The 57,191-nt window shown below is 60.7% G+C and carries 50 protein-coding genes and 4 pseudogenes (1 of these 54 cut by a window edge); 30 read left to right on the top strand and 24 right to left on the bottom strand.

Going from position 1 to position 57,191, the window contains the following annotated elements; all coding sequences use genetic code 11:
• The first annotated feature begins 156 nt into the window (after positions 1 to 156).
• From AYM40_RS22880 to AYM40_RS22855, 5 genes are all read left to right on the top strand, one after another.
• Positions 157 to 483: an ArsR/SmtB family transcription factor gene (locus AYM40_RS22880; protein WP_063498533.1), complete on the top strand. Its 327-nt coding sequence runs from the start codon at positions 157 to 159 to the stop codon at positions 481 to 483.
• Positions 480 to 1,565 carry an ACR3 family arsenite efflux transporter gene (gene arsB, locus AYM40_RS22875; RefSeq protein ID WP_063498532.1) on the top strand — a complete coding sequence of 362 codons (1,086 nt, stop codon included), beginning with the start codon at positions 480 to 482 and terminating at the stop codon, positions 1,563 to 1,565. The genes AYM40_RS22880 and arsB overlap by 4 nt, the downstream gene beginning before the upstream one ends.
• Positions 1,562 to 1,984 (top strand): arsenate reductase (glutaredoxin), encoded by a 423-nt coding sequence (gene arsC / locus AYM40_RS22870; RefSeq protein WP_063498531.1) that lies wholly within the window; start codon positions 1,562 to 1,564, stop codon positions 1,982 to 1,984. Before arsB ends, arsC begins: the two co-directional genes overlap by 4 nt.
• Positions 1,985 to 2,097: 113 nt before the next feature.
• Complete coding sequence (locus AYM40_RS22865; RefSeq protein WP_063498530.1) at positions 2,098 to 2,403, top strand: hypothetical protein; 306 nt, start codon at positions 2,098 to 2,100, stop codon at positions 2,401 to 2,403.
• Between the two features lie 343 nt (positions 2,404 to 2,746).
• Complete coding sequence (locus tag AYM40_RS22855) at positions 2,747 to 3,349, top strand: phosphatase PAP2 family protein (RefSeq protein WP_063498528.1); 603 nt, start codon at positions 2,747 to 2,749, stop codon at positions 3,347 to 3,349.
• A 77-nt stretch (positions 3,350 to 3,426) separates the two neighbouring features.
• Here the strand turns inward: AYM40_RS22855 and AYM40_RS22850 are convergent, their stop codons facing one another.
• Positions 3,427 to 5,013: an alpha/beta hydrolase family protein gene (locus tag AYM40_RS22850; RefSeq protein WP_063498527.1), complete on the bottom strand. Its 1,587-nt coding sequence runs from the start codon at positions 5,011 to 5,013 to the stop codon at positions 3,427 to 3,429.
• Positions 5,014 to 5,199: 186 nt separating this feature from the next.
• On the bottom strand, positions 5,200 to 5,907 hold the full coding sequence (locus tag AYM40_RS22845; RefSeq protein ID WP_063498526.1) for a dienelactone hydrolase family protein: 708 nt from the start codon (positions 5,905 to 5,907) through the stop codon (positions 5,200 to 5,202).
• Between the two features lie 285 nt (positions 5,908 to 6,192).
• Here AYM40_RS22845 and AYM40_RS22840 point away from each other — a divergent pair, with 285 nt between their 5' ends.
• A complete protein-coding gene (locus AYM40_RS22840; RefSeq protein WP_063498525.1) occupies positions 6,193 to 7,494 on the top strand; it encodes an MFS transporter in 1,302 nt (433 codons plus the stop codon).
• A gap of 200 nt (positions 7,495 to 7,694) precedes the next feature.
• On the opposite strand, the gene AYM40_RS22835 is transcribed toward AYM40_RS22840, so the two are convergent.
• From AYM40_RS22835 to AYM40_RS22825, 3 genes are all read right to left on the bottom strand, one after another.
• Entirely contained in the window at positions 7,695 to 8,120 is a 426-nt protein-coding gene (locus tag AYM40_RS22835) for a hypothetical protein (protein ID WP_236721058.1), read from the bottom strand.
• Between the two features lie 309 nt (positions 8,121 to 8,429).
• Positions 8,430 to 10,232 (bottom strand): NAD(P)/FAD-dependent oxidoreductase, encoded by a 1,803-nt coding sequence (locus tag AYM40_RS22830; protein ID WP_063498523.1) that lies wholly within the window; start codon positions 10,230 to 10,232, stop codon positions 8,430 to 8,432.
• Positions 10,233 to 10,313: 81 nt separating this feature from the next.
• A complete protein-coding gene (locus AYM40_RS22825; RefSeq protein WP_063498522.1) occupies positions 10,314 to 11,456 on the bottom strand; it encodes a sigma-54-dependent Fis family transcriptional regulator in 1,143 nt (380 codons plus the stop codon).
• Positions 11,457 to 11,683: 227 nt separating this feature from the next.
• Between AYM40_RS22825 and AYM40_RS22820 the strand changes: the two genes are divergently transcribed.
• Positions 11,684 to 11,998 carry a hypothetical protein gene (locus AYM40_RS22820; protein WP_063498521.1) on the top strand — a complete coding sequence of 105 codons (315 nt, stop codon included), beginning with the start codon at positions 11,684 to 11,686 and terminating at the stop codon, positions 11,996 to 11,998.
• A gap of 99 nt (positions 11,999 to 12,097) precedes the next feature.
• Here the strand turns inward: AYM40_RS22820 and AYM40_RS22815 are convergent, their stop codons facing one another.
• A complete protein-coding gene (locus AYM40_RS22815; protein ID WP_063498520.1) occupies positions 12,098 to 12,871 on the bottom strand; it encodes an MBL fold metallo-hydrolase in 774 nt (257 codons plus the stop codon).
• A 91-nt stretch (positions 12,872 to 12,962) separates the two neighbouring features.
• Positions 12,963 to 13,577, bottom strand: coding sequence for a TetR/AcrR family transcriptional regulator (locus tag AYM40_RS22810; protein WP_063498519.1), 615 nt, complete (start codon positions 13,575 to 13,577; stop codon positions 12,963 to 12,965).
• Between the two features lie 83 nt (positions 13,578 to 13,660).
• Here AYM40_RS22810 and AYM40_RS22805 point away from each other — a divergent pair, with 83 nt between their 5' ends.
• On the top strand, positions 13,661 to 14,773 hold the full coding sequence (locus AYM40_RS22805; protein WP_063498518.1) for an MBL fold metallo-hydrolase: 1,113 nt from the start codon (positions 13,661 to 13,663) through the stop codon (positions 14,771 to 14,773).
• A gap of 5 nt (positions 14,774 to 14,778) precedes the next feature.
• Here the strand turns inward: AYM40_RS22805 and AYM40_RS22800 are convergent, their stop codons facing one another.
• Positions 14,779 to 17,577 (bottom strand): EAL domain-containing protein, encoded by a 2,799-nt coding sequence (locus AYM40_RS22800; protein WP_063498517.1) that lies wholly within the window; start codon positions 17,575 to 17,577, stop codon positions 14,779 to 14,781.
• The gene (locus tag AYM40_RS22795; RefSeq protein ID WP_063498516.1) at positions 17,574 to 18,368 is read right to left on the bottom strand and encodes a substrate-binding periplasmic protein; all 795 of its coding nucleotides are present in this window, start codon (positions 18,366 to 18,368) and stop codon (positions 17,574 to 17,576) included. The genes AYM40_RS22800 and AYM40_RS22795 overlap by 4 nt, the downstream gene beginning before the upstream one ends.
• A gap of 269 nt (positions 18,369 to 18,637) precedes the next feature.
• Here AYM40_RS22795 and AYM40_RS38860 point away from each other — a divergent pair.
• The 6 genes and pseudogenes from AYM40_RS38860 to AYM40_RS22770 all read left to right on the top strand — a co-directional run.
• Positions 18,638 to 18,718 (top strand): annotated as a pseudogene (locus AYM40_RS38860) (hypothetical protein); the annotation flags it as partial.
• Positions 18,719 to 19,142: 424 nt separating this feature from the next.
• On the top strand, positions 19,143 to 20,360 hold the full coding sequence (locus tag AYM40_RS22790; RefSeq protein ID WP_063498515.1) for a type VI secretion system Vgr family protein: 1,218 nt from the start codon (positions 19,143 to 19,145) through the stop codon (positions 20,358 to 20,360).
• Positions 20,303 to 21,295, top strand: a complete 993-nt coding sequence (locus AYM40_RS40490; protein ID WP_063498514.1) for an RHS repeat protein — start codon at positions 20,303 to 20,305, stop codon at positions 21,293 to 21,295. The genes AYM40_RS22790 and AYM40_RS40490 overlap by 58 nt, the downstream gene beginning before the upstream one ends.
• Entirely contained in the window at positions 21,271 to 23,115 is a 1,845-nt protein-coding gene (locus tag AYM40_RS40485; RefSeq protein ID WP_063498513.1) for an RHS repeat-associated core domain-containing protein, read from the top strand. The genes AYM40_RS40490 and AYM40_RS40485 overlap by 25 nt, the downstream gene beginning before the upstream one ends.
• Before the next feature lie 428 nt (positions 23,116 to 23,543).
• Positions 23,544 to 23,720, top strand: a pseudogene (locus AYM40_RS42600) (RHS repeat-associated core domain-containing protein); the annotation flags it as partial.
• Between the two features lie 365 nt (positions 23,721 to 24,085).
• Positions 24,086 to 24,421: a hypothetical protein gene (locus tag AYM40_RS22770; protein WP_063498511.1), complete on the top strand. Its 336-nt coding sequence runs from the start codon at positions 24,086 to 24,088 to the stop codon at positions 24,419 to 24,421.
• A gap of 66 nt (positions 24,422 to 24,487) precedes the next feature.
• On the opposite strand, the gene AYM40_RS41480 is transcribed toward AYM40_RS22770, so the two are convergent.
• Positions 24,488 to 24,646, bottom strand: coding sequence for a hypothetical protein (locus AYM40_RS41480; RefSeq protein ID WP_158515312.1), 159 nt, complete (start codon positions 24,644 to 24,646; stop codon positions 24,488 to 24,490).
• A gap of 264 nt (positions 24,647 to 24,910) precedes the next feature.
• Here AYM40_RS41480 and AYM40_RS22765 point away from each other — a divergent pair, with 264 nt between their 5' ends.
• Complete coding sequence (locus tag AYM40_RS22765) at positions 24,911 to 25,174, top strand: PAAR domain-containing protein (protein ID WP_063498510.1); 264 nt, start codon at positions 24,911 to 24,913, stop codon at positions 25,172 to 25,174.
• A 505-nt stretch (positions 25,175 to 25,679) separates the two neighbouring features.
• On the opposite strand, the pseudogene AYM40_RS22760 reads toward AYM40_RS22765, so the two are convergent.
• Positions 25,680 to 26,168 (bottom strand): annotated as a pseudogene (locus AYM40_RS22760) (carbohydrate porin); the annotation flags it as partial.
• Positions 26,169 to 27,180: 1,012 nt separating this feature from the next.
• Between AYM40_RS22760 and AYM40_RS41965 the strand changes: the two are divergent.
• From AYM40_RS41965 to AYM40_RS22750, 3 genes are all read left to right on the top strand, one after another.
• Positions 27,181 to 27,321: a hypothetical protein gene (locus tag AYM40_RS41965; RefSeq protein ID WP_181448454.1), complete on the top strand. Its 141-nt coding sequence runs from the start codon at positions 27,181 to 27,183 to the stop codon at positions 27,319 to 27,321.
• 118 nt (positions 27,322 to 27,439) lie between these two features.
• The gene (locus tag AYM40_RS22755; protein WP_063498509.1) at positions 27,440 to 29,086 is read left to right on the top strand and encodes an NRAMP family divalent metal transporter; all 1,647 of its coding nucleotides are present in this window, start codon (positions 27,440 to 27,442) and stop codon (positions 29,084 to 29,086) included.
• A gap of 498 nt (positions 29,087 to 29,584) precedes the next feature.
• A complete protein-coding gene (locus AYM40_RS22750; protein WP_063498508.1) occupies positions 29,585 to 31,093 on the top strand; it encodes an MFS transporter in 1,509 nt (502 codons plus the stop codon).
• 75 nt (positions 31,094 to 31,168) lie between these two features.
• Here the strand turns inward: AYM40_RS22750 and gudD are convergent, their stop codons facing one another.
• Positions 31,169 to 32,518 carry a glucarate dehydratase gene (gene gudD, locus AYM40_RS22745; RefSeq protein ID WP_063498507.1) on the bottom strand — a complete coding sequence of 450 codons (1,350 nt, stop codon included), beginning with the start codon at positions 32,516 to 32,518 and terminating at the stop codon, positions 31,169 to 31,171.
• Positions 32,519 to 32,642: 124 nt separating this feature from the next.
• Positions 32,643 to 33,974: an MFS transporter gene (locus AYM40_RS22740; protein ID WP_063498506.1), complete on the bottom strand. Its 1,332-nt coding sequence runs from the start codon at positions 33,972 to 33,974 to the stop codon at positions 32,643 to 32,645.
• Positions 33,975 to 34,840: 866 nt separating this feature from the next.
• On the opposite strand from AYM40_RS22740, the gene AYM40_RS22735 reads away from it, so the two are divergent.
• Positions 34,841 to 35,068, top strand: a complete 228-nt coding sequence (locus AYM40_RS22735; protein WP_063498505.1) for a hypothetical protein — start codon at positions 34,841 to 34,843, stop codon at positions 35,066 to 35,068.
• Positions 35,069 to 35,214: 146 nt separating this feature from the next.
• Here the strand turns inward: AYM40_RS22735 and AYM40_RS22730 are convergent, their stop codons facing one another.
• On the bottom strand, positions 35,215 to 37,443 hold the full coding sequence (locus AYM40_RS22730; protein WP_063498504.1) for an NADP-dependent isocitrate dehydrogenase: 2,229 nt from the start codon (positions 37,441 to 37,443) through the stop codon (positions 35,215 to 35,217).
• Between AYM40_RS22730 and AYM40_RS41475 the strand changes: the two genes are divergently transcribed.
• The 3 genes and pseudogenes from AYM40_RS41475 to AYM40_RS22720 all read left to right on the top strand — a co-directional run bounded on the left by AYM40_RS41475 (position 37,442) and on the right by AYM40_RS22720 (position 39,560).
• Positions 37,442 to 37,597, top strand: a complete 156-nt coding sequence (locus AYM40_RS41475) for a hypothetical protein (protein WP_158515311.1) — start codon at positions 37,442 to 37,444, stop codon at positions 37,595 to 37,597. The two genes, AYM40_RS22730 and AYM40_RS41475, sit on opposite strands and share 2 nt — an antisense overlap.
• 165 nt (positions 37,598 to 37,762) lie before the next feature.
• A pseudogene (locus tag AYM40_RS22725) lies at positions 37,763 to 38,290 on the top strand (DNA-binding transcriptional regulator); the annotation flags it as partial.
• A 109-nt stretch (positions 38,291 to 38,399) separates the two neighbouring features.
• Positions 38,400 to 39,560, top strand: coding sequence for an iron-containing alcohol dehydrogenase (locus AYM40_RS22720; RefSeq protein ID WP_063498503.1), 1,161 nt, complete (start codon positions 38,400 to 38,402; stop codon positions 39,558 to 39,560).
• Between the two features lie 338 nt (positions 39,561 to 39,898).
• Here the strand turns inward: AYM40_RS22720 and AYM40_RS43505 are convergent, their stop codons facing one another.
• Positions 39,899 to 40,357, bottom strand: coding sequence for a hypothetical protein (locus AYM40_RS43505; protein WP_335341229.1), 459 nt, complete (start codon positions 40,355 to 40,357; stop codon positions 39,899 to 39,901).
• Here AYM40_RS43505 and AYM40_RS22715 point away from each other — a divergent pair.
• Together AYM40_RS22715 and AYM40_RS22710 are read left to right on the top strand one after the other, a co-directional pair.
• Positions 40,344 to 41,339, top strand: coding sequence for a collagen-like triple helix repeat-containing protein (locus AYM40_RS22715; protein WP_335341228.1), 996 nt, complete (start codon positions 40,344 to 40,346; stop codon positions 41,337 to 41,339). The two genes, AYM40_RS43505 and AYM40_RS22715, sit on opposite strands and share 14 nt — an antisense overlap.
• Positions 41,340 to 41,417: 78 nt before the next feature.
• Positions 41,418 to 42,686 (top strand): isoprenylcysteine carboxylmethyltransferase family protein, encoded by a 1,269-nt coding sequence (locus AYM40_RS22710; RefSeq protein ID WP_063498502.1) that lies wholly within the window; start codon positions 41,418 to 41,420, stop codon positions 42,684 to 42,686.
• A gap of 94 nt (positions 42,687 to 42,780) precedes the next feature.
• Here the strand turns inward: AYM40_RS22710 and AYM40_RS22705 are convergent, their stop codons facing one another.
• A complete protein-coding gene (locus tag AYM40_RS22705) occupies positions 42,781 to 43,662 on the bottom strand; it encodes an EAL domain-containing protein (RefSeq protein WP_063498501.1) in 882 nt (293 codons plus the stop codon).
• Between the two features lie 430 nt (positions 43,663 to 44,092).
• Between AYM40_RS22705 and AYM40_RS22700 the strand changes: the two genes are divergently transcribed.
• On the top strand, positions 44,093 to 44,371 hold the full coding sequence (locus AYM40_RS22700) for a transposase (protein WP_063498500.1): 279 nt from the start codon (positions 44,093 to 44,095) through the stop codon (positions 44,369 to 44,371).
• A gap of 199 nt (positions 44,372 to 44,570) precedes the next feature.
• Here AYM40_RS22700 and AYM40_RS22695 read toward each other — a convergent pair whose 3' ends face one another.
• The 6 genes from AYM40_RS22695 to AYM40_RS22670 all read right to left on the bottom strand — a co-directional run bounded on the left by AYM40_RS22695 (position 44,571) and on the right by AYM40_RS22670 (position 51,318).
• A complete protein-coding gene (locus AYM40_RS22695) occupies positions 44,571 to 45,698 on the bottom strand; it encodes a porin (protein WP_063498499.1) in 1,128 nt (375 codons plus the stop codon).
• A gap of 180 nt (positions 45,699 to 45,878) precedes the next feature.
• Complete coding sequence (locus AYM40_RS22690; RefSeq protein WP_063498498.1) at positions 45,879 to 46,577, bottom strand: response regulator; 699 nt, start codon at positions 46,575 to 46,577, stop codon at positions 45,879 to 45,881.
• A 25-nt stretch (positions 46,578 to 46,602) separates the two neighbouring features.
• Positions 46,603 to 47,985, bottom strand: coding sequence for a sensor histidine kinase (locus AYM40_RS22685; RefSeq protein ID WP_063498497.1), 1,383 nt, complete (start codon positions 47,983 to 47,985; stop codon positions 46,603 to 46,605).
• Between the two features lie 63 nt (positions 47,986 to 48,048).
• Complete coding sequence (locus AYM40_RS22680; protein ID WP_063498496.1) at positions 48,049 to 49,089, bottom strand: ABC transporter substrate-binding protein; 1,041 nt, start codon at positions 49,087 to 49,089, stop codon at positions 48,049 to 48,051.
• Positions 49,090 to 49,256: 167 nt separating this feature from the next.
• Complete coding sequence (locus tag AYM40_RS22675) at positions 49,257 to 50,651, bottom strand: sensor histidine kinase (RefSeq protein ID WP_063498495.1); 1,395 nt, start codon at positions 50,649 to 50,651, stop codon at positions 49,257 to 49,259.
• A complete protein-coding gene (locus AYM40_RS22670) occupies positions 50,641 to 51,318 on the bottom strand; it encodes a response regulator (protein WP_027778124.1) in 678 nt (225 codons plus the stop codon). Before AYM40_RS22670 ends, AYM40_RS22675 begins: the two co-directional genes overlap by 11 nt.
• Positions 51,319 to 51,600: 282 nt before the next feature.
• Here AYM40_RS22670 and AYM40_RS22665 point away from each other — a divergent pair, with 282 nt between their 5' ends.
• The 4 genes from AYM40_RS22665 to AYM40_RS22650 all read left to right on the top strand — a co-directional run bounded on the left by AYM40_RS22665 (position 51,601) and on the right by AYM40_RS22650 (position 54,836).
• Positions 51,601 to 52,620 (top strand): ABC transporter substrate-binding protein, encoded by a 1,020-nt coding sequence (locus AYM40_RS22665; RefSeq protein WP_063498494.1) that lies wholly within the window; start codon positions 51,601 to 51,603, stop codon positions 52,618 to 52,620.
• Positions 52,621 to 52,659: 39 nt separating this feature from the next.
• Positions 52,660 to 53,454, top strand: a complete 795-nt coding sequence (locus AYM40_RS22660; protein ID WP_063498493.1) for an ABC transporter ATP-binding protein — start codon at positions 52,660 to 52,662, stop codon at positions 53,452 to 53,454.
• 16 nt (positions 53,455 to 53,470) lie between these two features.
• On the top strand, positions 53,471 to 54,334 hold the full coding sequence (locus AYM40_RS22655) for an ABC transporter permease (protein ID WP_063498492.1): 864 nt from the start codon (positions 53,471 to 53,473) through the stop codon (positions 54,332 to 54,334).
• Positions 54,335 to 54,518: 184 nt separating this feature from the next.
• A complete protein-coding gene (locus tag AYM40_RS22650; protein WP_063498491.1) occupies positions 54,519 to 54,836 on the top strand; it encodes a DUF4148 domain-containing protein in 318 nt (105 codons plus the stop codon).
• Positions 54,837 to 55,148: 312 nt separating this feature from the next.
• On the opposite strand, the gene AYM40_RS22645 is transcribed toward AYM40_RS22650, so the two are convergent.
• Both AYM40_RS22645 and AYM40_RS22640 read right to left on the bottom strand, forming a co-directional pair.
• Positions 55,149 to 55,397, bottom strand: a complete 249-nt coding sequence (locus AYM40_RS22645; protein ID WP_063498490.1) for a hypothetical protein — start codon at positions 55,395 to 55,397, stop codon at positions 55,149 to 55,151.
• Between the two features lie 110 nt (positions 55,398 to 55,507).
• Positions 55,508 to 56,554 carry a phytoene/squalene synthase family protein gene (locus AYM40_RS22640; RefSeq protein WP_063498489.1) on the bottom strand — a complete coding sequence of 349 codons (1,047 nt, stop codon included), beginning with the start codon at positions 56,552 to 56,554 and terminating at the stop codon, positions 55,508 to 55,510.
• A 339-nt stretch (positions 56,555 to 56,893) separates the two neighbouring features.
• Here AYM40_RS22640 and AYM40_RS22635 point away from each other — a divergent pair, with 339 nt between their 5' ends.
• Positions 56,894 to 57,191: the 5' end (the start) of an ATPase domain-containing protein gene (locus AYM40_RS22635; protein ID WP_063498488.1), read on the top strand. Its footprint extends 1,178 nt past the window's final position; only the first 298 of its 1,476 coding nucleotides appear in the window; the start codon lies at positions 56,894 to 56,896; its stop codon lies beyond the right edge, outside the window.

Genomic DNA, 57,191 nt, shown 5'->3' with positions numbered 1-57,191 from the left:
TTGCCGTGGCCTCACGATGTGGCGTTGAATGCCTCGTAACACGCCACATCGCACATGCAGTCAGCTCACACCCACACTTTTGCGCAGGTCAGCCGAATCAGCCACATCATTTCAACAATACTTGAAATATGATAACGATCCGCGTATCGTTTGGCCATGGACTCGAACCTCGTTGTACGCGCCCTTGGCGCGCTCGCTCATGAATCGCGGCTGGCGATCTTCCGTTTGCTGGTCGTCGCCGGGCCGGACGGCATGGCCGCCGGTGAAATCGCGCAGCAGCTCGGGCTTTCCCCATCAAGCCTCTCGTTCCACCTCAAGGATCTGTCACATGCCGAGCTGGTGAAACCGCGGCAGGACGGACGCTTCATCATCTATTCGGCGAATTTCGACGCGATGACGGGCCTGATCGCCTTCCTGACTGAAAACTGCTGCGCCGGCGCGCCATGCGCCGCGAGCGACCTCCCCGGCTGCTGGGAAAAATGAACACCACCCACACCATGGCGCGCGACGCACGGCCGGCGATTGGATTCTTCGAGCGCTATCTGACCGTCTGGGTGGCGCTGTGCATCATATGCGGCATCCTGCTCGGGCAACTGCTCCCGCAACTTTTTCAGGCGATCGGCCGCATGGAAGTGGCGCAGGTGAATCTTCCGGTTGGCGTGCTGATCTGGGTAATGATCATTCCGATGCTGGTCAAGATCGATTTTGCCGCGCTGACGCAAGTGAAAAGCCAGTGGCGCGGTATCGGCGTGACCTTGTTTGTAAACTGGTTCGTCAAACCGTTTTCGATGGCGTTGCTCGGCTGGATTTTTATTCGGCATGTGTTCGCGCCATGGCTTCCCGCGCATCAGCTCGACAGCTATATCGCCGGTCTCATTCTGCTTGCGGCCGCGCCGTGCACGGCGATGGTGTTCGTCTGGTCGCAACTGTGTAAAGGCGACCCGTATTTCACGCTATCGCAGGTAGCGCTCAACGACACCATCATGATCGTGGCATTCGCGCCGCTCGTCGCCCTCCTGCTGGGTTTGTCCGCGATTACGGTGCCATGGGACACGCTGATCATGTCGGTCGGCTTGTACATCGTCATCCCCGTCATCCTCGCGCAGGGGTTGCGCCGTCATTTGCTCGCCAAGGGCGGCGCGCATTTCTCGCAGGCGGTCGGCCGTCTCGCGCCCTATTCGATCAGCGCGTTACTGGCAACCCTCATCCTGCTGTTCGCCTTCCAGGGGCAGGCAATCGTCAAGGAACCGCTGGTTATCGCGATGCTCGCGGTGCCGATTCTGATTCAGGTGTTCTTTAATTCCGGCCTCGCCTATCTGCTCAATCGCCGGCTGGGCGTCGCGCATTGCGTTGCAGGTCCGTCAAGTCTGATCGGCGCAAGCAATTTCTTCGAGCTTGCGGTGGCCACTGCGATCAGTCTGTTCGGGTTTCATTCGGGCGCGGCGCTTGCCACGGTGGTCGGTGTGCTGATCGAAGTGCCGGTGATGCTGCTGGTGGTCGGCGTCGTCAATCGTTCGCAGCACTGGTACGAGGCAACACTCAGCGTCAAAGGACAGCGACTATGAGCGTCACGATCTATCACAACCCGGCTTGCGGCACCTCGCGCAATACGCTGGCAATGATCCGCAATGCCGGCATCGAGCCGGAGATCATCGAGTATCTGAAGAACCCACCCGATCGGGCCACGCTGAAGGACCTGATCGAGCGCGCGGGCCTCACCGTGCGCGCCGCGCTGCGCGAGAAGGGCACACCGTATGCCGAACTCGGCCTCGCGGAGGCGTCCTTGAGCGATGAGCAATTGCTCGATGCGATGCTGGCGCACCCGATCCTCATCAATCGGCCGATTGTGGCTACCCCGCTCGGCGTGCGTCTATGCCGCCCTTCCGAGGTCGTTCTCGATATCCTGCCCGCAGCGCAACAAGGGGCGTTTGCAAAAGAGGACGGCGAGCATGTGATCGACAGCGCAGGACGGAGGATTCGTTAAAGCCCGGGAATCTGCCTGATAGATGAAGCAGTCGACGCAGACACCAACTGCGACACCGACGCATAAACCTCCTATTCTTAAGATGCCCTTTGGGCATCAACCAGGAGGAAGACATGCGCATGCTTCTCAACGTACGAATACCGCACGAACCGTTCAACACGCTGGTGCGCGATGGCACTGCCGGCGAAGTGATAGGGAAAATACTTGAAGAATTAAAACCCGAAGCCGCCTACTTCACCGAGCAGAATGGAACACGCGGCGCGGTACTCGTCGTGAACCTCGACGATCCGTCGGGAATTCCCGCACTCGCAGAACCATTTTTTCTGAAGTTCAACGCCGACTGCGAGCTACGCGTCGTCATGTTGCCGCAGGACCTCATGAAGGCCGGGCTGGAGAATCTCGGTTCAAAATGGAAGTAGCGCATACGCGTGTATCAAACGATGCGTTTGCCGCCTGCGGTTCACGAAATGCCCCGTCGGCGGCAACATACGCAAACGCGCCGCAGCCCATGCGACCGACACGCGACGTCGTTGGCCCACATGTTGCGCACGATAAAATCAATGCGCTCGTCCATGCTCATCCCGATCGCCTCATAATGCTTGCCTATGCCGTCGACATGTTTGCCGCCATGCATCGACAGATTACACGGCTCGCGCCGGACGATTCTGTCAATCGCCTCCGCCTGCGCCTAAGCCTTTCCTAAGCTTGGCTCGCTATGATCGGGGGCCCAATTCATCTCACGCCCCTCAAAAACCTCACTGCATGAATACACTTGAAGCGTTCAATCAGGCGCTCTTTCTGATGATCAACGCCACGCCATCGACGCCAGCCTGGCAAATCGACATCGCGCGAATGATCGCTGACTACGTCATTTATCTCGTGCCGCTGTCGCTGATCGCGATATGGCTCTTCGGCGGCGAACGTCAGCGAGAAGTCGCCGTGCGCGCGTTTTGCGTGACCCTGCTCGCCCTCGGGCTCAATCAGGTTATCGGTCTGGTTTGGCCACATCCCCGGCCTTTCGTGATCGGAATCGGCCATACGTTTCTGGAGCACGCACCCGACCCGTCGTTCCCGAGCGACCATGGGACGATATTCGCCTGCATCGCACTGAGCTTGTTGCTGGGTGGCATGAGACGGTACGGCATGCTGATCCTGCTGTCCGGTGTCGCGGTGGCGTGGGCACGCGTGTTTGTCGGCGTCCACTTCCCGCTCGATATGGTCGGGGCCATCGCCATGGCATGCGTGGCATCCCAGCTGATCGCGCCGCTGTGGCGGCTGGGCGGCGCCATGGTGATGCGCGGCCTTGTCACGGTGTATCGCACGCTGCTGGCGTGGCCGATCAGGCGTGGCTGGTTGTCCTCATAGGCCTGCGTGAGGCGCGGGCCTGTGCTTCGGCCCTTCGCCGCCGGTCTTCGTTGTCTGCGCACGATAGCCGCAGGCGCTCAAAAGTTCGCGAAGAAGGCCCGGGCAGCGACCATGCAGAACGACGCGACCAGTTCACCGTGATAGGCCTGAAGTACAGCTGAGGCGCCACCATCGGTTGCACCGCCCGCAACGGCCTGATTGGCGAGCGTCGCTTTCGCGCTTGCAAAACCCTGTTTGATGGGCCCGTACGGATCATCGGACCCGGCAATCGGAGAGTCCACATCCAGCACGGACGTGAGCCCTGCCGGCACTTTGGCGTATTGCCAGTAGGCCTGTTCGATGCGTGCGTTGAAGAAAAACACCGTCGGATCCGAGCCGCCGCCACACAGCAGAACCGGCGCACGCGGCAGCCAGTTGCGTAAGTCATTGCGCTTGAACGCCTGGCGCAGCGGATGCATAGGATTCGCCGCGGGGGTCAGGGCAACCGTGGTGTTGGGAAACGCGCCATCGGGATTGGCCGCGGCATCTTCCAGAAGACTCAGGCGATAGGCGTTGCGCACGAGATTGGCATTGCCGAATCCGGCAGCAAACACAGGCGTCAGCGCGGGCGGTACGAGAGGCGGCGAAGTTGGCGGCGTCATCGAAGCATATTGTGGCGCCGGCGGAACGCTGTTGAAGAGTTGCGCAGAGGGCAGTTTCCGCTTCGCAAATAGCGGGTCGAGAGCTTGCAGGCTCGGCAGGAGATTCTCGATGCCCGGGGCATAGGCCGCTTCATAGAAGTCACCGGGCTTGCGATAGATGTTCTCGTAGGCATGCTGATAGCCCGTCAAGATCAAGGTCGTGAATAGCGTCGACCCCAGGTTCACCTCGCCTTCGATGAGCGCATCCGCGGTGGCGGCGAGTGCATACGGACCCGATCCCGGCGCGGATGCTGTGACCTTGACGCCTGCCGCTTGCAGCGCACGATGCGTCGCCAATGCCACGAAGCCACCTTGGGAGTAGCCGGTAACGAAGAGCTTGCCGTTCTCGCGCGTCCTTCTTGCGGGCTTCACTTCACGCAATGCACCCCGCGCCGCCCGAAGCGAGTCGACCACATCGGCGGATTGCTGGTCGGCGTTCAGGTAGGGGTGGTATGCGAGATCGGAGCCGGCATAGCCCGCATAGTTAGTCGCCACCACGATATAGCCCTGGGCCGCATACATGGCGGCAACGCTGATGCCCTCCCCGGCGCCGTCGCCGTTACCCGGATCGGTTTGCGTGATATCGGCGATGTTGTAGTTGCGATATGCGGTCGTGCCGTGCGCGTAGAGCATCAGCGGACGCGGGCCGCCACATGCCGCCGACCGCCCGCCCGGGATCATCAGTGCGCCGCTGGCGGTAGTGGGCTCGCCCGCGCCGCCGATGGTCCGGTAGCGGAAGGTCACGATCTCCACGCCGCAGGCAGGCGCGCCGGCGATCTGCGCGAGGTGCTGACCGGATGCGTTTGAGGCAAGCAATTTCGAAAACGCCGCGGCACTCAGCCGTAACGTGACCCGATGATCGAGCAACTGGCCGCGGGCGTCGCATCCCCCATCGCAACCGGAACCGGCTTGCACGTAAGCACTGGCACCCAAAGTGAAACACAGCAGCAGCACGAGGGCCGCGTTTCGCATCGCTACGGGCATGTGAGGCTCCGTCTTGTTGGTATTGGTTACGGCGATTGGGCTGCCTTCAGAGTGAGATGAGTATAGGTAAACAGAGCGATCAGGTCGTGACTCGCGTGATCGGCGCTTCGGCACGGGATGCGGCGGCTAGCATAGTGGCTCGCCGCCGCGAGCATCCTCCTCGCAGTGTGGGTTCGCGCGTGCCTGTTACTTCCAAAGCGTGCGGCCAAAGAACGTCAGCGTGCGGTCCCAGGCCTGCTGCGACCAGACCGGATCGAACTGGGTCCTGGCGATACGGCCCGGCCCGACTGCCGTTTCGTTAGCGAACGCATGGAACGCAAGATAGCGATGAAACTCGACGTCGACATTGGCGGCGGTGAGCTTCGCCTCCAATACGTCGACCGTCTCTGCCGGGAAGAATTCGTCTTGCGTCGCCCAGTGACCAAGCACAGGAACCTTGATTTTCGAGGCGTCGATGTACTCGAGCGGAGGGAAGCCGTACCACACCACGCCGGCCGACACTTCAGGGATATTGCATAGCGAGAGCAAGGTGAGCGCGCCACCCATGCAAAAGCCGGTCACACCGACGTTCGCCGCATGCTGCTTCAGATACTGGACGGCGCCACGCACATCCTGAGCGGCGGCGTCGCGGAAGTCGAGCCCGCTCAGCAGATGGTTTGCCTCTTCTTCTTCCACTGTCGATTTGCCACGGAAGAGATCGGGCACCAGGGCCAGATAGCCGGCTTGCGCGAGCCGGTCCGCCACGCCGCGAATCTGGTCGTTCAAACCCCACCACTCCTGAATCACGACGATGGCCGGCGCGCCTTCTGGCTTGTGCGGTTTGGCCAGATAACCCTGGACGTCCTTGCCGTCAGGGCGGCTAAACGTGATCATCGATCCTGTAGTTGGTTTCATCAGTTGCTCCTCAAGGTAGGCGAAGACGCTAGCATAGCGCCAGTGTGGCAGGCCCTGCTGAACTCAAGTTTGGCGCACCGCTTCTGTGCATGGCGTGAAGGCGCGCACTCGTTATTGCCTCTCACCGGCAAGACTGTTCTCTTCCGGCCGTCCACCAATCAGCATGCGCACGTGCCATGGGAGGAAGCCCTCGCGGCCTGCGGCCATCTATTGAAAACCGGGGTATAGTTTCGCGCGTCCGCATATCTGCCGACGTCCGGAACCACCTCTTCGCCAGGAAATGAAATGGGCACGACCCCGCTCGCTACGGTCGCGAACACCCGCAATCGCCGCGAACTTCTCAAGGCCATCATCGCCGCATCGCTCGTCACCGGCCTCGAAATGTTCGACTTCACCGTGTTCGGATTCTTCGCGGCGATGATCGGCGACCAGTTCTTCCCGGCGACAGATCCAATGACATCGCTGCTGCTGGCCGTCGGCACCTTCGGCGTCGGTTTTTTCATGCGCCCGCTTGGCGCGATGCTGATCGGCACTTATGCCGACCGCGTGGGACGCCGCGCCGCCATGACACGAACGAGTTGGATGATGGCCCTGGCGACAGCCGCGATCGCGCTGTGTCCGTCATTTGCGACGATAGGCGTGGCCGCGCCGCTTATTCTTGTCGCCGCTCGATCGCTGCAAGGTTTTGCGCTCGGCGGTGACATCGGCGTAGCCGCGACCTTCGTCATGGAGGCGGGACCGGTGTCGCGGCGCGGCTATCTGGTCAGCTGGCAACTCACTAGCCAGGGCGCCGCTGCATTGCTGGGCGCCTCTCTCGGCTTGCTGCTCTCCAGCACGCTGTCACCAGCCGCGCTTGCCTCGTGGGGTTGGCGTATTCCATTCCTGATTGGCCTTCTGATCGCGCCAGTCGGCTTGTATATTCGCCGTCGGCTTCGCGAGGATCCTGCGCCGTCAGCAACCGCCGACGCCCGGCATGCCGGCGCACCGCTCGCCGAACTGTATCGCCACCATAGCGCCACGATCGTCCTGGCGATGCTGATGATGATGGGGCAAACCATACCGGTCTACGCAATCGTCTACTTCATGCCGAGTTATGTGACTCGCGTGATGCACATGCCCGCCCTCACCGGATTCATGGCATCGGCGTTGTCCGCGCTGTTGCTGGTCGTGATTCCGCCACTGTCCGGCCGCCTCGTCGACCGTCTGCCTCGCCGCAAGCCACTGGCCCTTCTGAGTTCGGGATGTACGGCGCTTCTGGTCTATCCGGTCTTCCTGTTGATTGCGGGTGCGAACAGCGCGCTGCCGATCCTGTGCGGCGTCGCGCTCATTAGCGTGCTGGTGGCGACGGGCGCCGGCGTCATCGCCCTGCTTGTGCTCGAAGCGCTTCCTGCGCGGGTGCGCGCCAGTGGCATGGCGACTGCGCATGCGCTGCACGTAGCCCTGTTTGGCGGTACTGCACAATTCATCGTGACAGGGTTGATCAAATGGACGGGCAATCCAATCTCCGCAGCCTGGTACGTGGCGCCGGCATGCTTCATGAGCTTCTGCGCACTTGCCCTGTTCAAGGAGCAATCCGTCAGAACCTGACTGTGTCCGGTTTCAGCATGTCCATAAACGCGGACCTGCGATCAGGATCCTGGGGCGGCCTTGATCGCACGAGCCGCAGCGTCCAATGCCTGGGCCGTGGCAAGTGGCGCGCGAGGGATGGCCTTGCCTGCTGCGGCGCTCGTCGGGCGCGCAATGGCGTTGCTGCAGGAATGGACGATCTGAACGAGTGAGGATCGGTCTCAATGCCCGTTGCAAAAAACGGCCGTGAGAAAAAATGGAATGACTTCGTGAACTACAGCATCGCTCCCTGCCCGTCGAACGCTCGCCTCAACCGACGCGGCAGAGCCGGTCACCACCACGCCATACGTTGAGGAGCTAACCGACTGGCCGCTGCCTTGCTTGAAGATGGGATCGTTTGGCTCATAGCCGAAGACAGCATGAACATGAAAGCCGAATGCCGTCAGGTTGCTGCCGTGCGCGGGACGAAATGCATTAACCGAGTTCGCTTCAATGCGCATTGGCTTTGGATCGATCGACTGCTCGTCCAGAAGCGGAGCAATGAAATCATGCGGGCTCGACTGGCAGTTCATCTGTGTATCGAGCGCATAGGCATTGCACACAGCTGCAGAGAATCCCACGCCCAGCGACGCAACGGCGGTCAGCATGCGGAGAACGGATGGTTTCATCGTAGAAGCGCGATCGTTCTGCTGGATTGCGCAACAGGCTCGAGGACAGGTGGCAGCAGAGCGTTGAGACTTCAGAATCGTACGGCTGAGCCGGCGAGTCTGTGCGGTGACGCTCAGATTGGTCAAAGCCGGCGGAGGCCGGCGGATAGCCGGCTGACGTTGCCAGCGGTCAGCAAGCGCATGGCCAATGAGAGGAACGACTATCGTAGCGGCCGATGCGCATTGCAACGCCAACCCAGTATTCGTCAAACTGGGATCGCTGACACGCGCATCGACCGCCCGCCGGCGTCAGGAAAGATGATGCACTTCCTGGAGGCCATAAACCGGCGTCGCAATTCCCTCCATGCGCGCCTTCAATTGCAGCGATAAATATTGGGAGTAATGGCGCGACTGATGCAGGTTGCCGCCATGGAACCACAAGGCGGGCTGCTGCGTGGGCTTCCACATGTTGCGTTGCTCGCCTTCCCACGGTCCCGGGTCTTTTGTCGTATTCGAACCCAGCCCCCACACCTTGCCCACTTTATCCGCCACGTCACGCGAGATGAGATCGGCGGCCCAGCCGTTCATCGATCCGTAGCCGGTTGCGTAGACGACGAGGTCCGCCTCGAGCTCGGCACCGTCGCTTAGCAGAACAGAGTGTTCCTTGAGTTCGACCACATCCACGCTACTCTTCAGCTTGATCTTACCGTCCGCGACAAGGTCGGCGGCGCCCACATCAATGTAGTAACCCGACCCGCGCCGAAGATATTTCATGAAGAGCCCCGAGTCGTCATCGCCGAAGTCGAGCATAAAACCCCGCTTTTCCAGACGGTCATAGAACTCTGCATCGCGTTCCCTGATCGCATCGAATACGGGCTTTTGAAACGTGTGCAGGATCTTGTACGGGATCGACGCAAACGTCAGGTCGGCTTTCGACGTCGTCATGCCCGACGCCACCGCGCGCTCGGAATAAAGATCACCGAGCGCAAGCTCCATCAGCGAATCCGACTTGACGATATGCGTGGACGAACGCTGAACCATCGTGACGTCGACGCCTGCTTCCCACAACGCCGCACAGATGTCATGCGCCGAATTGTTCGCGCCGATCACCACCACTTTCTTGCCCTTGTACGCATCGGGTCCCGGATGTCTCGACGAATGATGCTGCTCGCCTTTGAACACATCCATGCCCTTGAATGAGGGGATATTCGGCTTCCCCGACATGCCCGTAGCAAGCACAAGCTGCTTTGGCCGCAGCGTCAGCGTCTCGCCATCGTGCTCAATTTCGACCACCCATTCAGCCGCTGCTTCGTCGTAACGCGCGGACTTGCAAATGGTCGACCCCCAATAGTTCAACTCCATGACCTTGGTGTACATCTCGAGCCAGTCGCCAATCTTGTCCTTGGGCGTGAAAACCGGCCAGTTATCCGGGAACGGCAAATAAGGCATGTGGTCGTACCAAACCGGATCATGCAGACACAGGGACTTGTAGCGGTTGCGCCAGGCATCGCCAGGACGTGGATTTTTATCGACGATGATCGTCGGCACACCCAACTGCCGCAGACGCGCGCCCAGGCCAATCCCACCCTGCCCGCCACCCACGATCAAACAGTAGGGTTGCTCCGCGCGGCCCAGCGCCTGCGCTTCGGCTTCACGACGTTCCTTCCAGCTCGTTCGATCCATGCGCGCGCCATGTTCCGCGCCCATCGGACGGCGGTTGCCTTTGGGTTCTTCATGGCCTTTCAGTTCACCCATGGTGGTCAGCAAGGTCCAGATCAGGCCATCCTTCACGCGGATAAAGCCGCTGCCGCGGGCGACCTCCGTTTCGAAGGTGATCCACGCCTGTGCTACGCCGCCGGCTTCGGTCGGTGCTTCATTTTCAGCAACCTTCAGCCGGGTGGGTTTAATGGCGTCGAGTTGCGCGTCGAGCATGGCACCGATCTGGTCCCGGCCCTCCATGGTTTTGATATTCCAGGTGAAAGCAACCAGATCGCGCCAATAGCACTCGGGTTGAAACAACGCGAGCGCCGCAGCGGTATCACCGTGTTTAAGCGCTGATTCCATGGACTCCAGAACATGTGCAATAGTCTGGCTTGCATTATTTTCAGGCATGACTGCTCCTCCATTCGATACGGATTAATGAAACGTCGAAGTAATACGCGGGTTCTTTGCCCGCTGGAAAACCGTGGACCGCTATCGCCGGTGAGGCGGGACAATGCCGAACTTCGCGATCCGTCTGTAGAGCGTCGCGCGCGAGATGCCCAAGGTTTGGGCGGTCTCGTCCGGGCGCCATTTCGCATCCGTCAGGGCAGCGACGATGCGGTCGCGCTCAAGGGCATCGATTTCGGTGAGTGCGGGTTGCGCCTCGCGGGCGGGACCCTGAGGCTTCGGCACAGGCTGCCGTTGCGCGCGAATGACGGGTGGACGAACGCGTGCATAGAGAGGCGAACCGTTGCCCACAAATTTCATCGAGACCATGTCGCGACCGGGCCTGACATCCAGAAGACGTTCGGCGCGGACATCAAATAACTCGGAGACCGGTCGCGGCAGCCGATCGAGGCCCGGCACGCACTCTTTGGCCCGGCGATTGGCCGCGACTGCATTTCCGCGCACATCGAAGGCGATCAGAATTTCCGGCTGGGCTTCCACGTAGTGGCGATTGCGGTGCGCCAGCAAAACCCAGCAATGCGTGGTCGCGTTGAGAAAAAAGCTGTCTTCGATCAACACCGCACTATGACGCACGATATGATTGATCAGCCGCTGGCTTTCGCGTTCATCGGGCGAGCGAATCGCCGACGCATCCAGCACGCCGATCAGCTCGCCTTCCAGCCCGAAAATAGGCGAAGCACTACACGTCAACGTGGTAAAAGCGGCGCGAAAGTGATCGGTCTTATGCACCGTAATCGGTTGGGAATCGAGCAGCACGGCGGCAATGCCGCAGGTTCCCTCTTCCCGCTCGGACCAGCAGGAGCCCCCATAAAGTCCCGCTCGTTTGAAGTCGTGGCGCCGATCCCGGTCAACGCGATAATCGATCGTCACGCCCTGCGCGTCAGTGAGCATCACGCAGTAGTCCGCTTCGCGCACCGTCTCATGCAGACGCGAAAGACACTCTCCCGAGGCCCGCAAAACCGATTCTTCCCGGTGTTGTACGTCGCGCAATTCTGGCGCGGTCAGAATGCGCGGACCTTCTGTCACGCCAGGATCGAGGTGATATTGTTCAAGGGAGCGCCAATACGACGAAGCCAGCCGCGTAGCATCGGCGCCGCGATCGGTCGTTCGGCCTTCGATCAACCTGCGGATCCGGTCGATGTGTCTCACTTGCGGAACATAGGGCATGAATGTCTCCGGTCGGCTCGGCGCGTATCGCTGAGTGGCACGCTTAGGATGACTTTTAGCATGCGGGTTCCGGAAGATCACACCGCAGTGCAGCATCCGACCGGATGAGACTTTCGTCTCAGTTTTTTTGTGGTGGGGACTGAGCGCGGCTCGATTTCCGTAGCCAGGAAAGCGTGGATGCGTGATGCACGCTGCTAGAATACTTGCCCTTTTCTCTGGAGACGCACATGTCCTGGTTCATCTATGAAGTGCCCGAATACAACGAAGACGGGGCGCGCATCGAACCCTTCAGCGACTTGCGTAGCCGCGTCCAGAAAGTCAGTGGGCAGGCCATGGCCGACGAGCTGGAAAGCGTCCGCGAGAACGCCGCGACGACAGCAGATACGCCGGCGCACCCACTACGCACCGCGGACAATCCTCACGTATTCCCGATCCCGTATGCCGACTCCATGATCCTGGTCGGGTTTATCTTCGAACTGAAACGGGAGTCCCGGCGTCTGGTGGTGTCACCCGTGGAAATGCCCTGGCTGAAAGACGCGTAAAACTGGGTTATCGGGTTAAGGGCTAGACCATACGCCAACCGTTTCCCTGGCGCGCGAAGTCCAGCAGGCCACGCGCCAGGCCGTCGAGCAGCCCCGTGATCAGGTACGTTTGGCCAGATAGGCATCGACCAACTCGACCAGCCGCTCTCGCCCGAAGCTCGCGTCGTGTCCAGCGTGGACCACTTGCACAGGCAATTCGCGCAGGCGCTTCATGGTGCGCACATAGGCCGGAATATCCGCGCCGCCTATCTCATCCAGCAGCGGGCCGTCGTAGATCGCATCGCCCGAGAACAACGTGCCGGACGCCGCTTCCCATAGCCCGATGCTGCCCGGTGAGTGGCCCGGCAGATGCAGGACTTCAAAATGCCGGTTGCCGAGATCGACAATGTTCCCTTCCTTGACGATTTCCGTGACCGTTGCGGCCCTCACACGATAGTCGGACATCGCGTAATCAGCGCTGGGAAGGGCCGTAATCAGATCGCCGTCGAACGGATAACCTGCTTCGCGATACCGGCGAATGGCTTCGTCACCCAATACCGAGGCCAGAAGGGTGCCTCGCTCGCGCGGCGAGCGCAGGTTGTCTGCCTCCAATTCGTGAACCAGCGTGTGCTCGAACTCATGATGTCCGCCGATATGGTCCGAGTGCGTATGCGTCGCAACGGCGGTGACGTCCTTCTGCAGCAGGTGCCTCGCTGCATCCTGCAGACTGACGATGCCCATCCCTGTATCGATCATCAGATCCCGGTCGCGGCCACGCACATGCCAGATATTGCAGCGCATTAACGGTACGACGTGGGGTTCCCACAGTAGCGTGATGTCGTCGCTGATGCGTTTGAGTTCGAACCATCGGTCGGCAATCGGTAATCGGGTCATGCGGAGTCGCTCCTCGAGTGAGAGTTGTTACTGTGACACACTCCGCTTCACCCTTCGAGGGCCTTGAGACTGACATCTCGTCGCCAACGATTCACGCATAACGCGCAAGAAACATATCGGCAGCGGATTCCGCGACTTGCCTTTGTTCATCCACGCTGAGCGGTGGCTGGCCCATCGTCACCTGCGGCCAGAAAGCGAACGCCTTTACCAGGCCCTGCAACTGCTGCGAGGCGAACACCGGGTCCGACGTCTTGAGGCGGCCATCGGCAGCGGCTGCGCGAATCCACACCGTCAAGTCTTCCTCCCGTTCACCCATGCGGGTCACCATATCGCGCGCGCGCTCCGGTGAATGAATGCCTGCCGCGATCGCTACTCGCGCGAGGGACAGGAACGCCTCGTCATTCAACAGGCTCAGCTTTTTCAACAGAAGCTGGAGCAACTGCGCACGCAATGGGTGCACGGCGGAGTAAGCCGGCGCCGCTCCTGTGTCACTCGACTCCCACAACTGCCGCAGGATCGCCGCGAACAGCGCTTCCTTGCTTGGAAAATGGTTGTAGACCGTACGCTTCGAGACGCTCGCGCGCGCCGCGATGCGGTCCATGCTGGTCGCGTCGAAGCCGGCCGCAAGAAATTCTTCAATGGCCGCGGCTATCACGGCCGCGCGCTTGCGGTCAGTCAGGCGGAGAGGGGTATCACTGGTGTCCATCGTTAAATTTTACACTGGGCAGTTTACTTTTCTCAAAAATAAACTACACTCAACAGTCTACTTTCCGTATCGAGGTGGTTTGCATGACATCGCTCACCGGTTCTGTTCGCCGCGTCTTGGGCCTGACGGCAGCGCGACGCGGGCGCGAATTGTTCGACACGTCGGCACAGCACGACGGCGAGCGCTTTCGTAACGTCAAGCCGCGTCCCGTCGAAGGAATCGGCAAGAGCTTGAGCATCGTGTGGAATGTGTTGTTCAACAAACCGGACGGCACGGTGCCGGCGGGCACCCTGCCCGTCGCTGCGCTGTCGCGTGAACAGCTCGACGCCGCGCCTGACCGGAGCCTGTATCGCCTCGGGCATTCGACCATGCTGCTCAAGCTGCGTGGTCAGTTCTGGCTGACCGACCCGGTCTTCGCTGAACGCGCATCGCCGTTCCGGTCGTTCGGTCCGAAGCGCTTTCATGCACCGCCCATCGCGCTCGAAGACTTGCCGCCGCTCTCCGGCGTGATTCTGTCGCACGACCACTACGACCATCTGGACCGCGAGACCGTGCTGGCGCTCGCCGCGCGGACGGGTGTGTTTCTGACGCCGCTGGGTGTCGGCGACCGCCTGATCGAGTGGGGTATCGAGGCGTCGAAGGTACGCCAGTTCGACTGGTGGCAGAGCGTTGAGATCGACGGCCTGGCGTTCACGGCAACCCCGGCGCAGCATTTCTCCGGCCGCAGTCTGTTTGACGGCAACAGCACCTTGTGGGCCTCGTGGGTGATCGTCGATGACGCGCTGCGCGTATTCTTCAGCGGCGACACGGGCTACTTCGACGGCTTCAAGACCATCGGCGAGCGGCTGGGTCCATTCGACGTGACGCTGCTCGAAACGGGTGCCTACGATGCCCAATGGCCGTACGTCCACATGCAGCCCGACGAGACCGTCCAGGCACACATCGATCTGCGCGGCCGCTGGCTGGTGCCCGTTCATAACGGCACGTTCGACCTGGCGATGCATCGCTGGCAAGAACCCTACGAGCGCGTGGTCGGACTCACCGCCGCGCGCGGCATTCCGCTTGCGACGCCCCGCATGGGCGAGCGGTTAGATTTGGGCGCGCCGCACCGCGGCGGGAAGTGGTGGCGCGAGGTTGCGGAGCTGGTGCAAGAACCCGCGACGTCGCGGCGCCGGTTTTCCTGCCGCCAAATATAGATTGATCAGGTGACCGTATCTGAACCAACGCTTCTCCCATCACGCCCCGTCGACCGGTCTTCCGTCCGGTCCCGGGAACCGAATCTGCTCACAAATTGCTCGAAACCCTGAATCGGAAGCGGCTTGCAAAAAAGGAAACCTTGATAGGCATGACATCCTGCTACCGCAAGGAAATCTCTCTGCGCTTCAGTTTCGACGCCCTCAGCGATGACACCCAGGTTAAAACTTCGGGCGAGCGCCACGATCGTTCTTGCGATGTCCGCGTCGTTGGGGTCGACCAGGATGTCGCGCACGAACGACCGGTCAATCTTCAACTGGTCCAATGGCAATCTTTTCAGGTAAGCCAGCGAAGAGTAGCCAGTCCCGAAGTCATCCAGGGAGAAAGTCACACCTCGCGTTCGAAGGATGCTCATCTTTTCGATAATGTCCTGTACGTTCTCAACCAGAACACTCTCGGTCAGCTCGAGCTTCAGCCTGTCCGCCCGCGCCCCAGCCCGGGTGATCACTGCGAGCACATCGTCCACGAAGTCAGGTTCGCGAAATTGCCGGGCGCTTACGTTCACGGATATAGACAGATGCGCCATCGACGGCCGCGTCGCCCACAGGGCCAGCTGGGCGCATGCGGACGCCAATACCGTTCGCCCCATCTCGAGAATCAGCCCCGACTCCTCAGCGAGCGGGATAAACTCACCCGGGGGTATCAGGCCGCGCTCAGGATGCGCCCAGCGCACCAGCGCTTCCGCACCGGTTATGCGGTCGCCGTCGACGACCTGCGCCTGATAGTGAAGCACGAGCCGGTTCTCCTCAATGGCGTTGCGCAGCCCCACCTCCAGCTCGGCTCGTCTCAGCACTGCCGTCTGCATCGCAGGGTCGAAAAAGCACATGGCATTGCGGCCGCGCTCCTTCGACTTATACATGGCGAGATCGGCCTGCTTGAAAAGCTCGTCGGTGGAAGTCTGCTCCCCATTGAATACTGTGACGCCGATGCTGGCGGTACTCCGGAACTGGACACCATTGAGCTGATAGGCGCCCCCCAACACCGCGAGAATTCTTTCCCCCACCGCCTCTGTTTGCATCGTCGCCGTCGCCTTGTCCAGACTCAGGTTGCCGAGCAGCACAACGAACTCGTCACCGCCGACCCGGGCAACCGTGTCGCCCTCATTGACACTACTCGACAGGCGATATGCGACCTGTCGCAGGAGCAGATCGCCTTTGTCGTGCCCAAGCGTATCGTTCAGCGTTTTAAAGTGGTCGAGATCGATGAACATCAGGGCGCCGCAAGCCTTGTTCTGCCGGCTGGCCACCATTGACTGCCTCAGCCGATCCAGAAGGAGCGCGCGATTGGGCAGGCGGGTCAGCGTGTCGTAGAAGGCAAGTTCGCGGATTTTCTCCTCCGACTTCTTACGCTCCGTAATATCGCGCCCGCTTGTACGAAAACCAATGAAGTCTCCTCTCTGATTGCTAATCGGAACCCAGGAAACCGACAGCCAGAGGAGCGATCCATCCTTGCGCACGCAACGAAACTCAAGATCCTCGCCGCGAGAACCCTGAAGTCCTTTTTGAAATTCCGGCGCAACGCGCGAAATGTCCTCCGGATGGATTAGCTTGAGGGTGAAATCGGGCATCGCCATACATTCGGCGACGGTGTAGCCCGTGTAGTATTCAACCGACGGGTTGATCCAGCGAGGTTTGCCGTCCCGTCCCCACCAGATCTCCAGGTTCACCGTGCAGTCGGCAATGGCGCGAAATTTTTCTTCGTTCTCGCGCAACTCCCGGGTCATCGCCGAGGCGAGTCGCATGGCACGCTCCCGCCCCGTCATCACGAGCCAGGCCAGAAGCGCCAGCAGGAGACTCAACCCGCTGCCCGTGCCCGCAATCAACATCTCCGCATTACGTCCCAAGCGGGATCGGAACGCGTCGGAGGCGCTCATCGACAGCGTCCAGTCGTGCCCGTCCACAACCAGATATTCGTTTGCGGAGATGAGCGCGGGCGCACGCTGGCTGTTTGCATCCGAAGTGCGATTCAGCAGTGCTGCCTCCGATGGTTCTACGCCATCGTAAATGGCCAGCGAGACGCCGGGTGGCTGCTCACCGTAGAGACTGGCCATCACATCGCGCATGCGGAACGATGCATAGACCCAACCAATGATGTTCGCCCGACGCTGCACGAGGTTGTCCTGTGCCTTGCCGGAAGCATAGACCGGAAGGTACATGATGAAAGCCGGCTGGGGGTCTGCGTCCATATCGATCGCAAGGCGCACCTTTCCCGAGATCGCCGCCATGCCGGAATCCCGGGCCTTCTCCAGCGCAGCCCGCCGCACCGGCTCGTCCCAGGTGTCAAAGCCGGACGGGCCGCGTGCGAGGCCAATAAAGGGTTCGCGCTGAATGATCGGGGCATAATCCTCGCGCCGCCCGTCGGGATGAATCGTGTAGTCTGGAATGCCGCCCTGGCGCATGTCCGCTATATGAGCCGCTTTACGCGCCGCGGGCACCCATTCGATCACGCCGACGCCGTGGACGCCGGAAAAGTTCGCGTCGAGATTGAGTGCGCTCACATAGCGCCGGAACCTGTCGCGATCGATCGTTCCGTTCGCGGCAAACAGGCTCTGCACGCCTCGCAACATCAGCTCGTAAGTCGCCATGCGCTGTTCGATGCGGCCTACCGCATCGCTCATGGTGTAATCAAACTGGGTGCGAAGCTCTTTGCGAGTCGCTTGCCGTTCGTGATTCCACACGACCCAGGTCACGCAGAGCGATGCGGATAAAACCAGCAACGGCAGTAGAACCGAGCGTACCCGGATCACGGTGACGCCTTGAAGTTGACCATGGCATCGGCCAGGTCCGGCCTGAAGTACTTTTCGAAGATACGGCGCACCGTTCCGTCGGCACGCATTTCATCCACGAGCGCCCGCCACTTCTCCTGTTCGGCGGCCGAGAGTGCTTTCTTCGACATGATCAGACCGTGCGGCACCGAAGGATCGTTGAACTCAACGATCGTCGTCACGTCGCGTATCTTTTTCTCGTCCAGCGCGGGGTAATCGAAGGGCTCGATAATCATGCCCTGGATCTGTCGAAGAATCAGCGCCTGGTAGAGAGGCTCGAGCCCGCCCGCCAGGCTGACCCGGTTTTCCGACGTCAGTCTGTCGACCAGTTCGTTGGCCGATGCACTGTAGCGAAAACTGCGGATCACGCCGAGCTGGGCGCGTTCATTGTGTTCGAAGTCCGCGACGTTATGGATGCCGGCGTCTTTCCGCACGAGCAGATAGTATTTATTACTGAAGTACCACGCAAACGAAGCATATTGATTGCGTTCGTCATTTGCAATGCCAGAAAGACTGAAGTCGAGTGCGCCCGACTCGATCAGTTTCCAGATACGTGCGCGTGACATCAGACTGACCTTGATCTGGCAACCGCTACGCCGGATCAACTCATCTGCAAAGTCTTTGTCGATACCACTATCGGTATCGAGTGAATAGAGCAGGCCGTGGTCGTGCAATCCAAGCGTAAACGGCCGGGAACAATCCGGTCCGTCCGCAAAGGCGTTACTGACGAAACACACTGCAACCAACACCCCGCCAAGCCAGTTTCGAATCACAACGCCTCCGTAGCGGAACGACGCCCAGTTAAATTCTTATTCGCGATCACAATCCGATGGCATGTTCAGTCAGGCCTTTTTTCGAACTACCATAGTTTTATCACACATTTCGGGATTTTTTCTGACCCATTGCGTCGCCGAGGTGTCGCGAACTCGCAAGATTTTCTTTTGCAAAGCCTCTGTACGCATTGTCGGCCAAACTCCGCCATTCTTGAGGGCGCCCCGGACGACTTCTTTTGCGCAAGCTGGCGTCCGTTGCGCACCTGTTGGCCGATAAGGTGTTGTCGCCCGGCGTAATCAACGGGCGCAACATCTGGAAAACCGACCTGAACGCCGTACTCGAGTGGCTTGCGGCCTGAAACCGCGTACATGGGAGGAGGTGATTCCGGCACTGACGAATTTGGTTCAGGCCGCGAAGATGTTGCGTCAGAAGCTCGCCTCATCACGCATCGCCTCTTTCCACGGTCAAAAGCTGGAGTAATCGCGCCTTCAGCCGACCGGGTTTGCAACGATCCCGTCACCATCTGTAACGTTTCATGCAATTGCGCCCCGTGACACGACAAGTGTTTGCGAAATTCACGTAGATATCCTATAGATTTTTTTTCGAGTTCATCCGATAGTCCATGCGCAAGATCTTATGCACTGCGCACGGACGGAGGCGAGCGGATGACGGATGGAGTCAGCAGAGGACAGGCCAGGGGCGCAACGGCGCGATGGACCACCGGATGCCAGTCATATCACCTGGAAGTCAGGCAAGCGCCTTCGACCGATAGCTTGTCAATCGTATCGGTCGAAGCGGTTGAACGGCTGGGCGAGCCCTACAAGATCACGCTGGAACTGACGGCCAATGTCGACCTGAATCGTGTCGACTACCTAAGCCGCGATGCGACATTCACCATCGATCCGCCGCCCGACGGCGGCGGGACCCGGACCTTCAACGGCTGTATCACGCAGGTGGTCCGTACGCGCAGGACGCGTGACTTCTGCGCATACCGGATCGTGGTCGAGGCGCATATTGCCCGCCTACGCCTCACGCGCGCCACACGCATTTACCAGAACAAATCGGTTCCGGACATCATCGCGGATATCCTGCGCCGTCACGATTTCAGCACGCACCAGTTCAGTTTCAAGCTGCGGCGCGCGTTTCCCAAGCTCGCATTCCGTATGCAATACCAGATGTCTGACTGGGACTATATTTACCTGCTGATGCGTCAGACAGGCCTTTACTGCTTTATCCGTCCCGGCAAGATCGGCGATGAGGTGCATTTCGCCGACGACGTGGACGGCTATACGTACCGGCCTCACGTGGTCATCCCCTATCGCGAGACCTCAGGTCTTGAGTCGGGTCATGAAGCCGTGATTGCGTTGCAGACGCATAGCGAGACCATTCCCGAATCGGTGCGCGTGGCGGACTACAACCCGGACGATGCATGGGAGCGTTTCGACGCTCGGGCCAATGTCACGCGTGACGACAAAACCACCTGGGGGCAGACGTACGTATTTGGTACGCACCACCTGAATGCCCAGGAGGCTGCATGGGAAGCACGCCTGAGACACGAGGCCGCGGTGGCGTGGCAGATCGTCTACGACGGCAGGAGCACCGTTCATGACCTGTGCCCCGGCCTCATGCTGAAGATGGATGAACCGCTACCAGACGCGCCGCACGGCCAGGTCATCATTGAAGTCGTGCATCGAGCCGCACGCAACCAATCCTATATCAACTCGTTCCGCTCGATCCCTTCGGAGCGTCCGTTCCGCCTGAAGCTCGAAGAAGACAACTGGCCGAAAATCGCCGGCACGCTTTCGGCACGCGTCACGTCACCGGACAACGATGCGGAGGCGCACCTGACGCGCGCTGGTCACTACACGGTGCGGTTCGATTTCGACTATGACGAATGGCCGGCTGGCGGCGAGTCGGTGCCGATAACCGGGCCGTGCCGCTGCCGCCGGTCGAGGTGGGCGAATCCGTTGACGTGCCGACCGAGCAACTGAGCGTCAGCCGCCCCGACGCGCGGCGCATCCAGCTGACCTGGCTGGACGGCTCGCGTGAGGACTATGAGCGGCACGGCACGGCAATGCGGGAGCGTTACCGCCTGACTACGCGCACCTCACGCGACGGTCTCGGTCTGACGCTCGACTACAACGATGCGGGCGAACTGGTCACGATCAGCGATCGCGCAGATAACACGATCCGCCTGGCGTACGTGGGTGGGCGTGTCGGGTCGATCCATCGCGTCCATGCCGGAAGCCGTCACACGGAAACGCTGGCGACCTACACGTACAGCCCCGAGGGCGACCTGCTCGAACATCAGGACATGCTGGGCCACCAGCGCCAGTTTGCGTACCAGCAGCATCTCCTGGTGCGCTACACCGATTTCAATGGCGGCACCTTCAACCTGGAATGGGACTGGACCGGCAGGCAGGCGGATCTGCCCGCCCCGGCCGATGCGCAATGCGTGCGCACCTGGCTGGGTAAAGGGGCGCGCGATGTGTACGAGGACACGCGCTTCGAGTATCACCGCAAACACTGGTACACCAAGGTCACGGACGCCGCCGGCAACGCCACGTTCCACCGTTATGACGCGCATAACCGCATCGTGCTGGTCGAGTACGCGGACTGTACCAGTGAGCGCTTCGACTGGGACGAAAACAACAACCTGATTGGCACCCGCGACGCCTTGGGGCAGATGCAGCGCTTCGCCTACGACGCGAGCGGGCGCCTGGTCGCCGCAACGGATGCACTGGGCAATACGACACGCACCGGATACAACGCGCGGGGTTTGCCGGTCACGGTCACGGCAGCCAATGGCGATGTCACGCAGACCGCGTATGACACGCTGGGCCGGCCCGTATCGGTGGTCACATCGCCTGCTTTTACGATGCGCAATGGCGGCTCGAGTGGTTGCGCAACGAAAACGACGAGGTGACGCGATTCCGTTACGACGCCCTCGGCCAACTGGTCGAACAGCAGGACTTCGACGGTCGCACCACCCACTATGCCTACGACGAGGCGGGACAGCTTGTGGGCTTGCGCGAGGGGGACGTGGAAACCGGGTTCGTGCGCGACCCGCTCGGGCGCCTCGCGAGGCGCAACATCCGAGCACCCGGAACAGGAACCCATAGCGAACAGTTCTACTACGACGCACGCGGGCGGCTCGTAACCGCGCAGAGCGAATCCAGCCGGGTGCAACTGCACTACGACGAGGCAGGCAACCTGATCGCGGAAGAACAGCATCAGCATCCCACCACCGGCACTGAATACGTGACGGTCACGCGTCACGAATATGACGCGCTCGGCAACCGCACCAGAACCATCCTGCCCAGCACGCGCACCGTCGACTGGCTGCGTTACGGCTCGGGGCATGTGCATGGCGTGCTGGTCGATGGCCAGCCGCTGGTCGACTTCGAGCGGGACCGGCTGCACCGCGAAACCGGACGCACGCACAGGGCATTCAGCCAGCAGCGCGAATACGATCCGGCCGGACGGCTGGCGCGGTTCGCGGTAAGGCCCGCGAGCGCGGCCAGTCCGCACGAGCGCATCGCGCAACGGCGTTTGCAGTACGGCCCGGCAGGACACCTCACGCGCATCGAGGACCGCACGCGCGGCGTGACCGACTACACCTATGATCCGGTCGGGCGACTGCTGAAGGCCGTCACCCCGGACCTGACGGAAATTTTCGCGTTCGATCCGGCGGGCAATCCGGTGGACCCGGAGAAGATGACGCCGCCGCCGGTCGTGGAGACGCCACAGGAAAAGGCGGAACGGTTTGCACGCGAGGCGGCAGAAGATGCGGCCTGGCTGCGCGCGCATCCGGACGAGCAATACCCGCCGCTGCGCCACAACAGGCGCGGTTCCGAGGACGCGAAGAAACTGTACGAGTGGAAGCAGTCACTGCCCAAGTGCATCGGTAACGTGCTGGCCGAACTGAACCGGGTCCGTTACGACTATCTGCATGAACCGGGTTCGTCCGTGCCGCTCGCGCGGCTGGATGAAACGCTGGTCGAGGCGGCGCACCTGGCGACCGGCACCGATGGGCGCTTTGTGCAGATGCCGGCGACGACGCGCCACGCCACACTGTTCTATCAGAATGACCACCTGGGCACGCCACAGGAACTCGTGGATGAATCGGGCAAGGTGGTATGGCTGGCACGCTACAAAGCGTGGGGTGGCTGGAAAGACACCTGGAAGGAGAAGCCGGACCCGGCAGAGGTCACTAACGCGCTGCGTTTCCAGGGGCAGTATTATGATGAGGAAACCGGTCTGCACTATAACCGGCATCGGTATTATGATCCGCAGACAGGCCGGTTCATCAGCAAGGATCCGATTGGACTGGCCGGTGGCATCAACGTCTATCAATATGCGCCCAACCCGGTACAGTGGATTGATCCGCTGGGGCTAACGTGTACATCGGCCGCAAAGGCTCTACAGCAGCTAAAAGGCATGAGCGTCGCTCGTATCGAAAAAACGCTCGCAAAAGACAGTTTTACCCTAACAAAAGATAACGGGAAGAACGCCAATTGGAATCATGCAGATGGTTCGGAGGTCAGGATTCATCGCTACGGCAATCAGAATCCAAGCGGATACAAGTCGGGCAATAATGCTCATGTCCATAAGCAAGACCCGTGCAACAATCAACTGAGTGATCGTGGAATAGTTACGGAAGACGGGGACGAAAAGCATATTGGAATTCGGAACCCTGGTGATCTTCCTACGGTTCGTGGGCGTCCTCATGGTGATGGGAGTTGATTGTGAGCTATGAATATTCGGTAAGACTGGACGGTCGCGAATGCAACGCGGATCATGTGATGAGTGAGTTACGACGAAGCCAGCTGGTTGCGCATGAGAAGGCAAACTGCATCGCTCTTAAGGCGCTCAATTCTCGTAACACATGGGCATATGATTTGAGAGTGTTTAGGGTTGGCGAGAACGAACTGCTTCTGGAGGTCACAAATTCAAACCATGACCTGTACAACGCGGTTCGATCTGCGTTGCCCCAAAACTATTCACTGACAGAGATAGAAGATGAGGACGAGCTGTCTCTCGAGGAAGCCTTTCGTCTGAGATAAGAACGCGTGTTGGAACCCCTTGTTGTACAAGGCTCGATAGAGAATGCGCTCCATGAGTGGGACGACTATGACGTGGTAGGCAATCCACACCACTGCCAGATTTTCTGACGGCTGCAAAGTCAGAGTGGCGACGCCGAGACGGGGCTGCACTATAACTTCCACCGTTACTACGATCCCCACTGCGGCAGGTTCATCAGCAAGGATCCGATTGACCTCGCGGGTGGACTGAACACCTGGCAGTACGCGCCCGATCCGACGGGGTGGATTGATCCGCTGGGGCTGGCTGGCTTCGAACCCAAAGTTTTAACGAGCGGAACCGTTTTCAGAAATGCGTCAGGAACGCCCGATAGTTTGACTCCGCGACTCGGGAAAGATACGACACGCATTGATGGGAAGGAGCCGGGCTTATCAGCGGCCACATCGGAAGCCGGTTTGGACAGCGGGAAATACGTTGAACTCAACGTGCAAAAGCTATGTTCGTGCGGTCTGCAAGCGACGCATGACAAGCCGAACGGTCACGTAACAATTAGGCCGATAAACGACCCTACTGATTCCAAGCTGACTGACTGGGCTAAATCCAGAGGAAGCGACTCGACGCATTCTCTGACGGAAGGTATATTCGGAGCAGTCACTGCTCGGGGGAAGAAGTGATGACTACCGATATCTGCGCTTATTTAGCAGGATATGTTGAAAAGGTAAAAACTGCGGTTGGTGAGAAGATTAAGATTGAGTCGTCGAATTCGGGTTTTTACCAGAACGCTCTCGGTGGTACGGCATATGTGAGTTTTTACCCTACGGAGGTTGACTTAACACTCGATCTAAGTGGTGCCGATGGGACATATGAACTTACCGCCGACCTGACGAACCAGGAAGGAAAAGAAATTGTTGGCTATATTTTTAAGTTCCACGGAAATGAAGAATACGTGAAGGTAAAGCTTGACGCGGCTTTTAATGATCTAGTGAAATTGATTTCGGATCATCTGTAATTGAACAAAGGGCCGCTGACGCGGCGCTTTGTCCGCCTACTCGGCGGTGAGGGTCAGCCCCCCTGTTCAGCTGTTTCGGATGAAGTATGGACGATTACGAGAAAAGTCTGGTTGCGTCGGCCCCGGATCGGGGGCGCTGCGCAGAATGCCGCTGCGATACTCGTACTCAGGTGGACGAGGTTTGCGGGCTTTGCGGGGTTGTGCTTTAAGATTGGCGTTAGCCATGGTCAACTCCTTGTATGAGTTGGTGGTGGTCAGCGGGCTGTGAATGCTGGTAACACTCACGGCCCGCGCTTCGTTTACTGCGTCACATTCCCTTCTTCCCTTCTATTGCTGCGCCGAGAGTACATGCGCGACGGCCCTACGGGCGCGCGTTGCGTGGCCTTGATGACAACACTACAATCTGCTTTCATGACGGGACCGACTGGAACGGCCCTTCTGATTCACGCTATCGTCCCAAAACCTGATCCTGAATGATAGGAGTTCTACATGTATTCAATTGCCTGCGTAGGCGACAGCACGACACACGGGGGTTTCATCATCACCGGCTCCGACACAATGGACGTCCTCGGGCGCAAGGTTGCCCGCGTGGGCGATCTGGTGTCGTGCCCGACACACGGTGTCAATCCGATCATTGAAGGGTCGGACATGATCATGGACAACGGCAGGCGCGTTGCGATGTACGGGCACAGCACGGCCTGCGGTTGCAAACTGATTGCGTTAGGCGATCACGTCACCATCAGCGCCCATTGATTCGCACCGGAAGCGGTCGTGAAATCCGCCAACATCAACCATAACCGCGACGAACTGCCATTATTCACGTCGCCGGGCGCTTTCACCATCTGCATCAAGGTTGCCGATATCCACTCGGGCTGGCCGGCGCACGATGGGCAGATTGCGTTCCGCGCCCCGCCTGCCACTGATAGGCGAACTACAAGGCGTCATCGAACGTTGTTCTGAAAGGTAGGGCCGGTAGCATACGAGGCAATCTCACGAATCCTCCTTTCAATCACGTATCGCTTACATTTCATTTCAATGGCTACCTACATCCTACTCGGCGGCGGGCTCACCGCGGCTTTGCTCATTGCCGCATGGGGCATCTGGCAGTTGAGATAGCGGAAGATCGCTGGAAATCGACGCTCAGATCAATATCTGAGCGCCGGCGGCATATTGCAGCGCGTCAGAACTGGATATTGGTCCTCAGCCCCAACACGGCTTCATTGCCGACACGCTGCGATGGGTTGTCCGGATTCGGAATGAGTGACGACAACGGATAGGCGGGCCCGCCCGCCGGCATATCGGTGGACGGCAGCACCGGCCAGCCGAAGGTGGCGTTCATGAACGTGGCCGCATACTGGCTCGTCATGAACTCCTGGTCGAGACTCTGCTGCCCGATCTTCACATCGACCTTGCCCGCGAGCAGGGACTGCTGATACCAGAGTTCCCATAGTCTCGTCGTAGCATCCGCTTCGATGCCGGTCGCCGTTTGCAAGGTCTGCAGATTCCGCTGGGTCAGGTTGGTGCCGTGAATCTGTAACGCTGAAACGTTGAACGTGCCGCCCGGCAGCCCGAATGCCTTTTGCGTGTCCACCACGACACCGAGTTGCGTTAGCCCATCGTAGGCGCCACCGCGTTTGACGCCTCCCGAGAGGTTATTCAGGTATTCACTGGTTTCCTGCAGGCTGAACGTCACACCGTGGTCGCCGAGCCAGGGCCGCAAGCCACCCATGTCTCCGAAAAGTGTCGCGCACCCCCGCCCTGCCCGGCCAAGCCGGACGACGTGCGACGACGTGACTGCGTTTCGCAAGCGGACTTGCGACAAACGGCCAAACAAAGGGAGCGTGCTGCTGACAGACCGGCAAAGAACCAGTCGGTAATGAAGCGCGCTAACCCGGCAAAAGCGAGTTAGCGACGAAGGAGTGTTCCTGCGGCGACTATCTCGCGGTGACTGCGCCGGCACAGGCCGGCATCGGACTTCCACTACTAGAGCATGTGTCCACGAGGGACTCCTTTTGATGAGACGGGCGGATTGTATTCGGCTCGCGATAAAAACCACAAGCAAAAATTCCTCAAAGACATCGCAGTCCGAATCTCCTGACCAGAATCCCGTGCCAACCGGTTCTGTCTCTCATTTCCAATGTCATTCCCGAACAAAAACGGCCGTTCTTTCCTGTCGATTTTGAAAGAAAACGTTGTTGGCAAACAATATCTGCTCTGCTTAACGAATGATGTTGACTTCGGATTCACGCGCCACCTAAAATTCAAAAATCTTCACAAACGGGGCTGATGCCTTGGACACCTGCAGTAGTCGACCTTCGAATAGTTTCGCTGCCTGACCGGCAGGACGTCCGCGCTCTCTTCACCCAGCCGCCGTCTTGCCTTCAGGCAGACGGTGCGCGCCGTAGTTACCCTCTCCGTGCACCTTGATTAGCGCCATATGGCCGCAGCGTTCGTGCGTCCGTATGGCATCGCGTCGCGAGCGTCGACTCGCGGCTGCGTCCGTTCGCGCCTTGTCGATTTTCGATGGCGCGGGCAGACGCGTGGATAAACGCGTGCGTTGCAAACATGCAGCAAGCGCGAGTACCGACGTCGATAAGGAGCCGCCATGCCGGACAGTGACAGTTATCCCATATGCCGCTCACCTCTATCTTTGCCTGAGGAAAGCGAGTAGACGTTCGTCGATATGCGCATAGTGCGCCCGACCTCCATGTCTGCTGGCTTTCCGCGAACCGCGTTAAGCCAACGCCTGGAGAAATATCATGAACTTCGGCCTCCTTCTGTCGCAACTGCCGCACGTTGAAGAATCACGCGTCCACTACGACGCCATGCTGGCGCTGCATGCCAGCGAACCGCACAGGTTCGCTGCATTCTGGCAACGCCTTAAAACGCTCGTTTCGTAATCTTCCGCGCCCTTTTCCGTCATACGCAAGCGACGCCGTTTTTCGACGGTACACGCCCTTACGTATGCCGGAGGTGCGCAATGTCCTTTCAATAACCAGAATCAGGGGAAAAAACAAAATGTCCACTCCAGCTAACGTCTCACCGCCGCGCAGCGCCGTGCTTGACTCTGCACACGTCGGCGACATCAGGGGTGCGCTGGGCACCATCGCCCACCACGACACCGCGCCGCGCACCAACTGGTGGGCTCGCATCCGTACACTGCTGGCCATTCTCGGCCCCGGCCTCATCGTGATGGTCGGCGACAACGATGCAGGCGCCTTCGGCACCTATACCCAGGCCGGGCAGAACTACGGCACCACGTTGCTGTGGACCATCCTGCTGCTGGTACCGGTCCTCTTCGTCAATCAGGAAATGGTGCTGCGACTGGGCGCCGTCACCGGTGTCGGACACGCGCGCCTCATCTTCGAGCGCTTCGGCAAGTTCTGGGGTGCGTTCAGCGTCGTCGATCTGTTCATTCTTAACGCGCTGACCATCGTGACCGAGTTCATCGGCATCACTTTCGTCCTTGACTTCTTTGGTATCTCCAAGTTTCTGGGCGTCTGCATTGCAGCGGCGCTGACGATGGCCGCAGTCAGTACAGGCAATTTCAGGCGCTTCGAACGCTTTGCCGTCGTACTGTGCATCTTGAGTCTGCTGCTGGTGCCCGTGCTGGTGTCGATTCACCCGCCGGTCGGCCAGATGACGCGCGATTTCCTCATTCCGAACTGGCCCGCCCATTCGAAACTGAGCGACGTGATGCTGCTGGTCATCGGTATCGTCGGCACCACCGTTGCACCATGGCAACTGTTTTTCCAGCAAAGCTACATTGTCGACAAACGCATCACGCCGCGTTTCATGAAGTACGAAAAGGCTGACCTGTGGATTGGCATTGTGTTCGTGCTGATTGGCGCAGTGGCGATGATTTCATTTTGCGCCGCCCTGTATGCCGGCAAGCCTGAGTTCGGCAATTTCACGGACGCGGGTGGCGTGATTGCAGGTCTGGAGAAATACGCGGGCCGCACCTCGGCCACGCTCTTCGCTGTTGCGCTGCTCGATGCCTGCATCATTGGCGCTGCTGCCGTGTCGCTGTCGACCGCGTACGCCATCGGCGACGTGTTCAAGATTCGCCACTCGCTGCATCGCCCCGTGTCGGACGCCAAGGGTTTCTATCTCGTCTACTTCGGCATTGTTGCGGCCGCAGCAACGCTTGTGCTGATTCCAGGCAGCCCGCTTGGTCTGCTGACTGAAGCTGTGCAAACGCTCGCGGGCGTGCTGCTGCCGAGCGCTACGGTATTTTTGCTTCTGCTGTGCAACGACCGCGCGGTGCTTGGCCCGTGGGTCAACTCGAAGAAACTGAACGTCTTCACGGGGGCCGTTGTGTGGGTGCTGGTGATGCTGTCCATCATCCTGACCGCCTCGGTCGTCTACCCGGACATCACGGGTGAAACGATTCTGGAAACGCTCGCTGGCGGAACACTCCTGGCCATCCTCGGCTATGCCGCCACGGTCGGCATTCGCCGAGTCCGTCGCGAAGCCGCGGATGGACCAGTGCAACAGTATCCGAAGAGCGCCCGGGACACGTGGCGCATGCCGCCGCTGGACGAACTGCCGCCGCCGAATCTCACGCTGGCCAAGCGTGTCTGGATGGGCGTGCTGCGCGGCTACCTGCTGCTAGCCGTTGGCCTTGTTGTTTTGAAGGTCGTGCAGATGACACTCCTGAAGTAGGACTAGCACCCTCCGATCGCAAGTTCACTCATTCGCTCAAACGCAGTCAACATCCCGTCGTCGCCTGGCGACGGGAACATAGAACGTGAAGGTGGATGTCGTGAGCCGGTCTCGACTTCTCTCTGCTCGTGCAGTGCACCTCGCGGCGTGCCGTCGGCCGCGCGGCGGGATAGCGCTCGGGCGCAAAAGCTTGCGAGGAAAGCCACTCAGCCTCGCTTAATGAATGTCAACAGACGTCACATATCGATGTGCACCCGTCCTGCCGTGCCCGCGCGCACGGCATTTATTTGCGCTGAATGCCTCGAGAATGGCCTTGATTAAGGGGAAACCCGTATAATTGAGCGCAAGAGGTCAGACAACTATAGGACACAATAGTGGTCAAGACCCTGGCCCGCGCCCGGCCGCGCCCACCCTGAAAAGCCCCTCTCTCCCAGACCCGTGAACTCGACTGCGACTGCGACTGCGACCGCCCTGCCTTTCCGAAACGCCCTGCTAGCGATGCTCGGCATCGGCCTCGTCAACATGCTGGTCGCACTCGACCAGACTGTAGTCAGCACCGCACTGCCTTCGATCGTCGCCGAACTGCACGGCTTCGAGTACTACGCATGGATTGCCAGCGCGTACCTGCTGGCGTCGGTGGTGACTGTCCCGGTGTTCGGCCGCCTCGGTGACTATTTCGGCCGCAAGCGTTTCGTGATCGCCGCGGTCATCACGTTCACGGTGGCGTCGGTGCTCTGCGGCGTCGCAAACGACATGCTGTTCCTCGTGATCGCGCGCGGCTTGCAAGGCGTCGGCGGCGGGATGATGGTGGGCACGGCGTTCGCGTCGATACCGGATCTATTCCCCGATCCGCGCGCGCGGGTGCGTTGGCAAGTCGTAATGGCGGCCGCATACGGGATCGGCACCGCAGCGGGTCCGTCGCTGGGTGGCTGGATGAGCGAGCATTGGGGCTGGCGCTCCACCTTCCTGATCAACCTGCCGGTCGGCGCCGCCGCGCTCTATTTCATCTGGGCGCATCTGCCCAACTTCCGGCGGCCGCACGAGGGCGAAGTCAAGATCGACTGGCTCGGCGCAGCACTGGTCACCGCCGTGTTGGGCGGCCTGCAGGCTTTCATCGAAGCCGTGCCTAAAGATGGCCTGACGCCCGGCAACCTGGCGCTGGCGGCCTTCGTGAGCGTGGGTGCCGTCGCGTTGCTGGTGTGCGAGAAACGCGCCACGCACCCGATCATTCCGCTCGACCTCTTCAAGGATGCGCAACTCGTCACCCTGTTCATACTCGGCTTCCTGTCCGGCTTCGTGATGTTCTCGCTGATCTTCTTCGCGCCACTGCTGCTGCAAGGCGGCTTCGGATTGTCGCCGCAACACGCCGGTCTTCTCGCTACGCCGATCGCCGCCTGCATCGCGCTCGGCAGCCTGCTGAATACGCGCATCGTCATTCACATGAAGAAGCCCACGCGGATTCTGTCGATTGGGTTCGCGCTGCTGTTGTTCGCGTCGATCGCGTTGGCGTTTGCCAATCCGCAGACGCCGCACGTGTGGATCGAATTGCCGATGGCGGCCGTCGGCATCGGCCTGGGTTTCATTCTGAACAATCTGAATGTGTTCGGCCAGGAGATCGCCGGGCGTGAACGCTTCGGCATCACGACCGCACTACTGCAGTCCACGCGGATGGTGGGGGGGATGCTGGGCACCAGCATTGTGGCAACCGTGGTGCAGCATCATTACCGCAACGTGGTCACGCGCACGATGAGCGTGCTCGGCGAGCCGGCCGTATCGCAATGGCAGCCGCGTTTCGTCGATCTGCGCATCCTGATCGATGAAGCAGTGCGCGCGAAACTGATTGCGGATATGAAGACGTCGGGGCTCAATACGCTGGCGCTGATCGACACGGCACGCGATGCATTGGTGCAGTCGATTCATATCGGCGTGTGGCTGACGGCGGTGGCGGCGCTTGCAGCGGCGTTGCTCGTGCAGCGCATCTCGCACGTTGTGTTTCGCCGGAGTTGAGCGCGCTAGAGCCGCGGTAGTTGATCGCGGCAGCTTGCGGCGGCCCCGCGGGCCGCCGCCCGGATCATGAAAAACTCAGCGCACCAGACACGGGCGCTTGTTATCGAAGGTCCAGTTCGGAATCAGGTACTGCATAGCCACGCCGTCGTCGCGTGCGCCGAGGCCATGTTGCCGATACAGCGCGTGCGCCTTCTCGATCTCGTCCATATCCAACTCGACACCGAGGCCGGCGGCCTGAGGCACCTTGACCTTGCCGCCGACGATCTGCAACGGCTCGCGCGTCAGGCGCTGACCGTCCTGCCAGATCCAGTGCGTGTCGATCGCCGTGATCTTGCCGGGCGCCGCAGCCGCGACATGCGTGAACATCGCGAGCGAAATGTCGAAGTGATTGTTCGAGTGCGAACCCCACGTGAGACCCCAGTCGTTGCACATCTGCGCCACGCGCACCGAGCCCTGCATGGTCCAGAAGTGCGGATCGGCAAGCGGAATATCCACCGACTGCAACCGGATCGCATGCCCCATCTGGCGCCAGTCGGTAGCGATCATGTTGGTCGCCGTCGGCAAACCGGTCGCACGGCGGAATTCGGCCATCACCTCGCGGCCCGAGTAGCCGTTTTCCGCGCCGCACGGGTCTTCCGCATAAGCCAGCACGTCGTGCTTGTCGCGGCACAGGCGCACCGCTTCCGCGAGCGACCATGCGCCATTCGGATCGAGTGTGACGCGGGCATTGGGGAACCGCTCGGCGAGCGCCGTGACCGCTTCGATTTCGGCGTCGCCGGGCAACACACCGCCCTTGAGCTTGAAATCGTTGAAGCCATAGCGCGCTTGCGCTGCCTCGGCAAGCCGCACCACCGCCTCGGGCGTCATGGCTTCTTCGGTACGCACACGCTCCCAGTCGTCGCGCCCTTGCGCGCCACTGGCATAGGGCAGATCGGTTTTCTTGCGGTCGCCGATATAGAACAGGTAACCGAGCATTTCCACTTCGTCGCGTTGCTGACCTTCGCCGAGCAGTGCCGCGACAGGCACGCCCAGATGCTGGCCGAGCAGATCGAGCAGCGCGGCTTCGAGCGCGGTCACCGCGTGAATGGTGGTGCGCAGGTCGAAAGTCTGCAGGCCTCGGCCGCCGGCGTCGCGGTCGGCGAACTGCGTACGTGCCTTGTTCAGGATAGCTTGCAAATTACCGATCGACTGGCCGACGACCAACGGACGCGCGTCGTCGATGGTCTTGCGGATGCTCTCGCCGCCCGGCACTTCGCCGACACCGGTATGACCGGCACTGTCGCGCAGAATGACGATATTGCGTGTGAAGAACGGGCCATGCGCGCCGCTCAGATTCATCAGCATGCTGTCGCGGCCGGCGACGGGCACGACGCGCAGCTCGGTCACGATCGGCGTAGCGTTCGATGGGGATGAGTTCGTGGACATGAGATTGGGACCAGGTGAGTTAGTAAGCCGACTGGCGGGAAACATGACGTTGCGTGATCGCATTCGACACCCGCACCGGACAGCAATCGGAACGTGCGTGCTTCGTGATGGACGGTTTCGACGGTTAGTGGGCTTTGCTATGAAGCGGCTGCGGCAGCGCGTCGCGGTTCACCCTGCGATTGCGGGTCAGGAAGCCGGCCGCCGCCGCGATCAGCGACGCCACGCCCAAGCCGTACAGGCCGCCGGTGATCGAGCCGGTGTGCTGCTGCAGATAGCCAAAGGCAGCCGGTGCGAAGAACCCGCCGAGGTTACCGACCGAATTGATCAGCGCAATGACGGCAGCCGCAACGCGCGCGTCCAGATAACCCTGCGGAATCGGCCAGAACAGCGAAGCCGCCGCCTTGAAGCCGATCGCCGAGAAGCAGATCGCCACGAAAGACAGCACCGGATTACCCGACGTCGAGGCGAACAGCCCACACGCCGCAATCACGAGCGCCACGGCCAGCCACGCCTGCTGGAAACGCCACTTCGCCGACAACACGGCGAAGCAGTACATGGCGAACATGGCGATGAGCCAAGGGATGGCATTGAACATGCCGACTTCGAAGTCCGAAAGTCCGCCCATCTTGCGGATGATCGTCGGCAGCCAGAAGGTGGCCGCGTAAATGGTCAGTTGAATCGCAAAGTACAGGAAGCAGAACAGCAGGATCTGCGGGTCCTTCAGCAGCTTCATGGCCGGCAAATGCGCGCCGCCGTGCGCCTCGCGCTCGGCCTGCTCCGCGGCGATCGAGCTTTCGAGAACGGACTGCTCTTCAGCCGTCAGCCACGAGGCGTCGCGAATGCGCGACTTCAGCAGCATCCAGCTGACACCGCACAGCACGATTGAGAAGCCGCCTTCAATGAGAAACATCCATTGCCAGCCATGCAAGCCGAATCCGCGAATGGACAGCAGGCTGCCGGTAATCGGACCGGACAGCACCGACGCCAGTGCGGAGCCCGAGAGAAAAACCGCCACGGCCTTGCCCCGCTCTTTCTGCGGCAGCCATTGTGTGAAATAAAACACCACACCTGGGAAGAAGCCGGCTTCAGCGATGCCGAGCAGGAATCGCAGCACGTAGAAAGACGTATCGTTCCACACAAACGCCATGGCGGCCGCGACCAGCCCCCAGGTGCCCATGATGCGGGTCAGCCAGGCGCGTGCACCGTACTTCTGCATCAATACGTTCGACGGCACTTCGAACAGCGCATAGCCGACAAAGAACAACCCGCTCCCCAGGCCGTATGCGGCAGCGCCGATGCCGAGGTCCGTCTGCATGTGGGAATTGACGAAGCCGATGTTCACGCGGTCGATATAGTTCGCGATGAACATGATCAGGAAAAGCGGCAGAACGTTCCGCTTGACCTTCGAGACCGCGGACTCAAGCGGGTCGGCGGCGGGGGCGAGAGCAGATGTCAAGGTTGTCTCCAGTTTCGGCCACTCGGAAGGCCTGATCGAACGGAACGCGGCGCATTCGAGCAGGCCGGGTAATTTGGGTCTGAATCGCATGATATGTTGTCTGACGACAGTCTACTATCTTGCGTCCGTCGAATCCAACGAGGTGTTTACCCTGCCATCCGAGTCATACGCACTGGGAGACGGCAGCTAATGTAACGCTTCACCATCAAAAATGCCGATCCAAAATAAGACGTCTGACAACTGAAAAATTGAGCTCCGATTGCACCGGCCGTAACAGGTCTACGCGCGATCCCAAGCAAGCGGCCAGCGCGCGAGATTCGAACCGTGATCATTTGGACTGACACTATGATGGCTATGTCGAACCGTCACATGACGTCGCACGCACACGCAACGTGTGTATTTCCAGTCGATAAGTCAACACGCCACAGAAATGAGCAGCCTGACTGAGAAGGTGGTGGCCACCCTTTCCGATGAAATCCGGCGCGGCACCACGAATGCACGACGCCCACTATCTGGCTAGGACGCCAAAATTTCACGATGTGGCATGAGCCCTTGCTTCGTAAAAAATCGTGGTGCGTGGCACAAATTCGCCATTTCGCAATGCCGCCCCGCGTTGCACATCTTGAAATGACGATGCCAAGCCTTTATTTTTAAACGATATTTTTTGATAAAAAGAACCCGCTAACAACCCCTTGCGCCATGACGCGCTGGCGTAGACTCTTTTACAAGAGCCGACGGTTCATAGGACGCAGCGAAAAGGGTGCAGCAAAAGACGGGACGAAAACGCAGTCGCAGCAAGTCCCAAGCCCCCCGACCTGAGGCCGCCGCAGCATCGCAGTTTTTAATTGGCAATTGGGAGACTAAAAATGGAAGGCTTTCGCTTTGAATCGACCCAGGGAGCGTTTTACATTTTGCCGGGCCAAGGTGGTTGGGAGGCAACCTACGGCAACGAGACGCTCGGTGAATTTTCCTGCCCGGAACAGGCAGCCGATGAAGTCGCACGTGGCCTGACCTGCCCGCATCTGACCGAAGTCGATACGTCGACGCTCGAGATCCCCGAAAAACTCAGCGAATGGGAAATCGTTCACGTGTGAGGGCAGATATGACCACCCCCGCACGCGTAGAAACGACGATGGCGCTCCTGAAGAGCGCCATCGTCTTGCTTACCGCGTACTTTCGCACTTATTTCCGTGCTTGCTTCGGCACCTTGGGCGACAGCCTCAGCACCTCATTCAGGTCATCAAGCGACCGCGTCCACAATCTTGTTCAGCGTCGCGCTCGGGCGCATGGCCTTGCTCGTCAGTTCGACACTCGGACGGTAGTAACCGCCGATAGCCACCGGCTTGCCTTGCGCTGCACCCAGCTCTTCGATGATCTTCGCTTCGTTGTCGGCCATCGCCTTCGCCACGCCGGCGAACTGCGCCTGCAATGCGGCATCTTCGGTTTGCGCAGCGAGTGCCTCAGCCCAGTACATGGCCAGGTAGAAGTGGCTGCCGCGGTTGTCGATACCGCCAACCTTGCGCGCCGGCGACTTGTCGTTGTCGAGGAACTTGCCCGTTGCCTGATCCAGCGTCTTGGCCAGCACCTGCGCCTTCGGGTTGTGATACGCGCCGCTCAGGTGTTCGAGCGAAGCCGCCAACGCCAGGAATTCGCCGAGCGAATCCCAACGCAGGAAACCTTCTTCGACCAGTTGCTGAACGTGCTTCGGCGCCGAACCGCCCGCGCCCGTTTCGAACATGCCGCCACCCGCCATCAGCGGAACGATCGACAGCATCTTCGCGCTGGTGCCCAGTTCCATGATCGGGAACAGGTCGGTCAGGTAGTCGCGCAGCACGTTGCCGGTGACCGAGATCGTGTCCTTGCCGGCGCGGATGCGCTCGATCGAGAACTTCGTGGCTTCGACCGGCGTCATGACGCGGATATCCAGACCGCTAGTGTCGTGATCCTTCAGGTATTGCTCGACCTTCTTGATGATCTGGGCGTCGTGCGCGCGCGCCGCGTCCAGCCAGAAAATAGCCGGCGTGTTGGTGGCGCGAGCGCGGTTCACTGCGAGCTTGACCCAATCCTGAACCGGCGCGTCCTTGGTCTGGCACATGCGCCAGATGTCGCCTGCTTCAACCGCCTGCTCGATCAGCAACGTACCGGCTGCGTCGGTCACGCGCACCACGCCGTTTGCCGGGATCTGGAACGTCTTGTCGTGTGAACCGTATTCTTCAGCAGCTTGTGCCATCAGACCGACGTTGGGCACCGTGCCCATGGTGACCGGGTCGAATGCGCCGTTCTTCTTGCAATCTTCGATCACAGCCTGGTAGACATCGGCGTAGCAACGGTCCGGAATCACGGCCTTGGCGTCGTGCAGTGCGCCGTCCGCGCCCCACATCTTGCCCGACTCGCGAATCATGGCCGGCATGGAGGCGTCGACGATCACGTCGCTCGGCACGTGCAGGCTGGTGATGCCCTTGTCCGAGTTGACCATGGCCAGTTGCGGGCGTTGCGCGTATTGCGCCTTGATGTCGGCTTCGATCGCTTCACGCGTTTCAGCCGGCAGGTCCTTCAGACGCGCGTACAGATCGCCGATACCGTTGTTCGGGTTGAAGCCGGCTTGCGCCAGCGCGTCGGCGTGCTTGGTCAGCACGTCTTTGTAGAACACCGAGACCACGTGACCGAAGATGATCGGATCCGACACCTTCATCATGGTCGCTTTCAGATGCACCGAGAACAGCACGCCCTTGCTCTTCGCATCGGCGATTTCTGCTTCGATGAAGTTGCGCAGCGCGTTCTTGCTGAGCACCGACGCGTCGATGATCTCGCCCGCTTGCACGGCCGTCTTTTCTTTCAGGACCTTCGTCGAGCCGTCGGCCGCGATCAGTTCGATCTTCACGGCGCCGGCCGCTGCGATCAGCGCCGATTTTTCGCTGCCGTAGAAATCGCCGCCGCTCATGTGCGCCACGTGCGACTTCGAGTCCGCGCTCCACGCGCCCATCTTGTGCGGGTGCTTGCGTGCGTAGTTCTTGACCGACAGCGGCGCGCGGCGATCCGAATTGCCTTCGCGCAGCACCGGGTTCACCGCGCTGCCCTTGATCTTGTCGTAGCGCGCCTTGACGTCTTTCTCTTCGTCGGTCTTCGCTTCGTCCGGATAGGACGGCAGCTTGAAGCCCTGATCGCGCAGTTCGGTAATCGCGGCCTTCAGTTGCGGCACCGAAGCGCTGATGTTCGGCAGCTTGATGATGTTCGCTTCCGGACGCGTGGTGAGTCCACCCAGTTCCGCCAGATCGTCGGAACCCTTCTGTTCCGCGGTCAGGTAATCCGGAAATGCAGCGATGATCCGGCCGGCAAGCGAGATATCGCGCGTTTCGACGATCACGTCGGACGAGCGCGTGAACGCCTTGACGATCGGCAGCAGCGAATAAGTCGCCAGAGCAGGCGCTTCGTCGGTCAGGGTGTAGATGATCTTCGGCGATGTGGACATGTTTGATGCTTTGCTTGGTGAAGTGATAGACAGAGCGTTGGTGGCGCTGAGCCGCGAAGTTGCGACAAAGCAGCAAGAACGCGGCGCGACCCACGGCACTACTTTTTACGGCACGAACGTGAGTATATGCGTGTTTTCCAGTACTCGCTGCTAAACAAACATATCCCCGCCACGCCCCGAACAGGGTCGAGCCCCGCCAGACAAGGCTTACGGCTCATTACCCTATGTCTTAAGACAGATGTCTTATAGATGACTTGCGACGCTGAATAAATTATAAATGCGAATCAGATGCATTACTATTCGTGCGAAATCGAAGTTTGTATTGCAGCGCGTAGCGTGGCCTTCGGACCTGACCACGCCGGACGGCGACGCGATGATCATCCGCGAGACCACGCACCGCTTCAGTCCGCTGTCGTTTCACCGTTCGATGGTTGGGCGGCGCCTGCCGATTCTGCTCACGGCCGCTGGACGCGCTTACTTTGCGATGTGCCCCGAGGGCGAACGCGAGGACATTCTCGAGTTGCTGCGTTCGGGTGCGGGCGGAGACGAGCAGAAGGCGCTCGCTTCCAATGATGCGTTGATCAAAAGCCTGGTACGGCGAGTTCGCGCGGACGGCTTCGGATCGAACCACGGCGATTGGGCCGCGCAGAGCAAAATCGGCGCGGTTGCCGTCGCGATCGTCTCGCAGGAGCGTGTGCTGGCAAGTCTGAACGTGGTGTTTCTCTCACGCGCGGTCACGTTGGCCGAGGCGACGCGGCGCTATGTGCCGGAACTACAGGCCGCCGCGCAGGAGATGAGCGAGGCGCTGGAAGCGGAGGAATCCGCGAGCGGTACGGATAAAGACTGAGCGAACGGTAGTCACTCACGCAGCGCGATTGAAAATGTGACTGGAGTGAAGCGATCCGAATCTGGTACAACTGATGTCCAATGGCTAGTCCTGACCTGCAGGTGACACGATGAACGCATTCCGGTTTCAAACGGTGCCGGCCATGGTGGTCGAGTTCGGCGCGGCGCGCCGTCTCGGCGCGTTGTTGCGCGCGCAATTTCCGTCGCTCACACGCGTGTGCGTGGTGACGGATGGTTTTCTACACAAGAGCGGGCTGCTGAATCCGGCGCTCGCCGATCTCGCGGCACACGGCTGGAAACCCACCGTGATCGACGACGTCATCGCCGATCCGCCAGAGCACATCGTGCTCGAGGCGACGTCGCGCGCACGCGAGACCGGCGTGGAGATCGTGCTGGGACTCGGCGGCGGTTCGTCGATGGACGTGGCGAAGCTGATTGCCGTGCTGGCTCCGCAAGACCAGCAGGCGCTCAGCGAGATGTACGGCGTGAACAAGGTCACGGTGTCGCGCTTGCCGCTCGTGCAGATGCCGACCACCGCAGGCACCGGCTCCGAAGTCACGGCCGTGTCGATCGTGACGGTGGGCGAGGCGAAGAAGATGGGCGTGGTCGCACCGCAACTGGTCGCCGATCTGGCGATTCTCGACGCGGAACTCACGCTCGGGCTGCCTGCTGCCGCGACGGCGGCGACCGGCGTCGACGCGATGGTTCACGCGATCGAGGCGTACACGTCCGCGCATTTGAAGAACCCGGTGTCCGACATGCTGGCGGTGAAAGCGCTCGACCTGCTGTCGCGCAATCTGTTGCCCGCATGCGAGAACGGCCAGAATCGCGAGGCGCGCGAAGCGATGTTGCTCGGCGCGGCGTTCGCCGGTCAGGCATTCGCCAATTCGCCGGTGGCTGCAGTGCATGCGCTCGCGTATCCGATCGGGGGCATTTATCACGTCCCGCACGGTCTTTCGAATGCACTCGTGCTGCCGCACGTGTTGCGGTTCAACGCCGAAGCGGCGGCACAGCTGTACGCCGAACTCGCAGACGTGATCGTGCCGGGTATGACGGGCAGCGCCGAGGGCAAGACGCTGGCGTTGATCGAACGGCTCGAACAGATGATTGCCGCGACCGCGATTCCGGCCCGGTTGCGCGATGTCGGCATCGAACGTAGCGGGCTCGAGCGGATGGCGAGCGACGCGATGTTGCAAACGCGGCTTCTGGTGAATAATCCGCGGCCTGTTACTGAGGCCGATGCGTTGGAGATTTATACCGCTGCGTTTTAATCGGCGTGGGGTGTCATTGAGGGCGTATGTGAGGGCGGGGGCCGCTGCCATGTTTGGCGGCGGCTCGATGCTGTTACGTCCATTGGACGCGTTACGTAGCACGGACGCGGAACACGCCGTGGCCACCTTAGCCCGAATCGTGTTTTTGATGCGATAAATTCTTCATATCATAGTTTTTTAAACCACATGTGTGCTTAATTATCGAGATGAAGCGATAACTCGCGTCTGGCGCGCAACTTGCAGTGTTGGTCCCGCCAATATTCGTTCAACGGGGACACCATGCAAAAATTCGTCGGTCGGACAGCCATCGCTATTGCGACGTCTACATTACTCGCGCTCTACGGTTGCGGATCCAGCCTCAATACTCCAGGAAGCGGGCTTGGCGGGGGCGGGCTCGGCGGGACTTCGGGTGTCTTGGGCACGTCGGGGAGTTCGGGCACTTCGGGTAGCTCCGGCGCCAGTAGCTCAGGCTCTAGTTCCGGAGCAAGCAGTTCGGGGTCTAGCTCTGGGTCTAGCTCTGGGTCTAGCTCTGGGTCTAGCTCTGGGTCTAGCTCTGGGTCTAGCTCCGGGTCCAGCTCTGGGTCCAGCTCCGGTTCCAGCTCCGGTTCCAGCTCCGGTTCCAGCTCCGGTTCCAGCTCCGGCTCAAGCTCCGGCTCAAGCTCCGGTTCCAGCTCCGGCTCCAGCTCCGGTTCCAGCTCCGGTTCCAGCTCCGGCTCAAGCTCCGGCGCCTCCACCACTCCTCTCGCCAACGTCGCCACCCTGGGCGGCAACCTCATCACCGCCTTGGGCACGACCACCGCGGATACGGGCTCCAGGATCACGGGTACATCAGTCCCTGGCGTCAACGGCGCAACGACTGCGAATCTAAGCGCCGCATTCACTGATCTCGGCAACGGCGTCAAGTCCCTCGGCAACGGCACGGCTGCAGGCCTGGGCACCCTGGGCAGCTCGGCCAATCCGCTTGGCCCGACCCTGACCTCCACATCGGGTCTCGTTACCAACGCGGGCGCGGCCGTTACTGCGGTCGGCGGCGCGATGACGAGTCTCGGAACCGGGCGTCTCGCGCCGCTCGCACCCATCACGTCGACCTTGGGTACGGTTGTCGGTGATGTCGGCAACGGCGTCGTCAAAGTTGGCTCGGGAGTGAACTCGGCGCTGGCCAGCGCGCCGGTTCAACAGTCCGAGACCCAACTAGGCACGGCCATCAACCCGATCACCCTCATGGCCTCGAATACGACGCAATCCATCGGCAACAACACGGGCCTCGGCGCACCGCTCAACAACTTGCTGAGCACCATCGGCAGCGGGCTCGATTCGACCGGCCAAAAAGTGTCGGGCGCGACCGGCAATCAGGTGGGTAACGATACCGGCGGCGTAGCGAGCCAGCTGGGCAAGACGGTCACGAGCACGGGCGGACTGCTGACGGGCGCGACGACCAATCCGTCGGCGCCGATCGCCGGCCAGCCGGGCCCGCTTGGCGCAGTGGGGGGATCCGGGGGCGGCAGCAGCATCCCGCCGTTGACGGGCCTGATCGGCAACCTCGGTTCGCTCGGTGGGAACGGCAGCACCGGTAACCCGCTCGCACCCGTCACCAGCCTCGTCACCACGCTGACCTCGAGCGCCAGCGGCGCGGCTGGCAAGACCTCGCCGCTCGCGCCGGTCACCGGCCTCGTGACGGGCTTGACCGGCAGTGCGGGTAGCGGTTCGACCAGCACGAATCCGCTAGCGCCGGTGACGAACATTGTCAGCGGATTGCTTGGTGGCGTTGCCGGCAAATAGGCGATCGTTCGGCACAGCGGCCGGGACTTAAAAAATCAAAAGCCCGGCCGCTATCTATGTCATGAATACGAGGATGACATGAACTCCACTCTGGATAACGTAGCGCACGTAGAAGAGCAGCGGCCGCGTTCGGCGACGCCGTTTTCCGTTGGCCTGCTTGGCATCGCGGGCGGCCTTCTGACGCTCTGGCTGCTACGCGACAGCACTGCGCTGGACGGCGCAGGCCGCAGCACCGCCGCCTGTCTCGCGATCATCGCGACGGTCGCGCTATACGAACTGTTTGTCGCACGCGTGTATCTACGCCCAAGCGCCGGACTTGCCGGCCAGGCGGTTCGGCCGCTCAGTGTTGCGCGCGTGGGTTTGCGCCTTGCCGCGCTGGCTTCCGTGTACGCCGGAATCGGTCTGCTCTACTGGCTGTTGCCCGAGTATCACGGCACGTTCTATAACCCCTTCTGGTCGCTGATCCGTACGCTCGCACCGTATCTGATCGTGGCGGCGCCGTTTTACTTTGCGTGGATGGACAGGTGTCAGCGTGAAACCGATGATGCCTATATGCTGTGGGGCCGCCTGGTGTTTTGCGGGCAGCGCCCAGGCAACTGGAAGCCCGTGCGTGAAATGCTGGCCGGATGGATGGTGAAAGCGTTCTTCCTGCCGCTGATGATCACCTATCTTTCCACCGACGCGGACCATATCGGTGCATCGCTCGCGACCGCCATGAACGCGCCGTTCTCGCTTGCGACGTTCAGTTTCATGTACGACCTGTCCTTCACGATGGACCTGATGTTCGGCACTGTAGGTTATCTGTGCACACTGCGCATTCTCGATACTCACGTGCGCAGCGCGGAACCCACCACGCTCGGCTGGCTGGTTGCGCTTATCTGTTACCAGCCGTTCTGGTCGCTGATCTCGACGCAGTACATCCACTACCAGGGTTCGATGTTCTGGGACAACTGGCTGATATCCGTGCCCATTGTCCGAATCATCTGGGGCACCATGATAATTGCCTTGGTCCTCTGCTACGCGCTTTCCACCATCGCGTTCGGCTTGCGGTTTTCGAACTTGACCAATCGCGGCATCATCACCTCGGGACCTTATCGCTTCACGAAGCATCCCGCCTACATCGCGAAGAATCTTTCGTTCTGGATGGTGGCGGTGCCGTTCGTCGAACCGTTGGGCTGGCAAGTCGCGCTCACGCACTGCGCCGCGCTGGCGGGTGTGAATCTGGTGTATTTCATGCGCGCCAAAACCGAGGAGCGGCATCTAATGAACGATCCCGACTATCGTGCTTACGCGGAATGGATTACGAAAAATGGGTTGTTCGCCAGGATCGCACGCGCGTTTCAATAAGGTGTTTATGCTACCAACGCGGTAGATCGCGTTATTTTGCACCGCACCATTCTTCAATGGCGTGAGGACAGGTTACGTAACGTGCGGGACGCGATCACGATTCGCGGCTTAGCGCCAGCACATTGGCCAGCCCTGCCTTTGGGTGTGAGAACAGGAAGCCTTGCGCCAACGCCTCCGGCCATGATGCGCTCAGCCATTGCAATTGTGCTTTGGTCTCGACGCCGTTCACCACGACGTGCACATCGAGCGCATGGAGCAGATCCAGTAACGCCGACATCACCACGCAGGCGCGAGGATCGCGCGGAACCACGGCCATCAGCTCAGCCGCGATCGTAACGGTGTCCACATCGAGCGTGCCGAGCAGTGCAAGCGACGATGCGCCGTTGCCCCACCTGCCCAGCGAGATGCCGGCTCCCGCGGACCGAAGGCCGGCGGTCAAAGTACGCAAAGACAGGAGACCTGCCGCGTCAACGCTGTCGGGTACTTCGATTTCAAGCAGATTAGCCGGCACGCCATACGAACGCGCGACGCGCGTGAGGTCGTCGGCAAACGATTCGAGCACGGCCACTTCCGCCGGCAGCGTGATCGCGACCGGCAGCAGCGCCATCTTCGAACAGAGGCAGCCGCCCAGCTCACGGCAGACGCCGTCGAGGACGAACAAGGCCATCTCCAGTGCGACCTGCGGGTGCTCGAGCGGCATCGTGAAACTGCCGGGAAGCAGCAGCCCGTAGTCAGGATGCGTCCATCGGACCTGCGCTTCAAGGCGCGCCAGCGCTCCACTTGCCGCGCGGTAGGCACCTTGAAACACGAGATGAAACTCGCCCGCGCGCAGACCTTCGCGGACCCGGTTTTCCAGTTCGCTCAGCGCCATAGCATCGTCGAGCGAGTCGTCCCAATCGGTCTGCACAACGCAAGCGGTACGCGTGCCGAACGTGATTGCGAGCGATATGGGCTTTTCATAGTCGAGCGTTAGCATGTAGCAAGCATATTTTATCTGCGCTAACGTAAGCACATCTCGCGCCATGTGACGCGTTCGCTGTCATACCAAACCGGGACGGAAGCTGAAGATCCCTGCTGGGCAACGGTTCCCGGCGAGACAGTCAAACCTGTTGAAGCGTAATTTCACTCTCCAACCGTCGGTATGAACGCAAACGTTACGTAGCGTTTCGCATCGGCGGTACGGGGCATCGCTCAGGGCGTTGAACGCGGCGATTGCCGCAAGTCCGCCCCTTCAAACTGACAACTTGTGTCATGCCTCGCGAATAGAATCGCTATACGACAAGCGGTGAACTAAGGTTCCGCACTGCAGCAATAAGATTTGACCGAGAAAAAAAGATTTACTAGTATCGGCACCCACGCGGCATGTAACTACTGCGCATTCCTCACACAGTCATTCAAGGCGGGCGATGCTTCAGATCCCTCTCACCGACGCCGATTGGGCGCGCGTCCAAAGTCTTTTTCCCGTGGTTGCGTCCGGTCGCGGGCGCCCCCGCCGCAGCGACCGCGAGATTCTCAACGCGATACTTTGGGTGCTGCAAACGAAAGAAAAGTGGCACAGGCTGCCGGCGACTTTTCCGCCGCAGCAGACTTGCTATCTTCGGTATGTGGAATGGAAAAAAACGGGCCTTCTAGACCAGGTGAATGAGCGTCTTCCGCTGTGCGGTCTGGCGCAGCCGGCCTGCTAGATCGGCGAGCGATTGTTTGCATTCCGCTGCGTTCGGCGCGCCGGCGCGGAGCGCGTTCAAGGTTCACGCGCTGCGACAGCGCGCACAAGCCAAACGAATCACGCCGTGTGCATGTTCGATGCATATGGCGTCCTGACCACGGGCCTTCGGAAGCGCCGCCGCTAACAGTACGCCGCCTCTCCAGCCTTTGATTCGATACTTAGAAGCGCGTACGAATACCCGTCGTCAACTCCAACTGGTTCTTCGCGCCGAACGTCGTCGCGATGACATAGCCACTGTGCAGCTTCATATAGTCGCCGGCTACGTAAAGCTCGGTGCGCCTGGACAGGTGATAGAACACCGAAGCGTACAAGGTTTCCTTGTAGCCACTGCCGGTACCCGTATTCGGATCGAAGCCGAGATTGGCATTGGCGATGCTGCCGTTGTCGTCGAAGGCGGCGTTCGACGTGTGCATCTGCTGATAGCCGAGTTCGTAGTCGAGCGGACCCTTCGGCGCCAGCTTGAACGATACCGTCCACGCATTGTCACGGCGTTGGCCCAGCGCACCCTGATCGCCGGTGTAGTGGAAGTAGCCGGCATTCACGCGGAAGATGCTGTACGTGTAATTGCCGCCCACCGAGTAGGTCTTATTGGTGAAGCCGTTATTGTTGACGTGGTTGTAGAACGACGACAGATTGAACGGACCGCCGTCATAGCCGAGCGCGACGGCGTACGTGGCGTTGTTGCCGAAGCTCGTCTTGTTACCGAACGCATAGCCCGCCGATGTGAAAACGCCGTTGTTCCACAGCTTCTTCCAGACAAGGCCGTTCTGGTAACGGGTGCCGGTTGCGCTGCCCGCGTAGAAAATCAATTGCTTGAAGTTGTTGGTGTTGGTCCAGCCGCCTTCTTCGGTAGTCAGCTGCGCACTGGTGTACGGATCGCCGTAGATCGCAGCCGCGTCGCGCGCAATGGTGTTCTGGAAGCCGGCCGTGAACTTGCCGAAGGTGTCGCTCTCCACGCCCACCCATGCATCGCGGTCGAAGATCTGGCCCGGGTCTTCCATGGCGCCGTCGCTCACGCGGTACTCGGCTTCCAGCTTGAAAATCGCTTTCACGCCGCCACCCAGATCTTCCGCACCCCTCATACCGAAGCGGCTGCCGCTGAACCACGGTTCGCCGTTGATACCCATCGAAATCACGTGCTTGCCGTCAGCATTCGCGTTGGTCTGGTAAGACACTGCACTCAGATCCATCAAGCCGTAAAGCTGTACGTTCGATTGCGCGTGAGCGCTTCCCATCGCCAATGCGCCGGCGCTCGCCACCAGCAACAAGCTGCTTTTTTTTACCATCGTCCCCTCCGATCCTGCTGCGTTGAAATGATCTGATATCCACTTGAGTAGCAGCACAAAGGATAGTCAGACCAACCCTTCACACCTCTTTCGCGGGAGCGCAGGAAACGTCGGTGAAAACACTAAACGAGAATGGTATTGACAATGGTCGAGCGAGCGATTCAGCACTGCGCCAACGCGTTATAACGCCTCGGCAAACGCTTCGCGCGGCACTTCTTCGCGCAGGATGTAGCCAAGCCCGCGCAAGGTCATGATCTTCGCGCTGGAGCTTGCAAGATGCTTGCGCAAGCGGTGAATGTAGATGTCGATGGCATCGGCGCTGAGTTCGTCGTCGAGCGTGAAGACCTTGTCCATCAAGGTGGACTTCGAGACTGTCTTGCCCTGCTTCAGCATCAGCGTTTCGAGGATGGCATGTTCGCGCCGCCGCAACGGCAACGGTTCGCTTTGCAGTACGAATTCGCGGGAATCGAACAGATAGCGCAGATCGCCGCAGTCGATCGACTGGCCCTTGTCGCCGGCCGCCTGGCGGCGGATTAGCGCCTTGATGCGCGCCACTAGTTCGCGTGCGTCGAAGGGTTTGACGACATAGTCGTCGGCGCCGGCCGAGAAGCAGGCCACTTTGTCGTCGGTCGAACCGTTGGCGGTGAGCATCAGCACCGGCACGTTGTCGCGTTTGCGGCGCAGACGCGCCAGCACGTCCTTGCCGCCAATGCCCGGCAGCCGCAGATCGAGCAGCACCGCGTCGTAGCACTGCAGGCCGAGCAGCGTCTCCGCCCGCTCGCCGTCCTGCGCCCAGTCAACCACGAAATTCTCGACCTGCATCAGGTTCATCACCCAGCGCGCGAGGTCAGCGTCGTCTTCAACGAGCAGCAGTTTCATAAGTTTCCCCTGATGTGGCCGCGCATCACACCGCTGCCGACCATAGTCGCATCTCGACGGTGGCGACCAGGCCGACTCCGCCCTCTCCCGGCTCGAGTGTTACCGTGCCGCCTTGCCGGTGGGCGATCTCGCGCACGATCGGCAAGCCGAGACCGGTTCCGTCGGCGTGATTCGATGCACGATAGAAACGCTCGAACACGCGCGCCCTCGCCTCGGCTTTGATACCCGGCCCGTTGTCGAGCACACGCACGGTCGCCCTGTCATGGCTGCGCTGCGTGTGCACGGTGACGCAGCCGCCGGGCTGCGTATAGCGCAACGCGTTGTCGACGAGATTGGTGACGAGCGCCGCGGTCAACGCCTCGTCGCCGGTCACGTATAAACCGTCTTCCAGTTCAGCACCCAGATCGATTTCACGCGACTGCGCAAATGCGATCAGCTCCTCCAGCACGCCCGCAATCAACGCGCTCAGATCGACCCGTTCGCGCGTATTGGATGGCGCAGCGGACTCGGCCTGAGCGAGCAGCAATAGTTTGTTGGTCAAGGTGGTCAGCTTACGGCTGCTTTTATGCATGCCGGCCAGTGCTTCGGTGAGCGGCACGTCCCGATTCTCACGTTGCCGCGCGAACTGGATCTGCGCCACCAGCAGCGCGAGCGGCGTGCGCAACTGATGCGCGGCGTCGGAGATGAACTGCCGCTGAGTCGCGGCCTGCTGGCCCATGCGCGCGATGCACTGGTTGATCGCTTCGACGATCGGCCTCAATTCGACGTGCAAACGCGCCACGCGTATCGGTTCAAGTTGCGACGCGTTGCGATCGGCGACGTCGTCTTTCACCTTCATCAACGGCCGCAATTCGAAGGTCAGCCCGAGATAGACGAACACCATCGCGAGCACCAGCGTGAGCACCTCGCCGAATAGTTGCGGACGCAACAGACGCCACACCATGGCGTCGCGCGAGCCTTCCGTCTTCGCGACCGCCACGACGACTTCTTCGGTGCGGCCCGAGTCATAGAGCTGCCGCAAGTAAGCAACCGCGCGTACGGGGCGGCCATCGTCGAGATGCGTGGAGTAGAGCATCGGAAAGTCGCCTACGCCGCGCGGCACGGGCAACTCGAGACTGCCGGCCAGCAAGCGGTGGCCGCTCGCTTCGACGCGATAGAACACGCTGTCCTGTTCCGGCGACTCGAACAACTCGAGCGCGGCCGGCGGAATCTGGATCGACACGTTGCCGTTATCCCAGTCGATGTCCTCGCCAATGATGCGCATCGACGATAGCAACGCGTTATCCTGAACCAGGTCGGCCGTGGTCTGCGCGTTGCGATACGAAATCACGCCGGAAATGGACACGAACGCCGCCAGTGGCAGCAAGAGCCACCACAGCAAGCGTCCGCGCAAACTGCCTGAAAACACGATTCGTCGTCCCTCTCTTCGGGAAGCCGGCGCACCTCGTCTCGAGAGGCGCCAGCATCCATCTTACGGCTTGACCTCGTTGACAAACTGATTGGTGAAAGTACGCGACAGATCGATGTGCCGGTCTTTCACCGACGGATTGAAGCCCGCCAGTACCTTCAGTACCGTTTCCGGACCGTCGGCGGGCATCTTGCCGTCCGCCGTGTACATAGGCAGCGAAGCCTTCAATGCACTGACATAGAGCGCCTTGTCGCTGCCGACATAGTCTTTCGGCATTTGCGCGGCAATTTCCTCAGCGCTGTGCGTATGCAGATACTGCAGCGTCTTCACGAAGGCGCGTGCGAGTTTGGCCGCTTCCTGCTGATGCGTGTCGAGCCACGCGCTCTGCACGTACAGGCTCGAAGCCGGGTACGTGCCGCCGAGCGCGGCACGCGTGCCTTCGACATTGCGCATATCGATCAGCACCTTGGCGTCCCCCGACTTGAGCAGTTGCGACACGGTCGGCTCGGTGGTCATGCCCGCGTCGATGCGGTTCTGCCTGATCGCCGCGATAAAGCTGTTGTCCGCGCCGACCGGCAGCACCGTGTATTGCGAGCTCGGCACACCCTTGAGATTCGCCAGGTACTGCGTCAGAAAATTGGTCGACGAGCCGAGCCCGGTCACGCCGAGCGTTTTACCCTTCACGTCGGCCATGCTTTTGATCGTGTCGGCCTGCTTCGTCGCCACCATCTCCACTTCGCCGGGCACCTGGCCGAATACCACAATCGCCTTCACTTCCTTGCCCTTGGCCTGCAGGTCGATCGAATGATCGTAGAAACCGACCACGGCCTGCACGCCGCCCGAGAGCAGTTCGTTTTCCGCATCGACACCCGCCGGTTGCGACAGCAGTTCGACGTCGAGGCCTTCCGCCTTGAAGTAGCCGAGCTGCTCGGTCAAACGCGCGGGCAGATAGATGAGCTTGGTAATCCCGCCCACCATGATCACGACTTTCTCCGGCGCAGAGGCCTGCGCGGGCGCCGCCGGTTGGACGATCAGCAGGAGTGAAAGCGAAGCCGCGACAGCGGCATGGACGGCGCGCGAAAGGCGCGTCAAAGCAGGGTTCATTGTGGATGTCTCCGTTATATCCCGCGTGCGCGGTGGGCGTTTGATGGATCGCCTGCCAAAAATTCTAGGGGCGCGAATCCTTCCCGAAGCTTTCGCACACGCATTTCCTGTACCGATCGCGGGTTTGTCCCGACTACCTTCAGAGCCGCCGATTTGAAGCGGCTGATTTAACCGGCCTGAGGCCGTTCCGTCGGCGCACGCGGAAACGACACGGTCACGTGCACGCCTTTGCCGCCCTCGCCCGGCTTGAGCGCGATCTCTCCGTGGTGCGCGTCCGCGATTTCGCGCACGATGGCGAGGCCCAGCCCCGTTCCCTCCGTATCCGCCGACGCCCGGAAAAACGGTTCGAACACCCGGCTGCGCGACTCGGCCGGAATGCCGGGGCCGTCGTCCAGCACCGACACGGCGACCGAATCGCCATGGGCGCTGACCGCCACCGTGACGTGGCCGCCACTGCCGGTATAGCGGATCGCGTTCTCCGCGAGGTTGGCGATCAACGCCTGAAGCAGGCCACGATGCCCGGCCACCGGCGCGGGGCCGCTCAGTTCCGCGCCCAGATCGATGTCCCGAGCCTGCGCGAGCAGCGCCAGATCTTCCACCACTTCCATTGCAAGCGGCACCAGATCCACCGTTTCCACCGCCAGTTGCCTGTTGTCGGCAGCCTCGGCCTGCGCGAGCAACAGCAGCTTGTTGGTGAGTCCGACCATCGAACGGTTGCTGCGGTGCATCGCCGCGAGCGCCTCGTCGAGTGCGGGGTTCAGGCCGTCCTGCTGACGCGCGAACTGCAACTGCGTGCCGAGCAGCGTGAGCGGCGTGCGCAACTGGTGCGCGGCGTCGGCGATAAAACGCCGTTGTGCGGCCACCTGCACGCCGAGCCTGGCGATACATTGATTGATCGCCTCGACGATGGGCCGCAACTCGGTATGCAGGCGCTCGACGCGAATCGGCTCGAGCTGCATGGGGTCGCGGTCGGCGACGTCTTCCTTCACTTTCATCAGCGGCCGCAATTCGAAAGTGAGGCCGATGCAGACCAGTGCGACTGCCAGCACGATCATCTCGATCTGCCGCACGAGTTGCGGCTGCCACAGTTGCTGTGCCATCGCGTCGCGCGAGCGCACCGTCTTGCCGACTGTCACCCGGACGCGGTGTGTCGCGCCGCTGTCGTACATCAGACGCACGAGGCCGACCGCGCGCACGGGCTGGCCATGGAATTCGGCGTCGTAGTGATCGGCCTTGTCGGACGAACTCGCCGCGTGCTGCGGAAAATCCGGCGTGCCGGCCAGCAAGCGGCCGTCATCGACCCGCACGCTGTAGAACACCTGATCGCGATATGGCGACACGAACACTTCAAGCGCGGCGGGCGGCACGTCCACGCGCAGAAAACCGTCCACCCATTCCACTTCACCGGCGATCATCCGCGCCGACGAGATGAGCTGGTTGTCCTGCACCAGATCCGCCGTGTGACGCGCGTTGTCGTACTCGGCTTTGCCGGTGACGAACACGTACAACGCGAGCGGCACCAGCAGCCACCACAGCAGACGCATGCGCAGACTATTGGTCATCTTCTTTCTTGCGCAGCAAGTAGCCAAGACCGCGCAACGTGACGATCGCGGCCGAACTGCCATCGAGTTTCTTGCGCAGCCGCGAAATGTAGATTTCGACGGCGTCCTCGCTCGGCTCGTCTGCGAGCGTGAAGATCGCGTCGACCAGCGCCGGCTTGGTCACCGTCTTGCCCAGACGCAGGATCAGCGTTTCGAGCACCGAGCGCTCGCGCGGCGTGACGTTCAGCGGCGCGCCCTTTAGCGTGAACTGGCGTGTGTCGATGTCGAACGCCAGATCGCCGCACACCACCTCGCTCGCCTTCGACGGCGATTGGCGACGGATCGCCACCTTGATCCGCGCAATCAGCTCGCGCACTTCGAATGGCTTCACCAGGTAGTCGTCCGCGCCGGCGCCGAGCAGCTCCACTTTTTCGTCGATCGAACCGCTCGCCGTCAGGATCAGCACCGGCGTCGCGTCACCGCGCTGGCGCAGACGGCGCAGCACGTTCTTGCCCGACAGCTTCGGCAGATTCAGGTCGAGCAGGATCACGTCGTAGTGGTTGGTGCGCAGCAAGCGGTCGGCGGCGTCGCCGTCCTGCACGGCGTCGAGCGCGAACGCCTCCTGTTCCAGCATCTTCGCGAGCCAGTGCGCCAGCGTGGGGTTGTCTTCGATAAGCAGCAGCTTCATGGCGGGAACGGCGAAATAGGCAACTAAACGCACGGCAAAAGTCAGGACGCCGATTGTGCCGTAAAACAAGGGCTTTGCGCGCGGCTTGCGCAGTTTGTGGCACACGTAGTGGGGTTTGCCTGGGGGGGCGGCACAGTTGCGGTGAATTCTCGGGTTAACACCCATGATTTGCCCACAGCCCCGAAAGCTGCCAGAAGGTTTCCGATTTCTATAATCCCCGTCACTCATCCAGAAAGCGCCGCATCCGCACCTCGCGGCGACCAAACCTAAGGAGACTGCTTCATGCGTACCTTGCGCCAGATTGCCGCTGTGACAGGTGTTGCGTTCACCCTTGCCGCCGCTTCGGCCGCGGCTCACGCCGAGAAGCTGACGATCATGGTCGGCGGCGCCACCAAGATCATCTATCTGCCGGCCAAGCTCACCGAACAGCTCGGCTACTTCAAGGACGAAGGCCTCGACGTCGAAATTCTCTCGCAACCGGCCGGCGTGGATGCGGAAAACGAACTGCTCGCCGGCGCGGTGCAAGGCGTGGTGGGCTTCTACGATCACACCATCGACCTGCAGAGCAAGGGCAAGGAAGTCCAGGCGCTGGTGATTTTCGGCCAGGTGCCGGGTGAAGTGGAAATGGTCTCCACCAAGTCTGCCGAGACGCTTAAGAGCATGGCCGACGTGAAGGGCAAGACGCTCGGCGTGACCGGCCTCGGCTCCTCGACCAGCTTCCTCACGCAATACCTCGCGCAACGCGGGGGCGTGCCGTCCACGCAATACACGCTGCTGCCGGTCGGCGCGGACAACAGCTTTATCGCGGCCATCAAGCAGAACCGCATCGACGCGGGCATGACCACCGAGCCCACCGTCTCGCAGTTGCTGAAGACCGGCGACGCCAAGGTGCTGGTCGATATGCGCACGCTGGAAGGCACGCGCGCCGCGCTCGGCGGCACCTACCCGGCGTCGAGCTTCTACGTGCAGCGCGCATGGGCCGAATCGCACAAGGACGACGCCGCGAAACTCTCGCATGCATTCGCGAAGACGCTGAACTTCATCGCCACGCATAGCGCGGAAGAGATCGCCGCGAAGATGCCGAAGGACTACTACGGCAACAACAAGGACCTGTACGTCGGCGCGCTGAAGGCGTCGCTGCCGATGTTCACGAAGGACGGCAAGATGCCCGCCGACGGCCCGGACACGGTCCTGAAGGTGTTGTCGGCGTTCAATCCTTCGGTGAAGGGCAAGCATATCGACCTCGCCAAGACCTACACCAACGACTACGTGTCGGCAGCGGTCAAGACCGCGGCGAAGTAACGCTCATTCAACATCACGAGAACTGCGAGGCACCAGCCGATGAATCAACCTATGTCACGCGATACGCCCGCCATCGAGATGCGCAACGTATCGTGCCGTTTCATTTCTCCGGACGGCAAGGCGACGATCGCGTTGCGCGACTTCAGCATGTCGGTGGCGCGCGGCGAGTTCGTCGCGGTTGTCGGCCCGACGGGTTGCGGCAAGTCGACCACGCTCAGCATGATCACCGGCTTGCTGAAGCCCACCACCGGCGAAGTGCGCGTGATGGGCGCGCCGGTGGACGGCATCGATCCGCGTATCGGCTTCGTGTTTCAGGCCGACGCCGTGTTTCCGTGGCGCTCGGTGCTCGACAACGTGGCGGCCGGCCCGCTGTATCGCGGCCGCTCGAAATCCGCCGCGTACGACGAAGCCAACGAATGGCTGCGCCGCGTGGGCCTCGACAAGTTCGGCAAGCACTATCCGCATCAACTGTCCGGCGGCATGAGAAAGCGCGTGGCGCTCGCGCAATCCTTCATCAATAAACCGGAAATCCTGCTGATGGACGAGCCTTTCTCGGCGCTCGACATGCAGACCCGCACGCTGATGCAGGACGAACTGCTGCAACTGTGGGGCGGCGCCGGCTCGGTGGTGTTCGTCACGCACGATCTGGAAGAAGCGATTGCGCTCGCCGACCGCGTGTTCGTGCTGACGGCACGCCCGGCCACGCTGAAGAAAGTGTACGAAATCGATCTGCCGCGTCCGCGCGTCACGTCGGAGGTTCGCTACGACCCGCGTTTCATTGAAATCTCGCGCGACATCTGGCACGACCTGCGCGAAGAAGTGCAGATCGGTTAATCAAGGAACGGCAAATATGTCTACTACCCCTCAACAGATGATGCCTTCGGGCATCGATCCCGCGACGCTCGCCCAGGTCGAGCGTGTCGCGCAAAAACGCATCCGGCAACGCCATGCGCTAGTGATCACCCTGCGCATTGTCGTGCTGGTGGTGGTGCTCGGCGGGTGGGAATTGTCCGCGCGCCTGAAGTGGATCGATCCGTTCTTCTTCTCGATGCCGAGTGCGATTTTCGATCAGATCGTCGACTGGTTCGTGAACGGCACGTCGCAAGGTCCGCTCTTGACACAAGTGTGGGTCACGCTTGAAGAAACCGGGCTCGGCTTCATTATCGGTTCGGTGGCGGGCGTGTTCTGCGGCATCGTGCTCGGCCGCAACAAGCTGCTCTCCGACGTGTTCAGCCTCTACATCAAGATCGCCAACTCGATTCCACGCGTGGTGCTCGGCTCGGTGTTCGTGATTGCGCTCGGTCTTGGCATGGCTTCGAAGGTGGCGCTAGCGGTCGTGATGGTGTTCTTCGTGGTGTTCGCCAATGCGTTCCAGGGCGTGCGTGAAGCGGACCGCTACATGATCGCGAATGCGCAGATTCTGGGTGCGTCGCGCCGCCAGGTGACGACCTCGGTGGTGATTCCGTCGGCGTTGAGCTGGATTCTTGCCAGCCTGCACGTGAGCTTCGGCTTTGCGCTGGTCGGCGCGGTGGTGGGCGAATTCCTCGGCTCGAAGCAAGGTATCGGTCTGCTGATCTCCACTGCGCAAGGCGCGTTCAATGCAAGCGGTGTGTTCGCGGCAATGATCGTGCTGGCCGTGGTCGCACTGGCTGCGGACTATCTGTTGACGGCGGTCGAACAGCGGCTGTTGAAGTGGCGGCCTGCAGCGGTTTGAGTTGACCTTCAGGTCGTAGAGGGAAAAAGGGCGCCATCGGCGCCCTTTTTTGTTTCGAATTTCGCAACAAAGATTACCTGAATTGGTGATTACTCTGGCCAGATCGCAAAACTACAATTCAATCACTGCCTACGAACAAGACCGTTCGTAGCAAGCTAGAAAACCGAACTGGAGGTAGTTCCTCATGAAATCGCTCATTCAAGCTGTTGTTATCGCCGCTGCGCTGGCCGCTCCTGTTGCCTCGTTTGCGCAGTCCAGCCAGCCCGTGACCCGCGCCCAAGTGCGTGCAGAACTGATTCAAGTCGAAAAGGCCGGCTACCGGCCGAGCCACTCGGACCCGTACTACCCGGCGGACATTCAGGCTGCGGAAGCCCGTGTCGCCGAGCAAAACGGTACCGCACAAACGGCGGAAAGCGGTTTAGGCGGTGTAGTGAGTGGCTCGTCGCAATCGGGCCACCCGGTTCCGGCGAACGGTCCGAAGTCGGTTTATTTCGGCAACTAAGCTCGCGGCAGAACTGGCAACCCAGCGGTCAACTGACCGGGTAATTGAGCTGGTAACCCAGCAGTCCAGCGGAACGAGCCGCCGAGGCCGTGCCCTTTGCACCGATCGGCCGCCAAGCGCGCAAAACAGCCGCGCGCCCTGATTCAAACGACGTGGCCCGCGACCGAGCATCCCCGGTCGCGGGCCAGTTGTGTATTCGATACCTCCGTCATCGGGCTCCCGATGACTTCGCCTGGACCTCACGGTCTGGGCGCTTTTTGTTTATGTAGTGCCACGCGTTGATGGAGCCTCAGCGGCGCCAGGCTGCTTGCGTCATTCGCGAGCGATCAGATCGCCCACCTGGCCACGCCCCGTCACGAGACAGCTCGACAGAAAATTTTCACCCTGGCTGCGAGCCCCCGTGTCACCGAAGCCCTTCTTCAACGCGTTCGATTTGACCAGCTCCGCACCTTGGTGGCACGTTATTGTCCCCATTTCTCCGGCTTGCGCGCGCATCAGCGCCCTATCCGCCATCAGATAGCCAAGCAACAACACCACTGCAATATTGAACGCTTGTCTCATGGATCGTCTCCTCTTTAGAAGAGACTAACGCGAACCATCGACGCAGGATGCTAGGGGTTTCCCGATTGTTGATGACTCAACGATGCAGATTGAGTTAAGGGGTGCTGCCCTCAGAATCGAGCTTCGATTTGCTTGATCCGCTTTTCAACCGACGCCCGCACCAGGCCATTCGAAGGCACCAGCAGCAGTGAAGACGCGATGATCTGATACACCCGATTGCGCCGGACCTTGGAGACCTTGGCCGGGTCGAGCCAGGCATCGTTATCCACCAGCAATAGCAGCGTCTCCAGACCGATCAGGATCGGCCACAAACAGGCGAGACGCAAACGCACCGACAACGCGGGAATCGCCAGCGTGTAGTCCAATGCCTCACGGAAATGATCCAGCGCCTTGCGCACGAGTTCGACCATCAGAGGCCGAGCGCGAACGGAATTCACCGGCAGCAGGAGATCTTGTGCATTGAGGCCGTCCTGATCGAGCATCGTCTGCGGAAGATAACAGCGGCCGATCCGCAAATCCTTGCCGCAATCGCGCAGCACGTTGGTCATCTGCAGCGCTTTGCCGAAACGCACGCCGCGGCGCGCCATTGTCTCGGGCTGCTCTTTCAGCGTACCGGGCATATGCGCGTAGGTCATGGTGGTCCAGAATTCGCCGACGCAGCCCGCCACCAGGTAGGTATAGCGGTCCAGTTCCTCGTACTCATGCAGCGCGGCGATCTGGCCGGAACGTTCGTCGGGGAATGTGCGCAGGTCGAATTCCATTCCTTCGGTCAGCGTCGACACGATCTCGCGTACGGCCTTGCGGTCGGACTCGCTCAGTTGCGCTAGCACCTCGAGCGCCGGACCGAGCGATTCCAGCAGGACCTTTTCATCGGACTGGACCTGCTGGCCCGCCACTTCGGCAGCCATGCGCTGGAACAGTGCGCCGTCGTTCGGGGCGCCGTTGACCTGGTCGCGCAGCGACAGCAGCAACGCAAGGCGTTGCTCGGGCGAAATCAGCGAAGTGTCCGCAATCGTGTCGGCCGCGCGCGCCAGCAGGTACGCGAGGCCGATCGGATCGCGCATCCCGACGGGCAGCACGCGCAGGGTGAGATAGAAGGAGCGTGAAACGCCTTTCAGGAGCGGGCCGAGAAGAAAGGCCCGGGTCGGATTCGGCATGAGTGGGATCAGGTCAGGTTTGGGCAAAAGTCAGGCGCTGCCGAATTGTATACGGCGAGTTGAAAAACTCAGCCGTACGTTGGCGATAACTACCGGTAACTTGCAAAACCCTCGCGCACGCTCATGCACCCTCAACTTGCATTACGCTCCGCCGCCCCCTCGCCATTCGCCAACTGGCGGGCAGCAAGCGCAATCCGAGCATCCATTGCCTGCACACGAGGTCGCCACAACGAGCGGGAACGTGAATTGCTGATGCAGTCAGATTGAGCGAAACACGGTCCGCTTGATTGCATTTGCCAGCTGTCGCTCCTGCGCACTTCATTGAACGACATACCGACCATGACGACACACGAATCTCAGACGTCCTCCCGGCCCAACATGGAAACGGGTGTCCCCGGTCTCGACGAGATCCTGGGCGGGGGTCTGGTCAGCGGCGGGGTCTATCTGCTGGAAGGCATGGCCGGTGCGGGCAAAACGATTCTGTCGAGCCAGATCGGTTTTCATCGTGTAAGCCAGGGCGAAAAGGTGCTGTACATGACCCTGATCGCCGAGTCGCACGACAAGCTGCTGGCGCACCTCAAAGGGCTTAGCTTCTTCGACGAAACCGCAGTTGCACAGCAAATGCTGTTTGTCTCCG

Source organism: Paraburkholderia phytofirmans OLGA172, assembly GCF_001634365.1.
Classification (GTDB): domain Bacteria; phylum Pseudomonadota; class Gammaproteobacteria; order Burkholderiales; family Burkholderiaceae; genus Paraburkholderia.
The sequence above is the reverse complement of the archived record's forward strand: the minus strand, read 5'-3'. Positions and strand labels throughout refer to the sequence as shown.

Excerpts from the sequence above, each read along its gene's own strand:
- AYM40_RS22830 (WP_063498523.1), bottom strand. The coding sequence starts at position 10,232 with ATGCCTGAAAATAATGCAAGCCAGACTATTGCACATGTTCTGGAGTCC.
- AYM40_RS41480 (WP_158515312.1), bottom strand. The coding sequence starts at position 24,646 with ATGGCTAACGCCAATCTTAAAGCACAACCCCGCAAAGCCCGCAAACCT.
- AYM40_RS22640 (WP_063498489.1), bottom strand. The coding sequence starts at position 56,554 with ATGCCGAATCCGACCCGGGCCTTTCTTCTCGGCCCGCTCCTGAAAGGC.
- AYM40_RS22710 (WP_063498502.1), top strand. The coding sequence starts at position 41,418 with ATGAACTCCACTCTGGATAACGTAGCGCACGTAGAAGAGCAGCGGCCG.
- AYM40_RS22660 (WP_063498493.1), top strand. The coding sequence starts at position 52,660 with ATGAATCAACCTATGTCACGCGATACGCCCGCCATCGAGATGCGCAAC.
- AYM40_RS22765 (WP_063498510.1), top strand. The coding sequence starts at position 24,911 with ATGTATTCAATTGCCTGCGTAGGCGACAGCACGACACACGGGGGTTTC.
- AYM40_RS22815 (WP_063498520.1), bottom strand. The coding sequence starts at position 12,871 with ATGACCCGATTACCGATTGCCGACCGATGGTTCGAACTCAAACGCATC.
- AYM40_RS22880 (WP_063498533.1), top strand. The coding sequence starts at position 157 with ATGGACTCGAACCTCGTTGTACGCGCCCTTGGCGCGCTCGCTCATGAA.
- AYM40_RS22700 (WP_063498500.1), top strand. The coding sequence starts at position 44,093 with ATGCTTCAGATCCCTCTCACCGACGCCGATTGGGCGCGCGTCCAAAGT.
- AYM40_RS22750 (WP_063498508.1), top strand. The coding sequence starts at position 29,585 with ATGCTCGGCATCGGCCTCGTCAACATGCTGGTCGCACTCGACCAGACT.
- AYM40_RS22690 (WP_063498498.1), bottom strand. The coding sequence starts at position 46,577 with ATGAAACTGCTGCTCGTTGAAGACGACGCTGACCTCGCGCGCTGGGTG.
- AYM40_RS22840 (WP_063498525.1), top strand. The coding sequence starts at position 6,193 with ATGGGCACGACCCCGCTCGCTACGGTCGCGAACACCCGCAATCGCCGC.
- AYM40_RS22735 (WP_063498505.1), top strand. The coding sequence starts at position 34,841 with ATGGAAGGCTTTCGCTTTGAATCGACCCAGGGAGCGTTTTACATTTTG.
- AYM40_RS22705 (WP_063498501.1), bottom strand. The coding sequence starts at position 43,662 with ATGCTAACGCTCGACTATGAAAAGCCCATATCGCTCGCAATCACGTTC.
- AYM40_RS22680 (WP_063498496.1), bottom strand. The coding sequence starts at position 49,089 with ATGAACCCTGCTTTGACGCGCCTTTCGCGCGCCGTCCATGCCGCTGTC.
- AYM40_RS22695 (WP_063498499.1), bottom strand. The coding sequence starts at position 45,698 with ATGGTAAAAAAAAGCAGCTTGTTGCTGGTGGCGAGCGCCGGCGCATTG.
- AYM40_RS22670 (WP_027778124.1), bottom strand. The coding sequence starts at position 51,318 with ATGAAGCTGCTGCTTATCGAAGACAACCCCACGCTGGCGCACTGGCTC.
- AYM40_RS41965 (WP_181448454.1), top strand. The coding sequence starts at position 27,181 with ATGAACTTCGGCCTCCTTCTGTCGCAACTGCCGCACGTTGAAGAATCA.
- AYM40_RS22825 (WP_063498522.1), bottom strand. The coding sequence starts at position 11,456 with ATGCCCTATGTTCCGCAAGTGAGACACATCGACCGGATCCGCAGGTTG.
- AYM40_RS22850 (WP_063498527.1), bottom strand. The coding sequence starts at position 5,013 with ATGCCCGTAGCGATGCGAAACGCGGCCCTCGTGCTGCTGCTGTGTTTC.
- arsB (WP_063498532.1), top strand. The coding sequence starts at position 480 with ATGAACACCACCCACACCATGGCGCGCGACGCACGGCCGGCGATTGGA.
- AYM40_RS41475 (WP_158515311.1), top strand. The coding sequence starts at position 37,442 with ATGTTTGATGCTTTGCTTGGTGAAGTGATAGACAGAGCGTTGGTGGCG.
- AYM40_RS22810 (WP_063498519.1), bottom strand. The coding sequence starts at position 13,577 with ATGGACACCAGTGATACCCCTCTCCGCCTGACTGACCGCAAGCGCGCG.
- AYM40_RS22770 (WP_063498511.1), top strand. The coding sequence starts at position 24,086 with ATGACTACCGATATCTGCGCTTATTTAGCAGGATATGTTGAAAAGGTA.
- AYM40_RS22655 (WP_063498492.1), top strand. The coding sequence starts at position 53,471 with ATGTCTACTACCCCTCAACAGATGATGCCTTCGGGCATCGATCCCGCG.
- AYM40_RS22645 (WP_063498490.1), bottom strand. The coding sequence starts at position 55,397 with ATGAGACAAGCGTTCAATATTGCAGTGGTGTTGTTGCTTGGCTATCTG.
- gudD (WP_063498507.1), bottom strand. The coding sequence starts at position 32,518 with ATGTCCACGAACTCATCCCCATCGAACGCTACGCCGATCGTGACCGAG.
- AYM40_RS22720 (WP_063498503.1), top strand. The coding sequence starts at position 38,400 with ATGAACGCATTCCGGTTTCAAACGGTGCCGGCCATGGTGGTCGAGTTC.
- AYM40_RS22650 (WP_063498491.1), top strand. The coding sequence starts at position 54,519 with ATGAAATCGCTCATTCAAGCTGTTGTTATCGCCGCTGCGCTGGCCGCT.
- AYM40_RS22845 (WP_063498526.1), bottom strand. The coding sequence starts at position 5,907 with ATGAAACCAACTACAGGATCGATGATCACGTTTAGCCGCCCTGACGGC.
- AYM40_RS22855 (WP_063498528.1), top strand. The coding sequence starts at position 2,747 with ATGAATACACTTGAAGCGTTCAATCAGGCGCTCTTTCTGATGATCAAC.
- AYM40_RS22665 (WP_063498494.1), top strand. The coding sequence starts at position 51,601 with ATGCGTACCTTGCGCCAGATTGCCGCTGTGACAGGTGTTGCGTTCACC.
- AYM40_RS22805 (WP_063498518.1), top strand. The coding sequence starts at position 13,661 with ATGACATCGCTCACCGGTTCTGTTCGCCGCGTCTTGGGCCTGACGGCA.
- arsC (WP_063498531.1), top strand. The coding sequence starts at position 1,562 with ATGAGCGTCACGATCTATCACAACCCGGCTTGCGGCACCTCGCGCAAT.
- AYM40_RS22730 (WP_063498504.1), bottom strand. The coding sequence starts at position 37,443 with ATGTCCACATCGCCGAAGATCATCTACACCCTGACCGACGAAGCGCCT.
- AYM40_RS22755 (WP_063498509.1), top strand. The coding sequence starts at position 27,440 with ATGTCCACTCCAGCTAACGTCTCACCGCCGCGCAGCGCCGTGCTTGAC.
- AYM40_RS22675 (WP_063498495.1), bottom strand. The coding sequence starts at position 50,651 with ATGACCAATAGTCTGCGCATGCGTCTGCTGTGGTGGCTGCTGGTGCCG.
- AYM40_RS22820 (WP_063498521.1), top strand. The coding sequence starts at position 11,684 with ATGTCCTGGTTCATCTATGAAGTGCCCGAATACAACGAAGACGGGGCG.
- AYM40_RS22835 (WP_236721058.1), bottom strand. The coding sequence starts at position 8,120 with ATGCTGACCGCCGTTGCGTCGCTGGGCGTGGGATTCTCTGCAGCTGTG.
- AYM40_RS22865 (WP_063498530.1), top strand. The coding sequence starts at position 2,098 with ATGCGCATGCTTCTCAACGTACGAATACCGCACGAACCGTTCAACACG.